54 protein-coding genes, 3 tRNA genes and 3 pseudogenes (2 of these 60 running past the window's edge) are annotated in these 57,306 nt (G+C 51.0%); 43 read left to right on the top strand and 17 right to left on the bottom strand.

The genetic code is table 11. From position 1 onward, the window contains the following. The 19 genes from AAHF05_RS13670 to AAHF05_RS13580 form a co-directional block, all read left to right on the top strand. On the top strand, nt 1-3,598 hold the 3' portion of the coding sequence (locus tag AAHF05_RS13670; protein ID WP_374936341.1) for a glycosyltransferase. It extends 38 nt beyond the left edge of the window; only the last 3,598 of its 3,636 coding nucleotides appear in the window; its start codon lies off the left edge, out of view; the stop codon is at nt 3,596-3,598. Beyond that, nucleotides 3,598-6,996 (top strand): glycosyltransferase, encoded by a 3,399-nt coding sequence (locus tag AAHF05_RS13665; protein WP_129323341.1) that lies wholly within the window; start codon nt 3,598-3,600, stop codon nt 6,994-6,996. The genes AAHF05_RS13670 and AAHF05_RS13665 overlap by 1 nt, the downstream gene beginning before the upstream one ends. Nucleotides 6,997-7,140: 144 nt before the next feature. Next, complete coding sequence (locus tag AAHF05_RS13660; RefSeq protein ID WP_129323342.1) at nt 7,141-8,301, top strand: DegT/DnrJ/EryC1/StrS aminotransferase family protein; 1,161 nt, start codon at nt 7,141-7,143, stop codon at nt 8,299-8,301. Next, entirely contained in the window at nt 8,298-8,936 is a 639-nt protein-coding gene (locus AAHF05_RS13655; RefSeq protein WP_129323343.1) for an acetyltransferase, read from the top strand. The genes AAHF05_RS13660 and AAHF05_RS13655 overlap by 4 nt, the downstream gene beginning before the upstream one ends. A gap of 22 nt (nt 8,937-8,958) precedes the next feature. After that, entirely contained in the window at nt 8,959-9,198 is a 240-nt protein-coding gene (locus AAHF05_RS13650; protein WP_129323344.1) for an acyl carrier protein, read from the top strand. 17 nt (nt 9,199-9,215) lie between these two features. Then, nucleotides 9,216-9,962, top strand: a complete 747-nt coding sequence (locus AAHF05_RS13645) for an SDR family NAD(P)-dependent oxidoreductase (protein ID WP_332616004.1) — start codon at nt 9,216-9,218, stop codon at nt 9,960-9,962. 10 nt (nt 9,963-9,972) lie between these two features. Then, on the top strand, nt 9,973-10,713 hold the full coding sequence (locus AAHF05_RS13640) for an SDR family NAD(P)-dependent oxidoreductase (RefSeq protein WP_129323346.1): 741 nt from the start codon (nt 9,973-9,975) through the stop codon (nt 10,711-10,713). Next, nucleotides 10,710-11,522 carry a transketolase gene (locus AAHF05_RS13635; RefSeq protein ID WP_241697855.1) on the top strand — a complete coding sequence of 271 codons (813 nt, stop codon included), beginning with the start codon at nt 10,710-10,712 and terminating at the stop codon, nt 11,520-11,522. Before AAHF05_RS13640 ends, AAHF05_RS13635 begins: the two co-directional genes overlap by 4 nt. Continuing rightward, nucleotides 11,519-12,484, top strand: coding sequence for a transketolase family protein (locus AAHF05_RS13630; RefSeq protein ID WP_129323347.1), 966 nt, complete (start codon nt 11,519-11,521; stop codon nt 12,482-12,484). The genes AAHF05_RS13635 and AAHF05_RS13630 overlap by 4 nt, the downstream gene beginning before the upstream one ends. Beyond that, nucleotides 12,484-13,881 carry an AMP-binding protein gene (locus tag AAHF05_RS13625; protein ID WP_129323348.1) on the top strand — a complete coding sequence of 466 codons (1,398 nt, stop codon included), beginning with the start codon at nt 12,484-12,486 and terminating at the stop codon, nt 13,879-13,881. The genes AAHF05_RS13630 and AAHF05_RS13625 overlap by 1 nt, the downstream gene beginning before the upstream one ends. Next, entirely contained in the window at nt 13,874-14,956 is a 1,083-nt protein-coding gene (locus AAHF05_RS13620) for an acyl-protein synthetase (protein ID WP_129323349.1), read from the top strand. Before AAHF05_RS13625 ends, AAHF05_RS13620 begins: the two co-directional genes overlap by 8 nt. Further along, the gene (locus AAHF05_RS13615) at nt 14,940-16,148 is read left to right on the top strand and encodes an acyl-CoA reductase (protein ID WP_129323350.1); all 1,209 of its coding nucleotides are present in this window, start codon (nt 14,940-14,942) and stop codon (nt 16,146-16,148) included. Before AAHF05_RS13620 ends, AAHF05_RS13615 begins: the two co-directional genes overlap by 17 nt. A 132-nt stretch (nt 16,149-16,280) precedes the next feature. After that, nucleotides 16,281-17,000 carry an RNA polymerase sigma factor FliA gene (locus AAHF05_RS13610; protein ID WP_028019580.1) on the top strand — a complete coding sequence of 240 codons (720 nt, stop codon included), beginning with the start codon at nt 16,281-16,283 and terminating at the stop codon, nt 16,998-17,000. Nucleotides 17,001-17,054: 54 nt separating this feature from the next. Further along, nucleotides 17,055-17,606, top strand: a complete 552-nt coding sequence (gene fliZ / locus AAHF05_RS13605) for a flagella biosynthesis regulatory protein FliZ (protein ID WP_028019579.1) — start codon at nt 17,055-17,057, stop codon at nt 17,604-17,606. Between the two features lie 86 nt (nt 17,607-17,692). Further along, nucleotides 17,693-18,493, top strand: a complete 801-nt coding sequence (tcyJ, locus tag AAHF05_RS13600; RefSeq protein WP_028019578.1) for a cystine ABC transporter substrate-binding protein — start codon at nt 17,693-17,695, stop codon at nt 18,491-18,493. A 107-nt stretch (nt 18,494-18,600) separates the two neighbouring features. Next, entirely contained in the window at nt 18,601-19,587 is a 987-nt protein-coding gene (dcyD, locus tag AAHF05_RS13595) for a D-cysteine desulfhydrase (protein WP_114979703.1), read from the top strand. A gap of 21 nt (nt 19,588-19,608) precedes the next feature. Beyond that, the gene (gene tcyL / locus AAHF05_RS13590) at nt 19,609-20,277 is read left to right on the top strand and encodes a cystine ABC transporter permease (RefSeq protein ID WP_028019576.1); all 669 of its coding nucleotides are present in this window, start codon (nt 19,609-19,611) and stop codon (nt 20,275-20,277) included. Beyond that, nucleotides 20,274-21,026, top strand: a complete 753-nt coding sequence (tcyN, locus tag AAHF05_RS13585) for an L-cystine ABC transporter ATP-binding protein TcyN (RefSeq protein WP_023312288.1) — start codon at nt 20,274-20,276, stop codon at nt 21,024-21,026. Before tcyL ends, tcyN begins: the two co-directional genes overlap by 4 nt. A gap of 304 nt (nt 21,027-21,330) precedes the next feature. Further along, nucleotides 21,331-22,734 carry an ISNCY-like element ISKpn21 family transposase gene (locus AAHF05_RS13580; protein WP_001567368.1) on the top strand — a complete coding sequence of 468 codons (1,404 nt, stop codon included), beginning with the start codon at nt 21,331-21,333 and terminating at the stop codon, nt 22,732-22,734. Nucleotides 22,735-22,762: 28 nt separating this feature from the next. Here AAHF05_RS13580 and AAHF05_RS13575 read toward each other — a convergent pair whose 3' ends face one another. After that, on the bottom strand, nt 22,763-23,395 hold the full coding sequence (locus AAHF05_RS13575; protein WP_001567369.1) for a DUF6904 family protein: 633 nt from the start codon (nt 23,393-23,395) through the stop codon (nt 22,763-22,765). 74 nt (nt 23,396-23,469) lie between these two features. On the opposite strand from AAHF05_RS13575, the pseudogene AAHF05_RS13570 reads away from it, so the two are divergent. From AAHF05_RS13570 to AAHF05_RS13560, 3 genes and pseudogenes are all read left to right on the top strand, one after another. Next, nucleotides 23,470-23,841, top strand: a pseudogene (locus tag AAHF05_RS13570) (IS5/IS1182 family transposase); the annotation flags it as partial. A gap of 31 nt (nt 23,842-23,872) precedes the next feature. After that, nucleotides 23,873-24,841, top strand: coding sequence for an IS5-like element IS903B family transposase (locus AAHF05_RS13565; RefSeq protein ID WP_013815099.1), 969 nt, complete (start codon nt 23,873-23,875; stop codon nt 24,839-24,841). A gap of 160 nt (nt 24,842-25,001) precedes the next feature. Beyond that, nucleotides 25,002-25,817: an aminoglycoside O-phosphotransferase APH(3')-Ia gene (locus AAHF05_RS13560; protein ID WP_012695470.1), complete on the top strand. Its 816-nt coding sequence runs from the start codon at nt 25,002-25,004 to the stop codon at nt 25,815-25,817. A 136-nt stretch (nt 25,818-25,953) separates the two neighbouring features. On the opposite strand, the gene AAHF05_RS13555 is transcribed toward AAHF05_RS13560, so the two are convergent. Beyond that, nucleotides 25,954-26,847 (bottom strand): LysR family transcriptional regulator, encoded by an 894-nt coding sequence (locus AAHF05_RS13555; protein ID WP_012695469.1) that lies wholly within the window; start codon nt 26,845-26,847, stop codon nt 25,954-25,956. Nucleotides 26,848-27,040: 193 nt separating this feature from the next. On the opposite strand from AAHF05_RS13555, the gene AAHF05_RS13550 reads away from it, so the two are divergent. The 4 genes and pseudogenes from AAHF05_RS13550 to sdiA all read left to right on the top strand — a co-directional run bounded on the left by AAHF05_RS13550 (nt 27,041) and on the right by sdiA (nt 30,731). Beyond that, nucleotides 27,041-28,198, top strand: a complete 1,158-nt coding sequence (locus AAHF05_RS13550) for an iron-containing alcohol dehydrogenase (RefSeq protein ID WP_021243026.1) — start codon at nt 27,041-27,043, stop codon at nt 28,196-28,198. An 86-nt stretch (nt 28,199-28,284) separates the two neighbouring features. Continuing rightward, nucleotides 28,285-28,851 (top strand): annotated as a pseudogene (locus tag AAHF05_RS13545) (MFS transporter); the annotation flags it as partial. Between the two features lie 30 nt (nt 28,852-28,881). Next, nucleotides 28,882-29,850, top strand: coding sequence for an IS5-like element IS903B family transposase (locus tag AAHF05_RS13540; RefSeq protein WP_022652343.1), 969 nt, complete (start codon nt 28,882-28,884; stop codon nt 29,848-29,850). A gap of 158 nt (nt 29,851-30,008) precedes the next feature. Continuing rightward, entirely contained in the window at nt 30,009-30,731 is a 723-nt protein-coding gene (gene sdiA / locus AAHF05_RS13535) for a transcriptional regulator SdiA (RefSeq protein WP_129323351.1), read from the top strand. Nucleotides 30,732-30,797: 66 nt separating this feature from the next. Here the strand turns inward: sdiA and AAHF05_RS13530 are convergent, their stop codons facing one another. Further along, complete coding sequence (locus AAHF05_RS13530; protein WP_014832453.1) at nt 30,798-31,022, bottom strand: DUF2594 family protein; 225 nt, start codon at nt 31,020-31,022, stop codon at nt 30,798-30,800. A gap of 466 nt (nt 31,023-31,488) precedes the next feature. Between AAHF05_RS13530 and uvrY the strand changes: the two genes are divergently transcribed. The 6 genes from uvrY to AAHF05_RS13500 all read left to right on the top strand — a co-directional run bounded on the left by uvrY (nt 31,489) and on the right by AAHF05_RS13500 (nt 35,025). Beyond that, nucleotides 31,489-32,145: a UvrY/SirA/GacA family response regulator transcription factor gene (gene uvrY, locus AAHF05_RS13525; RefSeq protein WP_028019574.1), complete on the top strand. Its 657-nt coding sequence runs from the start codon at nt 31,489-31,491 to the stop codon at nt 32,143-32,145. Next, nucleotides 32,142-33,974 carry an excinuclease ABC subunit UvrC gene (uvrC, locus tag AAHF05_RS13520; RefSeq protein WP_129323352.1) on the top strand — a complete coding sequence of 611 codons (1,833 nt, stop codon included), beginning with the start codon at nt 32,142-32,144 and terminating at the stop codon, nt 33,972-33,974. Before uvrY ends, uvrC begins: the two co-directional genes overlap by 4 nt. Nucleotides 33,975-34,030: 56 nt before the next feature. Then, the gene (gene pgsA / locus AAHF05_RS13515; protein ID WP_028019572.1) at nt 34,031-34,579 is read left to right on the top strand and encodes a CDP-diacylglycerol--glycerol-3-phosphate 3-phosphatidyltransferase; all 549 of its coding nucleotides are present in this window, start codon (nt 34,031-34,033) and stop codon (nt 34,577-34,579) included. A gap of 152 nt (nt 34,580-34,731) precedes the next feature. Further along, nucleotides 34,732-34,807, top strand: a tRNA-Gly gene (locus tag AAHF05_RS13510). Nucleotides 34,808-34,853: 46 nt separating this feature from the next. Further along, nucleotides 34,854-34,927, top strand: a tRNA-Cys gene (locus tag AAHF05_RS13505). An 11-nt stretch (nt 34,928-34,938) separates the two neighbouring features. Then, nucleotides 34,939-35,025 (top strand) — tRNA-Leu (locus tag AAHF05_RS13500). Between the two features lie 380 nt (nt 35,026-35,405). Here the strand turns inward: AAHF05_RS13500 and AAHF05_RS13495 are convergent. Genes AAHF05_RS13495 through AAHF05_RS13485 form a run of 3 tightly spaced genes read right to left on the bottom strand, consistent with a single transcriptional unit; the run spans nt 35,406 to nt 36,516 of the window. Beyond that, a complete protein-coding gene (locus AAHF05_RS13495; protein ID WP_108089659.1) occupies nt 35,406-35,678 on the bottom strand; it encodes a hypothetical protein in 273 nt (90 codons plus the stop codon). Between the two features lie 24 nt (nt 35,679-35,702). Next, nucleotides 35,703-36,155, bottom strand: coding sequence for a DUF3828 domain-containing protein (locus AAHF05_RS13490; protein ID WP_108089660.1), 453 nt, complete (start codon nt 36,153-36,155; stop codon nt 35,703-35,705). Between the two features lies 1 nt (nt 36,156). Continuing rightward, nucleotides 36,157-36,516, bottom strand: a complete 360-nt coding sequence (locus AAHF05_RS13485) for a CHAP domain-containing protein (RefSeq protein WP_108089661.1) — start codon at nt 36,514-36,516, stop codon at nt 36,157-36,159. 178 nt (nt 36,517-36,694) lie between these two features. Between AAHF05_RS13485 and AAHF05_RS13480 the strand changes: the two genes are divergently transcribed. Beyond that, entirely contained in the window at nt 36,695-36,862 is a 168-nt protein-coding gene (locus tag AAHF05_RS13480) for a hypothetical protein (RefSeq protein WP_160311047.1), read from the top strand. A gap of 125 nt (nt 36,863-36,987) precedes the next feature. On the opposite strand, the gene AAHF05_RS13475 is transcribed toward AAHF05_RS13480, so the two are convergent. From AAHF05_RS13475 to AAHF05_RS13455, 5 genes are all read right to left on the bottom strand, one after another. After that, nucleotides 36,988-37,704 carry an ABC transporter ATP-binding protein gene (locus AAHF05_RS13475; protein WP_049006585.1) on the bottom strand — a complete coding sequence of 239 codons (717 nt, stop codon included), beginning with the start codon at nt 37,702-37,704 and terminating at the stop codon, nt 36,988-36,990. Continuing rightward, nucleotides 37,701-38,576 carry an ATP-binding cassette domain-containing protein gene (locus AAHF05_RS13470; protein WP_129323353.1) on the bottom strand — a complete coding sequence of 292 codons (876 nt, stop codon included), beginning with the start codon at nt 38,574-38,576 and terminating at the stop codon, nt 37,701-37,703. Before AAHF05_RS13470 ends, AAHF05_RS13475 begins: the two co-directional genes overlap by 4 nt. Continuing rightward, on the bottom strand, nt 38,573-39,847 hold the full coding sequence (gene livM / locus AAHF05_RS13465; RefSeq protein ID WP_332616038.1) for a high-affinity branched-chain amino acid ABC transporter permease LivM: 1,275 nt from the start codon (nt 39,845-39,847) through the stop codon (nt 38,573-38,575). The genes AAHF05_RS13470 and livM overlap by 4 nt, the downstream gene beginning before the upstream one ends. Nucleotides 39,848-39,857: 10 nt before the next feature. Beyond that, nucleotides 39,858-40,772: a branched-chain amino acid ABC transporter permease LivH gene (locus AAHF05_RS13460; RefSeq protein WP_129323355.1), complete on the bottom strand. Its 915-nt coding sequence runs from the start codon at nt 40,770-40,772 to the stop codon at nt 39,858-39,860. A gap of 100 nt (nt 40,773-40,872) precedes the next feature. After that, a complete protein-coding gene (locus AAHF05_RS13455) occupies nt 40,873-41,994 on the bottom strand; it encodes a branched-chain amino acid ABC transporter substrate-binding protein (RefSeq protein WP_028021355.1) in 1,122 nt (373 codons plus the stop codon). A 425-nt stretch (nt 41,995-42,419) separates the two neighbouring features. Here AAHF05_RS13455 and AAHF05_RS13450 point away from each other — a divergent pair, with 425 nt between their 5' ends. Continuing rightward, nucleotides 42,420-43,088 carry a YecA family protein gene (locus tag AAHF05_RS13450; RefSeq protein ID WP_028018591.1) on the top strand — a complete coding sequence of 223 codons (669 nt, stop codon included), beginning with the start codon at nt 42,420-42,422 and terminating at the stop codon, nt 43,086-43,088. A 33-nt stretch (nt 43,089-43,121) separates the two neighbouring features. On the opposite strand, the gene tyrP is transcribed toward AAHF05_RS13450, so the two are convergent. From tyrP to yecR, 3 genes are all read right to left on the bottom strand, one after another. Beyond that, nucleotides 43,122-44,333, bottom strand: a complete 1,212-nt coding sequence (gene tyrP / locus AAHF05_RS13445) for a tyrosine transporter TyrP (RefSeq protein ID WP_332616045.1) — start codon at nt 44,331-44,333, stop codon at nt 43,122-43,124. 247 nt (nt 44,334-44,580) lie between these two features. Further along, nucleotides 44,581-45,078, bottom strand: coding sequence for a non-heme ferritin (gene ftnA, locus AAHF05_RS13440; RefSeq protein ID WP_129323357.1), 498 nt, complete (start codon nt 45,076-45,078; stop codon nt 44,581-44,583). Nucleotides 45,079-45,280: 202 nt separating this feature from the next. Beyond that, nucleotides 45,281-45,619, bottom strand: a complete 339-nt coding sequence (gene yecR, locus AAHF05_RS13435; protein ID WP_028018594.1) for a YecR family lipoprotein — start codon at nt 45,617-45,619, stop codon at nt 45,281-45,283. Between the two features lie 231 nt (nt 45,620-45,850). Here yecR and AAHF05_RS13430 point away from each other — a divergent pair, with 231 nt between their 5' ends. Next, nucleotides 45,851-46,102: a DUF2766 family protein gene (locus tag AAHF05_RS13430; RefSeq protein WP_129323358.1), complete on the top strand. Its 252-nt coding sequence runs from the start codon at nt 45,851-45,853 to the stop codon at nt 46,100-46,102. Nucleotides 46,103-46,144: 42 nt separating this feature from the next. Here AAHF05_RS13430 and AAHF05_RS13425 read toward each other — a convergent pair whose 3' ends face one another. Both AAHF05_RS13425 and AAHF05_RS13420 read right to left on the bottom strand, forming a co-directional pair. Continuing rightward, nucleotides 46,145-47,488, bottom strand: a complete 1,344-nt coding sequence (locus tag AAHF05_RS13425; RefSeq protein ID WP_028018596.1) for an anaerobic C4-dicarboxylate transporter — start codon at nt 47,486-47,488, stop codon at nt 46,145-46,147. Nucleotides 47,489-47,645: 157 nt separating this feature from the next. After that, nucleotides 47,646-48,149, bottom strand: coding sequence for a non-heme ferritin-like protein (locus tag AAHF05_RS13420; protein WP_028018597.1), 504 nt, complete (start codon nt 48,147-48,149; stop codon nt 47,646-47,648). A gap of 789 nt (nt 48,150-48,938) precedes the next feature. Here AAHF05_RS13420 and araF point away from each other — a divergent pair. The 5 genes and pseudogenes from araF (at nt 48,939) to otsA (ending at nt 54,884) form a co-directional block, all read left to right on the top strand. Then, entirely contained in the window at nt 48,939-49,928 is a 990-nt protein-coding gene (araF, locus tag AAHF05_RS13415; protein WP_024909787.1) for an arabinose ABC transporter substrate-binding protein AraF, read from the top strand. A gap of 70 nt (nt 49,929-49,998) precedes the next feature. After that, nucleotides 49,999-51,513 (top strand): annotated as a pseudogene (gene araG / locus AAHF05_RS13410) (L-arabinose ABC transporter ATP-binding protein AraG). A gap of 14 nt (nt 51,514-51,527) precedes the next feature. Further along, nucleotides 51,528-52,508, top strand: a complete 981-nt coding sequence (araH, locus tag AAHF05_RS13405) for an L-arabinose ABC transporter permease AraH (RefSeq protein ID WP_032666953.1) — start codon at nt 51,528-51,530, stop codon at nt 52,506-52,508. A 176-nt stretch (nt 52,509-52,684) separates the two neighbouring features. Further along, nucleotides 52,685-53,485: a trehalose-phosphatase gene (gene otsB / locus AAHF05_RS13400; protein ID WP_129323359.1), complete on the top strand. Its 801-nt coding sequence runs from the start codon at nt 52,685-52,687 to the stop codon at nt 53,483-53,485. Beyond that, entirely contained in the window at nt 53,460-54,884 is a 1,425-nt protein-coding gene (otsA, locus tag AAHF05_RS13395; RefSeq protein ID WP_028018601.1) for an alpha,alpha-trehalose-phosphate synthase, read from the top strand. The genes otsB and otsA overlap by 26 nt, the downstream gene beginning before the upstream one ends. A 15-nt stretch (nt 54,885-54,899) precedes the next feature. On the opposite strand, the gene uspC is transcribed toward otsA, so the two are convergent. Continuing rightward, nucleotides 54,900-55,328 carry a universal stress protein UspC gene (gene uspC / locus AAHF05_RS13390; protein WP_129323360.1) on the bottom strand — a complete coding sequence of 143 codons (429 nt, stop codon included), beginning with the start codon at nt 55,326-55,328 and terminating at the stop codon, nt 54,900-54,902. A gap of 796 nt (nt 55,329-56,124) precedes the next feature. Between uspC and flhD the strand changes: the two genes are divergently transcribed. The 3 genes from flhD to motA all read left to right on the top strand — a co-directional run. Then, nucleotides 56,125-56,475, top strand: coding sequence for a flagellar transcriptional regulator FlhD (flhD, locus tag AAHF05_RS13385; protein WP_023312264.1), 351 nt, complete (start codon nt 56,125-56,127; stop codon nt 56,473-56,475). 2 nt (nt 56,476-56,477) lie between these two features. Beyond that, nucleotides 56,478-57,056, top strand: a complete 579-nt coding sequence (gene flhC / locus AAHF05_RS13380) for a flagellar transcriptional regulator FlhC (RefSeq protein WP_010432486.1) — start codon at nt 56,478-56,480, stop codon at nt 57,054-57,056. A gap of 123 nt (nt 57,057-57,179) precedes the next feature. After that, nucleotides 57,180-57,306: the start of a flagellar motor stator protein MotA gene (motA, locus tag AAHF05_RS13375; protein WP_008500417.1), read on the top strand. 761 nt of this gene lie beyond the right edge of the window; 127 of the gene's 888 nt are visible here — the first part of the coding sequence; it begins with the start codon at nt 57,180-57,182; its stop codon lies off the right edge, out of view.

The following is a 57,306-nucleotide window of genomic DNA, read 5'->3' as shown; positions in this document are numbered from 1 at the left end:
ATGGTCTGCTTCCTGCACGGAAGTGCTCGACATAGCTGATGCCCTGCTAAGACAGGAATGGCGCGTGATTTTATGTACCTCGTTTATCGGGAAGCGTCTTCAGCCTGAAGTGGCGCGACTGGAGGCAACTGGAGCCCTGACGATTGTTACAGAGAATTCGGGAGAGCTGGCCGCGCACTATGACGTTATATGGGTCGTCAAAGGCTTTTTTAGCGAGAAACTGCTTACTGCTCTGCATGAGCAGAAAACTGCGGGATCTTTTATCTTCCGTCATTACAGCGATTACAATGATCTTTATATTCCATGGGGTGCCGAGCTAGAGAATGCTCTGGCAACCCGCGTGCTTGGCCTTTCAGCATTTACTCAGACTATCCTGCTACAGACGGGGATCCAGGAAGACAAGCTACGCCTGATGCCGTGGATCGTGCCGGACGCTTTCTCCGACGTTTACGCGAAGCGTGAGGCGCAAGAGTTGCGTCGGATTCTCTATATCGCGGATAAAATGTCCGCTGAAATGTATGAAGTGCAGCAGCGCGCAGCTCAGTCGCAGCTACGCATCGAATGGCTCGATTTAAGTGTTCAATCCGGGCGAATTGAACCGGAGTGGCTCGCGGGTTATGACGTTATTATTACCGATGAACAATATGTTCCTAAAGCACTTGTTCTCGGCGTACCGGTCTTTTTAGCCCACGGGAACTACGTTGAAGGGTATCTGAGCGATGCAAATCTTCCGCACTATGAAGCTAACTATTTCTCCGGGGTAAATCTGCGTTTTTGCCCGGGAGCAGACGAGTGGATTCAACTGCTGACCGACGGCTATGACGATGCCATGAAATGGGTGCAGAGAAATCATCAGACATTCGTATCACGCTGGAGCCTTGAGCAGAATATTCTCGCTGTGCTGGATTTTCCTGCGTCGCAAACGCCTTATACGCTTTCTGAAAAAGATCGCTACGCGCTGGCATTCCACAGCAAAGCTCTGCTGGTCCAGCAGAGCGAAAACTACTCTATCACCCGCTGGATGAAGGATCGAAATATCACGAACGCGCGTCGTGAAGCTTTGCGTGCCTTTGCTGATGCCTTTCCGGCTAGATCCAGCCTTGGTGTTGTTATCCTCGCGCAGAATAAAACGAATGAAGAGTACCTGATTACCCATGCATCGGCGCTCGCTCAATCGCTAGCGCCGATCTCCGTAGAGGTGGCGCATTCTATTTCCGATATTAATGCGTTACTGGAAAACAGCCCTGCTCAGGCGCTGCTGATGCTACCTGCGGGCTACACCCTGTTAGATGACGCGCTGCTGCGGTTTGCTGAGCACCGAATTCATCATCCAGAGGCAAGTGTCGCCTATTGTGACGAAATGACGATTGCCGAAAATGATGAACCTGTTGTCACCTTGCGCCCCGGGGTTAATATCGATCTCCTGCGCAGTCAGCCTTACATTGGACAGGCGTTGCTCATAGATTGTCATGCGGCAAGGGCCGCAGGAGGGTTGGACCCTCTCTTTACCAATATGCCATTTATCGATTTGCTCTGGCGTCTGGTCGAGAAGCAGGGTACCAGTGTCTTAACGCATGTGCCGGAAGTGCTGATCTGCAATTCGGAACCTGCGCAACGCTGGACAGAACAGCCAGGTCTTATGGATCAGCATCGGAATGGCGTACTGGCCCACCTTATGCGGCTTGGCATCTCTGCCTCCTATGAGCAGGCATCCGCTCACGCTCTGCCTCGCCTTCGCTATCACTGGGACGCCCAGCCGATGGTCTCTATTATTATCCCCACGCGCGATCGGTTTGCTTTACTAAAGAACTGCATTGAAAGCCTGATGGAAAAGACCCGCTATGCGCGCTATGAGCTGATGATCGTTGATAACCAGTCGGTAGAGGACGATGCCTGCCGGTTCCTGAACGATTTAGCGAGTCTTGGGCTGGAACAGGTGCGGATATTGCGTTACGACGCGCCATTCAATTTTGCTGAGATGGGCAACGCCGCCGCGCAGCAGGCGAGGGGGGACGTGCTCGTTTTCCTTGATAACGATTGTGAAATCATTGATGGCGGGTGGCTGGAAGCGTTACTGGAACACGCATTACGCCCGGAGGTGGGTGTGGTAGGGGCTCGACTGGAGTTTAAGGATGGACGGATCCAGCATGGCGGCTATCTGACTGGCGTTCAAAACGGTGTGGAGGTTGCTTTTGCCGGGGCTGGAGGGGCTGACTCAGGTTTTCAGGACTATCTTTGCGCTCCACATAATGTAACTGCAGTGAGTGGTTCTTGTATGATGCTGCGAAAAGAGGTTTTCTTTGCACTTAACGGATTTACGCAAGAACGTTATCCCGTCTATTTTGCCGATGTTGACCTGGGAATAAGGCTGCAAAAGCAGGGCTACTTAAACGTCTGGACCCCCTATTCGCGCGTTCAACATATGGGCGGAGCGACACGTCTTCTGGCCGATAAGTACCAGATTCCCGAACGACCGATGTTGGAACACTTTACACAGTTGCGTAACGAGTGGAAGGCAGAGCTGCTCAACGATCCTTCTTATCATCCGCTGATGCAAAAATCCGGCGCGCTTTTCACCCTGAGTGTAAACACCGCGCGTCTGCATGCACCTTTGCCGGGACGTCCTGTGCCGGTTGTGCTGGCGCATCATGTTGACTGGAATGGCTGCGGGCATCACCGGGTTATGCAGCCGTTTAAAGCGATGGAGCGCCATCATATGCTGGAGGGAGGAATGATGAACAGCATCCCTTCCGTCATGGAAGCCGCGCAACTTCAGCCAGATGTGATTTTACTTGAGTCCCTCACCGGTAGCCGTTTCCCGGACATTATTCAGCAGTTGCGTGAGGTCTGTAATGCCAAAGTTATCATTGAATACGATGATTTCTTACTTAACGTGCCGTTGAAAAATGGTAATCGTAATAACTATCCGCAGCATATGGTGAAGAGCTTCCGCAAAATACTCGAAAGCGCAGACAGAATTGTTGTCTCAACGGCGCCGCTTGCTGAAGCCTATAGCCGTTACCATCACGATATCCGCATTGCACAGAACCGCCTTGCACCCGACCAATGGGGACATTTGCAGAGTCAGCGTGGGGTGGGTAAAAAATTACGTGTTGGCTGGGCGGGGGGGAGCACCCATGCCGGGGATCTGCAAATCCTGCTACCTCTGATTAAGGCACTGGAAGATGATGTTGAATGGGTCTTTATGGGGATGAAGCCGCGTAATGTCCATTGTGAGTTCCACCCTGGCGTTCCTTTCGAGATGTACCCGGAAAAGCTGGCCAGCCTGAATCTCGATCTGGCCCTGGTTCCTCTGGATATCAATCAGTTCAATGAATGTAAGAGTAATTTACGTCTGCTGGAAATTGGTACCTGTGGAGTACCGATCATTGCCACGGATATTGCTCCGTACCGTTGTGGGCTACCGGTGACGTTGGTGGAAAACCGTTATAAGGACTGGATGAAAGCCATTCAGTTATACCTCAATGACGCGGATTACCGTATCCGCCAGGGGGATGAACTCCGGGATGCCGTGCAGCGTGACTGGTATCTACGTGATAATGGACTCAATGACTGGCAACAGGGGTGGCTGGCATAATGACTATGCATATAGATCTTCATTCTCCCTACCTGATTGCCGCGCCGGACTACCGCGAGTCGTCGTTGGGTATTCAGGTACTTCACCGTTTATGCCATATGATCAATGAGCGCGGTGGTCGCGCCTGGATGGTCGGTTGTACCGTCAACCCCGACTGGAATGCGCCAGCGCTTACGCAAGAAGCCTATGAACAGGTCATCTCCAGCGGCAAGTCCTGGATTGCTGTTTACCCGGAGGTAACAACGGGAAATCCCTTTTCTGCGCCAGTAACCGTCCGCTACATGCTAAACAGGGAAGGGGTCATCATGCAAAATGCCATTGAGGCCAGTGCTGACGATCTCTTTTTCTGGTATCGCCCTGAGTTTGCAGACAAAGAACCCAATCCGAACATTCTGGGGATTGAATGTTATGACCTCTCACTCTTTCAGGATGACCAGCCAGTTAAAGATAAAGACTTTCTCTACCTGAACAGGATCCCTGAATCTGCGCTTGATTTATCGGGGCTGCCAGAAAATATCACCATTTTGTCGATGCGTAATCCTTTGTCATTACGCGATCTGGCGATGCTTCTCAAACGCGGGCGGGTGCTTTACACCTATGAGTCGTCAGGAACCTGCCTGCTAGCCATGCTATGTGGCTGTCCGGTCGTTTCGTTGTCGGCTCCTGGCTACGAACATTATGCGTTGAATGAGCAATCGTTACAGGATATCGGTGGTGCCGGTTTCGGTTACTCCGATTCCCCGGAAGCACTGGACGAGATTCGGGCAGGGCTACCGATTGTCCGTGACGTTGTTCTGGCCAAAAGGCGGCTTCTGGATACCCAGTTTGATCATTTCCTGTCTCTAACCCAGGCGAAAGCGCAGCAGCACGATGACGTAAAGGAGCGCACCTCATTCAGCCACTGGCTTTCTCACCGCACCCTGCCGACGACGGTTACGGCGGAAACCCGTCTGCTGCACGTTATCCTGTGCCCGAATGCGCAGGTGAGTGCTATCGACGCATCCGTCGCCTCACTTACCCGTCAAGGTGTTGATCCACATACAATTCTTCTTGTTGCGCCAGAGCCAGGGTATCGCGCTAAGACCATGGATATTCGCGCGGTTACGGGAGATAGCTGGGTTAGTACTGTAAGGCAACTGGCAGAAACAGAGGCATTCGACTGGCTGCACTGCATCGACGCGGGTGTTGAATATACTGCGGCAAGCATCGGGATGATGCGTAATATGCTCTCACATGCCGGGGAGTGTCAGGCCATTTATACGGATGAGGCGGTACGCGCTGACGGTGGTGAAATCACTCCGATACGTAAACCAGATTTCAATCTCGACCTGTTCCTCGCTTCGCCTCACCGCTATTTACGGCGCATCTGGTTCCGGCGCGAGAGCTGGCTGAGCGCGGGTCAATTTAACCCTGAATTCAGCCAGGCTTTCGAATTTGACGTGTTGATCGATTATCTGTTGCAATGGGGAACTGGCTGTATCGGGCATATTGCAGATATTACTACCCTGGTGCCTGCCTCCGTATTTGACTCCCCAGCTTCGCTCGAAGAAGCACAGATCCTCCAGCGTTATCTGCAGCATCGTGGATTCTCTCAGGCCCAAGCCGGGCAGCAAAAAAATCTGACATGGCGGATTAGTTACCCACAGCCAGAACATGAAAAAGTCAGCATTCTGCTCGACGCGGGCGACGATCCGGCGTTACTGATCCGCTGCGTTGAGAGCCTCATAAATAATACCGAGTGGCAGAACAAAGAGATTCTGCTGGCGGTGGCTGAAAATGCCAGTTCAGCAATGATTGATCTTATCAAGCAGATGCAGGAGGTGATGCCATTAACGGTGATCGTCTGTGGAGTTGAGCAAAACTTCGCAAGTCGCATGAACCTCCTGGAGCAAAATGTGACTGGCGATTTTATTTTACTTCTGGATCTCCACACGCTTTTTGTCCTGAAAAACTGGCTGACAACATTGCTGAGCCATGTAATTCGCCCTGAAGTGGGAAGCGCTGGGCCGAAATTTATCACCACCGACCAACGGTTGCTGAGTGCGGGTATGATCGCTGGGGCCGATGGTTGGGTCGGACATGTAGGTCAAGGGGAACCCTGGCAAACAGAAGGGGAGCTGTCGCGCTACCAGTGCGAGCAAAACTATACCGTTCTGAGCAGCAACTGCCTGCTGGTAAAGCGTGAGGCATGGCAACGGGTCGGAGGGCTGTCGGTTGAATATGACGACCAGCACGTCATTGATATTATTCTGCCTCTGAAGCTAAAGCGTGCTGGTTATCTTGCCATCTGGACGCCGTTCAGCGTTGTAGTATCGGACAATACCCGGCTTCTCGAAAAGATTTGCGTCAGCGAGAGTACCCAGCGCCAGACATTACTCGCGGAGATGCCGGAGTTTTTCACTGACGATCCGGCCTATAACCGCTATCTCAGTCTACAACGTCCATTATTCCGTCACGGGCCTTTTATAACCAACGGATCTGAAGATTTCTCCTCGACGCGCGCAAATGTTCTGTTGCTGAAAAATGGTGAGGACTGCGAATACTCGAAACGTATCGCCGACTTGCTGCAGAATCTGTCGACAGATAATGCTATCTGCCTGAAACGAGATTACTCCGACCTCACCGTGCCAGAAATATTGCGTCTCGTACCGAATATTGTGGTGCTAACCCACGCCCCGGATAAGGCGCTTTCAGCACGTCTTGCGGCGGTGAGCCAGATTATTCCTTTGCGAATTTATGCGCTGGCGGATTCAGGCGGGCCAGGGAATAACACTCAGGACCAGGTAAGCGTGGTGACGCACTGGCTTACCTGGTCTGCAGAGCGTGAAGCTCAGTTAGGCAAACGAAAGCGGCCGGTGTCGTGCCTGCCGGTGTTGCTGGGGCGTGAATGGGTGGCGCAGGCAAGGCCGATTTCGGCCGAACGCAGACGTGTATTGTGTATACCGGAAGCGTTATCTTTAAAAGAGCGAGAATTCATTAGCCGGATTATCGCCGCCACGCACACCAGGGTGGATTGGATCATTTTGGGGGAATGGCCACCGGCGTGGCTGCCTATGGTCGCAGAAACGGTTCGCTGGCACGGGGAACGGATGTCACCTGAACAGCTGCATCAGTTGCAAGCCGACACAGCGATTATTTTCAGGCTGAACAGCGACCAAAACCGCTTTAAAGATGACTATCAGGCGGTTCAGCTCGCAGCCTGTGGAATAGCGATCGTGGCTAGCGATGTTCCTTCATTGCACAACGATCTCCCTTTCCGACGCCTTAATGCTGACCCTCAGGTCTGGCAGAACGAAATCGCTAATGCTAACAGCCACGTGGTTAGCCAGCGGGAGATTAACGCCTTCATTTACCATCGGGAGTCCATCCCGGAGGTTGTCCGCAGGCTGTTTATGTAACAAAGGGCACTTTCCGGGGCGTTTTTTGCCCGGAAAGCTGAGCCGTTTGGGTAATTGAGTCCTGAAAGGTGTCTTGTTTTACCGATAGCAACTGCGTGCTCATCGCTATGATGGGACACCGCCCCTTAGTCCACAGGTTCTCATATGAGTGATAACGTCTATGTTACCAGCCCGCTTTTGCCTCCTCTCGAGGAATTTCTTCCTTATCTGGAAAAAATCTGGCAAAACCGGATCCTGACAAATGGCGGCGAGTTTCACCAGCAGCTTGAGGCTGCGCTTGCAGAATATCTGGGTGTGGAACATCTGTGTCTGTTTTCTAACGGAACGCTGGCGCTACTGACTGCGCTACAGGCGCTGCGCATTAGGGGGGAAGTGATCACCACGCCTTATTCGTTTGTGGCAACGTCGCATTCGCTGCTGTGGAATGGCTTAACGCCGGTGTTTGCAGATATTGATCCGATTACCTGCAATATCGATCCGTCCAAAATAGAATCTCTGATCACCCCGGCGACATCGGCAATTTTGCCTGTGCATTGCTACGGTATTCCATGTGATGTGGATGCTATTCAGAAGATTGCAGATGCCTGGGGGCTGAAGGTTATCTATGATGCTGCACATGCTTTTGGGGTGAAAAAACAGGGACAAAGCGTGCTGAACTGTGGCGATCTGTCAATTTTAAGTTTTCACGCGACTAAAGTGTTTAATACCTTTGAGGGCGGGGCGATTATCTGTCCGGATGCGAGAATGAAGCAGCGCATCGATTATCTGAAAAATTTTGGCTTTGCGGGCGAAACCACGGTGGTCGCGCCAGGTATCAACGCTAAAATGAATGAGGTCCAGGCTGCGTTTGGCTTAGTCCAGTTGCAGCACATTGACGGCGCACTGGCGTCTCGCAAAGCGATTTACGAGCGTTACTGTGAGCTGCTGCAGAGCATTGAGGGTGTTTCTCTTTTCTCCGCGCCGGATAATGTTGAGTGGAACTATGCTTATTTCCCTATTTTGGTCGATACGACTTTCCCCATCAGCCGTGACTGTCTGTATGACATGCTGAAAGCGCAGAATATTTATGCCCGCCGCTATTTTTATCCGCTCATCAGTTCATTTTCGATGTACCGACATTTGCCATCGGCCAGTCCTGACAATTTACCCGTAGCGGACAGCATTTCGCAGAAAATCCTTTGTCTGCCAATTTACCCTGATTTGAGCGTAAGCGATCAAAAACGGGTGGTGGACATCATTAGTCAGTGCGACGCGCATATGGCCCATCAGCCCTCAAGTACGCCCGTGATCGGAGAGGTGGCATGAAGCTGGGTATTTACGGTGCGGGTGGACTGGGGCGCGAAGTGTTGGTTCTGGCGCAGCAACTTAATAGCACGCGGCGCTGGGAAGAGATTTTCTTTATTGACGATGTGACCAGCGAAAATTTCGTTGCTGGTATCCCTGTGTATCACTTTGCGCTGCTGGATCATGCCCACACGGAAATCGTCATCGCGATTGGTGAACCGGTTGCCCGTCAGAAGCTAGCCGAGAAAGTGCTCAAGAAAAGCGCACTTTCGACGTTAATTCACCCTTCGGTGTTTATCCCCCCCGGCAGCCAGATTGGCGCAGGGGCGATCCTCTGTCATGGCACATTTATCTCCTGCGACGTCACCGTGGGGGAAAATGTGCTGGTTCAGCCGCAGGCTTGTCTTGGTCATGACACTGAGGTGAAAGCGCACAGCGTGATATCGAGCAATGTCACCTTAGCCGGGCATTGCCAACTCGGCCAGCGGGTATTCATCGGCATGAACTGCGCGGTGAAAGAGAATACCGTTATCGGCGACGATGCCATCGTCGGGATGGGAAGTGCGGTCTTTAGTGATATTCCTCCGGCGACCATCTCTCTGGGAAACCCGGCTCGGGCAATGCGCAAAAATGAGCAGGGAAAAGTATTTAAGTAATTGTTTATGAGGAGTTGTAAGAATGACGAATTTAGTGAAGTACAACACTATTTTTGTGGAAACGTTTGAAGTTTCTGAAGATGTTTTACCGGGTTATAAGTATCAGGACACTCCCTCATGGGACTCGGTCGGCCACATGAGCATGATTGCTGCACTTGAAGAGACCTTCGATATCATGATGGATACTGAGGACATTATCGATTTTTCCTCATGGGAGAAGGGCATAGCGATACTCAAAAAATACGATGTTGAAGTGGCTTAATTAAAAGGAGAGGCAGCATGTTACTGGCCGGGAAAACTGCCGTAGTTACAGGATGCCTGCAGGGAATTGGTAAGGCGACGTTGGTCTCCTTTGCCCGCCAGGGTGCGAACCTGTTTGCCTGCGTTCAGCAGGAAGACGAAACCTTTTTGATGTTTATCGATGAGCTCATTGAAGAACATGGCGTGCAGATAACACCCGTCTATTTTGATCTTCTTGACGATGCTTCGATCAAACAGGCTGCAATGACCATACAAAAGACCAAACAGCCGATTGATATTTTGGTCAATGTCGCGGGGGTGACGTTGGATGCGTTGTTCCCGATGGTTACCATGGAACAGTTGCACAAAACCTTTGCCATCAACTTCTTTTCGCAAATGGTCTTCACACAATACATGTCGCGCCTGATGCTGCGCCGCAATCGCGGCAGCATAATCAACATCGCCAGCATTTCTGGCCTGGATGGCAACGCGGGGCAACTGGCGTACTCCGCCTCTAAGGCGGCGATGGTGGCTGCAACCAAAACGCTGTCGGCGGAACTGGCGCCTCAGGGGATACGCGTTAACGCCGTGGCTCCTGGGGTTATAAGAACTGCCATGACGGAAAATCTACCAGAAGGAGTGGTGGCGGAAAAGCTGGCGGCATCGGCATTGCCGCGTATGGGTCTTCCGGAAGAGGTGGCTGACACGCTGTGCTGGCTCGCCTCTGATGCGGCAGGTTACGTCACAGGTCAGGTTATCCGCGTTGATGGTGGCATTGGACATTAAGGAGATCGTTATGCTGTTAAAAAATAAGAATGTCATTATCACCGGCTGCAAACGGGGTATTGGTCGGGCGATGGTCAACGCATTTGCCGCGAATGGCGCAAATATTTATGCCCACGCCCGCAGCGCAGATGATGATTTTTTGACGGATATGGCGGTGACTTCTGAACGTCACGGTGTGGAAGTCTGGCCTCTTTGTTTCGAACTGACCGATAGTGCGGCGATGAAAGCGGCCATAAAAAAGCTGATGAGCGATAAGCGACCGCTGCACGGTCTGGTGAATAATGCGGGAATTACTCATAACGCGCTATTCCAGATGACTACGGAGCAGGTGCTGCGTCAGCAGTTTGAAGTGAATTTCTTCGCGCTTTTCAATTTTACCCAGTCAGTCTCAAAGCTGATGGCCAGGCAAAAGCAGGGGAGCATTGTGAACATTGCCTCGACTGCCGCGCAGGATGGCAATGCGGGAAAATCCGCCTATGGCGCGTCGAAAGCTGCGGTGATTGCGTTGACCAATGCCATTGCGACCGAGCTTGGTGACGTCGGGATCCGTGCGAACTGTATTGCGCCGGGTATTACCGATACGGATATGCTGGGGACGCTACCTCCGGCCATCATAGAGCAAACCCGCAATCAAACCGATCTTCGCCGTTTGGGTCATCCAGCCAACATTGCAGATGCGGCGGTATTCTTAGTCTCCGATTTGGCCGGCTACATCACCGGCCAGACGCTTCGCGTGGATGGAGGTTTATGATGAGCGCTGCAGAAAAACTGGAGTCTGCGGCGCGTCAGATCCGCCGCTCAATCATAGATACGGCGTTTAATGCGCCTGCCGATGGCGTGCATCTTGGCTCAGCGTTGTCGATGGTCGACATTGCAGTTGTGCTATATGGTGCGGTAATGCGCTATCAGCCGGAGAATATGGCGTCGCTGGATCGTGATCGTTTCCTGTTGAGTAAAGGCCATGCCGCGCTGGCGTTATACACCGTGCTGCACCATTACGGCGTGCTTAGCTCGGCGCAGCTAGCAACCTTTGATTGCAACGGCTCCCTGTTTCCTGCGCTGACGCCGATGAACCCGGCGCTGGGGATTGATTTTGCAGGCGGCTCCTTAGGGCACGGCGTGGGCTATGCCAGCGGTATCGCGTGGCACCAGCGCCTGAAAAAACTGCCGTGGAAGAGCTATGTTGTGCTCGGCGACGGTGAGTGCAATGAAGGCACCATCTGGGAAAGCGCACTGTTTGCCGCGCATCACGGCCTGGATAACATCACCGCAATTATTGACGTTAATGGCTATCAGTCGGATATCGCCTGCGAGAAAACGTTAAAAATGGACTTAGTTTCACTGTGGCAGGCATGTGGCTGGCATGTTGAGGTCTGCGATGGACATGACTTCGGCGCGCTGCAGCGGGCGTTTAGTGTCTCCTCTTATGGGAAACCAAAGGCGGTGATTGCCAGCACCCTTAAGGGGAAGGGGATTTCGTTCATGGAAAATAACAACGCTTATCATCGCGCAAAACTGTCGGCTGCTCAGCATCAGGCCGCGCTGGAGGAGTTGAAATGAATCTGTCCGTTTCTCCGGCTGAGGTTCGCGCCTGGTCTATGATGGGCACCCGTGGGACGTTCGGCGTCGCGCTGCTCGCTCTGGCACAACAAAATCCTCATATCGTTGGCCTGACGGCAGACCTTGGTATTACGTCAGGTATGGAACGTTTTAGCCATACCTTCCCCGAGCGCTATCTGAACGTGGGCATCGCCGAGCAAAATTTGATCGGCGTGGCGGCGGGTATTGCTTCGCAGGGTAGTATTCCCTTTGCCACCACCTTTGCGAATTTTGCCGCGCTGCGCGCTTGTGAACAGATGCGCCACTACATGGGCTATCTGCAGGGAAATATAAAAGTCGTGGGTCTGGCATCGGGCTTTGCTATGGGGATGTTTGGTACAACGCATTATGGTATTGAAGATATTGCGACGCTGCGCTCGATTGCGAATCTTATGATCCTCTCTCCCGCGGATGCCACAGCTACCGCGTTGATGACGCTTGCCGCTGCGCAGCATGATGGCCCGGTCTATCTGCGGCTGACAGGCGGGATGCGTACGCCGATTGTCTATCGCGAAGCCCGTGAATTTATTCCCGGCAAAGCCAATCAACTGCGCGCGGGTCGCGACATCGCCTTGGTAGCGACCGGCAGCATGGTTTCGCCCGCATTAAAAGCAGCTGAAACCTTGTCTGAGCGAGGCATTGAGTGCAGCGTTATCGATATGCACACCATTAAACCGCTCGACACTGAGATACTGAAAAAGCAGCTAGGCTGTCGATTAATGGTCAGTATTGAAGAGCATAGCACCATCGGTGGTCTGGGTAGTGCGGTTGCTGAGTATATGGTGACCCTGGCTGATGCACCGCGCCTGTTAACGCTTGGCATTGCGCAGGGATACGCCCATGCCGGGGAATATGGCTGGATGCTTGAGCTGAATGGGCTCACGGCGCCGCAGATTGTGGGCACGATCCTGGAGCATGCGTAATGAAAGCATTTTGGGCGCTCGAACAACATGGCGATCGTATCGCCGCCGTTAATGAACAGGGTGAATCACTGAGCTACCGCGAATTAAATCAGGCCGTCACTCGTCTGGCGGCGGAATTACCTGCTCGTGCGTTAGTCTTCTGCCTTTGCGAAAACACCTTCGGCGCGCTGGTAGGCTATCTTGCCTGCCTGAATGCCCATGCGGTACCGCTCATGCTGGATAAGTCGATTGCACCAGAACGGCTCGGGCAACTGCTGGAACGCTATCGTCCGGGGTTTATTTGGCAGCACTCTAACGGGAGTAGCTCGGTCGATTCATACTTCGGCTATTCGCTTCACGAGTTGCATCAGCCTGCTCCGCCGATGGATAGATCTCTGGCGTTACTGATTGCGACTTCCGGCTCTACCGGGAGTCCTAAACTGGTTCGTCAGAGTTACCAGAACCTCCTCAGCAACACCTGCAGCATTATTAATTATCTGGGTATTGATGGTAACGAGCGCCCCCTTGCGTGGTTACCGATGAACTATGTGTATGGCTTATCCATTATCAATACCCATCTTGCGCAGGGAGCGACGTTACTGCTGACCAATAGCAGCCCGGTTCAGCCCGAATTCTGGCAGTTCCTCAAGCAGCAGGGTGCAACCTCCTTATCCGGCGTACCCTATAGCTGGGAGATGCTGAAGAAACTGCGTTTTATCCGCATGGATCTCCCTTCATTAAAAACGTTAACCCAGGCCGGCGGAAAGCTGCGCCCCGAGCTGCACCGGGAGTTAGCTGAATGGGCCGGGCAAAAAGGTATACGCTTTTTTGTTATGTACGGCGCCTCGGAGGCCACTTCACGCATGGGGTACCTGCCGGCTGAACTCGCCGCCAGCAACCCTGGCGTGATGGGCATGGCGATCCCCGGCGGTCGTTTTGCGCTTGAGGACGATGACGGAAATGAGGTCATCGCGAGTGGTCAGCGCGCGGAGCTCATTTACTACGGCGAGAATGTGACGCTGGGTTATGCCACCTGCCGCGAGGATCTCAACAACGGTGATGAGCGTCGAGGGCGTCTGGCGACGGGCGATCTGGCCCTGCGCGATGAAAAGGGTTTGTACACCATTGTTGGGCGTAAATCGCGTTTTTTAAAAGTTTTTGGTAACCGCGTTGGGCTTGATGAGCTGGAGCACCTGGTGAACAGTTCTTTCCCTCAGATGGAGTGTGTGGTGACTGGCCGGGACGATCGCGTTCAGGTGTTTATTACCGACGCGGCTGCGGCAGAGCCGGTAAAACACTATCTCTCGACCTCATGCAATCTTCATCACTCAGCGTTTAACGTCGTTAGTATAGATACCATCCCCAAGAATCCGGCGGGTAAAACCTTATACCGTGAGCTGGAGGCGCTCTGTGACTGAGTTTGACGAGTGGCTAAGCCAGGACCCTTACGCCTTAACGCGCGAGGAAAAGCGCTCCGCGCTGCTCCAGCGTTTGCAAAAACTGACCCGGCATCACCAGCAATATTGCACCGCCTACCGCAATATACTGCAGGGGCTGGGAAGCCGTGTTGAGGACATTAAGACGATTGAAGATATCCCATTTATACCGGTTTCATTGTTTAAATTGCTGGCGTTAAAAAGCGTTCCGAATGAAGACGTGGTAAAAACCATGACCTCATCCGGCACTACCGGGCAAAGCGTCTCACGCATCTTTCTCGATAAAACCACGGCAGCACGTCAGCAAAAAACGCTGGTCAGAATTGTGAACCATTTTACTGGTGCGGGCCGACTGCCGATGTTGATTATTGATACCCCCGCCGTAATGAAAGACCGGAATATGTTCTCGGCTCGTGGGGCCGGTATTCTCGGATTTTCAATTTTTGGTTCAGATCGCTTCTATGCATTAAATGATGATATGACGCTCAATTACGACGGGGTAAACGCTTTTCTGGCGCGCCACCAGGGGAAGTCGATCCTCCTGTTTGGCTTTACCTTTATGGTCTGGCAGCATTTTTACCAGGCGTTAAACGCAAGTGGTCAAATGCTGGATCTGGCGAACGGGATCCTCATTCATGGCGGCGGCTGGAAGAAACTGCAGTCGCAGGCGGTTACTGCGGATGCTTTCTCGAAGGCGCTGCACAACGTCAGTGGTTTAACGCGCGTCTACGACTATTACGGCATGGTGGAACAGACCGGCTGCGTATATATGCAGTGCGAGCACGGGCATTTTCACGCCAGTATTTTCTCCGATGTGATCGTGCGCGATCCGCTTGATTTTTCTGCCTGTCCTCCGGGTAAGCCGGGTATTGTCCAGGTAGTGTCCACTCTCCCCGAGTCCTATCCGGGGCACTCACTCCTGACCGAGGATGAGGGCGTTCTTCTGGGCGAGGATGATTGTCCATGTGGCAGGGCAGGTAAGTATTTTCGAATTTTAGGCCGACTAAAAAATGCAGAGACCAGAGGGTGCAGTGATACCTATGCCGCAGAATTTTGACGCCCTGCGCTACCGCGTGGGTAATGCCCAGGTACTGGCGCAGATGGTGCATATCAAACCGCGCGTACCGTTCGATGACGAGATCCTGGAGTTTTTACAGGCATTCTCGCGAACGCTGCTTGCGCTGGCGCAGTCACGTGAATTCAGCGATGTGGTTTCCTTGGCATTCTGGTGCCGGAAATCTGCTCTCAGACAAATGAAAGAGACTTACACACCAGACGGTATCTTGCTGGGGAGAGGTGTTGTCTTTCATATTGCCCCGTCAAACGTCGCGGTCAATTTTGCCTATTCTTTGCTTACCGGGCTGTTGACCGGCAATGCGAATATCGTTCGTCTCCCGTCTAAAAAATTCATTCAGGTTAATATTATTTGCCAGGCTCTTAACCTGACGTTGGAAGAGCATGCGGCTATACGCGAATTGATTTGTCTGGTTGAATACAACCATGAGGATGAAATAACTCAGGCACTTTCCGCAGTGTGTCAGGCACGTTTAATCTGGGGGGGCGACAGGACGATTGCAGATATTCGTAAATTTTCCCTGCCACCCCGCACGGTGGATATTGCTTTTGCTGACCGGTACTCCATTTGTGTTATTAATGCTGATTATTATCTTGCTGTCGAAAATAAAAGGCGTATTGCTGAAGATTTCTTTAACGATACGTTACTAACACAACAGCAAGCTTGTACAGCACCGAAGCTGGTGGTATGGACGGGAGAGAAGGAGAGTAAAGCAGCGGCTCGAGAGCAATTTTGGTCAGGTTTTCATCGCTGGCTTTGTGAGCGACCGGCACCTGAATCCGTCGCAGTAGTTAACGCTCTGGCTAATTATTGCCAATACGCCGCAGAAGACCCGCGGTTAAAATATATTGCGGCACCCACCCGGCGTTTTTTACGAGCAGAAGCGACCGCTGTCAGCCAGAAAATGCTGGAGGAACATCGCGGCGATGGCCTTTTCTATGAATGGTTGGTTGATGATATACTGGAGATCGTTCCGGTATGCGGTGTGAAATGCCAGACGCTCGCTACGTTTGGCGTTCCACAAGAAATGATTAATCGTCTGATTATTCAGGGCGCACCTAAAGGTATTGATCGCATTGTTCCGCTTGGGCAAACCATGAACTTCTCTTTGCACTGGGACGGATATGATTTGCTGAAAATGTTGACCAGAACCTTAGACTTTAAACGCGGGTAACTTGTCGGCCACACTCTCATTTTTACTATAACCCCTAAATAACCCCCCATTTCACCCACTATTCATCCAATTGAACGCCCTGCAGAATCGGATAATCATGCCGATAACTCAACTAACGCAGGGCTGTTTATCGTGAATTCACTCTATACCGCTGAAGGTGTAATGGATAAACACTCGCTGTGGCAGCGTTATGTCCCGCTGGTGCGTCACGAAGCATTGCGCCTCCAGGTGCGCTTGCCGGCGAGCGTGGAACTGGACGATCTGCTACAGGCGGGCGGTATCGGGTTATTGAATGCAGTTGACCGATACGACGCTCTGCAAGGAACGGCATTTACGACTTACGCAGTTCAGCGTATTCGTGGTGCGATGCTGGACGAACTGCGCAGTCGCGACTGGGTGCCGCGCAGTGTTCGCCGTAACGCTCGCGAAGTGGCGCATGCGATAGGGCAGCTGGAACAGGAACTGGGACGTAACGCAACGGAAACTGAAGTGGCGGAACGTCTTGGCATTGCTGTTGAAGAGTATCGTCAGATGTTGCTCGATACCAACAATAGCCAACTCTTCTCTTATGACGAGTGGCGCGAAGAGCATGGCGATAGCATCGAGCTGGTGACGGATGAGCATCAGCAAGAAAACCCGTTACACCATTTAATGGAAGGTAATTTACGCCAGCGCGTAATGGAAGCGATTGAAGCTTTACCGGAACGCGAGCAGCTGGTGTTGACCCTTTATTATCAGGAAGAGCTAAACCTCAAAGAGATTGGCGCTGTTCTGGAGGTGGGAGAATCGCGGGTGAGCCAGCTGCACAGCCAGGCCATTAAACGCTTACGAACAAAGCTGGGTAAGTTATAGGTGATTAATTCACCTGGGAAATGCCGCACAACGTATTGACAACCAGGAGTTATCATGACGGTGCAGCAATCTAAAAGACGGCCTTTAAGCCGCTACCTGAAAGACTTTAAACACAGCCAGACGCATTGCGCCCACTGTAACAAGTTACTCGATCGTATCACGCTGGTTCGTCGTGGCGAAATCGTCAATAAGATCGCGATTTCTCGTCTCGACACGTTGATGGATGAATCAGCATGGCTCGAAGAACAGAAAGAGTGGGTGGCGCTTTGCCGTTTCTGTGGCGATCTCCACTGCAAAGAGCAAAGCGACTTCTTCGATATTATCGGCTTCAAACAGTTCCTGTTTGAACAAACGGAGATGAGCCATGGGACCGTTCGCGAATATGTCGTTCGCCTGCGTCGCCTCGGGCAACATCTGACCGTAAACAACATTTCCCGCGATCTGCTGAAGACCGGTTATCTGGATGAAAATCTGGAGCCGTGGCTGCCTGCAACCAGCACCAACAATTACCGTATTGCGCTGCGCAAGTATGCACAATACAAGGTGCAAATGCCGGGTGTTATGAAGCAGAAAGCGCTCGCCGGAACAACTTCTGATATATATTAAAAAAGAATAAGATGTAGCGCAGTCGCCTTTGACGTTGCAGGCGATTTCTCTACACTACGTAAAAATTCCACTATATCGGGGTATTTATGAAATTTGCACTTCTGGGTCGTCAGGCGCTGATGGGTGTTATGGCCGTTGCGCTGGTTGCGGGCATGAGCGTGAAAACGTTCGCCGCAGAAAACCTGCTGAATAAAGTAAAAGAGCGCGGTACGCTGCTGGTCGGGCTGGAAGGAACCTATCCTCCGTTCAGCTTCCAGGGCGATGACGGTAAGCTGACCGGTTTTGAAGTGGAGTTTGCAGAAGAACTGGCGAAGCACCTTGGCGTTAAAGCGTCCCTGAAACCGACCAAATGGGACGGTATGCTGGCGTCGCTGGATTCTAAACGTATTGATGTGGTGATTAACCAGGTGACCATTTCTGACGAGCGTAAGAAGAAGTATGACTTCTCCACGCCGTACACCGTGTCCGGTATTCAGGCGCTGGTGAAGAAAGGCAACGAAGGTACCATCAAAACCGCTGCTGACCTGAAAGGGAAGAAAGTCGGTGTGGGTCTGGGAACCAACTATGAAGAGTGGTTGCGCCAGAACGTTCAGGGCGTGGATATCCGCACCTATGATGATGACCCGACGAAATACCAGGACCTGCGCGTGGGCCGTATTGACGCGATTCTGGTTGACCGCCTGGCGGCGCTGGATCTGGTGAAGAAAACCAATAATACCCTGGCAGTAGCGGGTGATGCGTTCTCTCGTCAGGAATCAGGTGTGGCCGTTCGTAAAGGCAACGAAGACCTGGTAAAAGCCATTGATACCGCGATTGCTGACATGCAGAAAGACGGAAGTCTGAAAGCACTCTCTGAGAAGTGGTTCGGGGCAGACGTCACGAAATAAGTTTCTGACGTTAAAAAAAGGCGCTTTTAAAAGCGCCTTTTTTATTTCTTACGCGTCTGCGTGCATAATGAAAAATATCACATTTTGTTTGAGCTACCGGAGAACCCATGTCACTACAGAATTTAACGCGCTTTCCTCGCCTGGAGTTTATCGGCGCACCGACTCCGCTGGAGTATCTGCCGCGATTTTCTGATTATTTAGGACGCGATATTTTTATTAAGCGTGATGACGTGACGCCAATGGCAATGGGTGGCAACAAACTGCGCAAGCTGGAGTTTCTGGCGGCTGATGCGCTGCGCGAAGGGGCGGATACGCTCATTACTGCCGGGGCTATTCAGTCCAACCACGTTCGTCAGACGGCGGCAGTGGCAGCAAAACTCGGGCTCCATTGCGTGGCCTTGCTGGAGAACCCGATTGGGACGCGGGCTGAAAACTATCTGACCAACGGTAACCGTCTGCTGTTAGATCTCTTTAACGTGCAGGTTGAGATGGTGGATGCCTTGAACGACCCGACCGCACAGCTTGATGAACTGGCGACACGTCTGGAAGCGCAGGGCTTTCGTCCCTACGTTATTCCTGTCGGTGGCTCGAACGCGCTGGGTGCGCTGGGGTATGTGGAAAGCGCGCTGGAAATTGCTCAGCAGTGCGAGGGCGCGGTCAACCTCTCATCCGTCGTGGTGGCCTCAGGCAGTGCGGGCACGCATGCCGGGCTGGCGGTAGGGCTTGAGCAGTTGCTACCGGATGCTGAGCTGATTGGCGTGACGGTCTCTCGTAGCGTCGCGGACCAGAAACCGAAAGTGGTCACTTTGCAGCAGGCGGTAGCAGAACAACTGGAGCTCAAGGCAAAGGCCGATATTGTGCTCTGGGATGACTACTTTGCGCCGGGTTATGGCACGCCTAACGAAGAGGGCATGGAAGCGGTTAAGCTGCTGGCTCGCCTTGAGGGTATTTTGCTTGATCCGGTCTATACCGGTAAAGCGATGGCCGGGCTTATTGATGGCATTGCACAGAAACGCTTTAAGGATGAAGGGCCAATTTTATTTGTCCATACAGGTGGAGCGCCCGCGCTGTTTGCCTACCATCCTCATGTCTAAAAATCAGGTCGAAAAATAATAATGCAAGAAAGTATTCAACTGGTTATTGATTCGCTGCCGTATCTGCTGAAAGGTGCGGTATTTACGTTACAGCTCAGTATCGGCGGGATGTTCTTTGGGCTGGTGCTGGGCTTTGTGCTGGCCTTAATGCGCATGTCACCGGTTTTACCGGTGCGTTGGCTGGCGCGTTTTTATATCTCTGTGTTTCGCGGTACGCCACTTATCGCTCAGCTCTTTATGATTTACTACGGTTTACCGCAGTTTGGTATCGAGCTGGATCCGATTCCGGCGGCAATGATTGGCCTGTCGCTCAATACCGCGGCATATACCTCAGAAACGCTGCGTGCGGCCATCTCCTCCATTGACAAAGGACAATGGGAAGCCGCCGCCAGTATCGGGATGACGCCATGGCAGACGCTGCGCCGGGCCATTCTGCCGCAGGCTGCCAGAGTCGCGCTTCCACCACTCAGCAACAGCTTCATCAGCCTGGTGAAAGATACTTCTCTGGCGGCGACGATTCAGGTGCCGGAGCTGTTCCGCCAGGCGCAGCTCATTACCTCGCGTACGCTGGAAGTCTTCACGATGTATCTGGCAGCCTCGCTGATTTACTGGGTGATGGCGACGGTGCTGTCTGCCCTGCAAAACTACTTCGAAAACCAGCTTAACCGCCAGGAGCGTGATCCAAAATGAGTGCTATCGACGTCAAAAACCTGGTGAAAAAATTCCACGGTCAAACGGTGCTCCACGGGATTGATCTGGAAGTTGAGCAAGGGGAAGTGGTGGCAATTATCGGACCGAGTGGTTCGGGAAAGACGACGCTGCTGCGCAGCATTAACCTGCTTGAACAGCCGGAAGGTGGAACCATCCGTGTCGGTGATATAACCATTGATACCGGCAAATCCATCAGTCAGCAGAAAGGGTTAATTCGCCGTTTGCGCCAGCATGTTGGCTTCGTTTTCCAGAACTTCAATCTTTTCCCGCACCGCACTGTGCTGGAAAACATTATTGAAGGGCCGGTAATTGTGAAAGGGGAATCAAAAGAGGAAGCAACAGTTCGAGCGCGTGAACTGCTTGCCAAAGTCGGGCTGGCGGGTAAAGAGACCAGCTACCCGCGCCGTTTGTCAGGGGGGCAACAGCAGCGCGTGGCAATCGCGCGCGCGCTGGCCATGCGTCCTGACGTGATCCTGTTTGATGAGCCTACCTCTGCACTCGACCCTGAGCTGGTGGGGGAAGTGTTGAACACTATTCGTCAGCTGGCTCAGGAAAAACGTACGATGGTTATCGTGACCCATGAAATGAGCTTTGCCCGCGATGTTGCCGACAGAGCCATCTTCATGGATCAAGGGCGAATTGTGGAGCAGGGGCCGGCGAAAAGCCTGTTTGCTAACCCTCAGCAGCCGCGAACTCGCCAGTTCCTGGAAAAATTCCTCATGCAGTAGCATTTTTGCACTAATTTGCTCCAGGAATTTAGCCTGGGGCAAATTATTCTCCTTTATCGCCTTATCCCATGTTTTTTTATTCCATCCAGCTCGGATAAACCTTATCAATAGTAAAGTTAATTGTGCTATTGCCGATATTTTGTAGTTAGAAATAAGTTTTATGTGTTAATTTATATTCACCATAATAATGATTATCTTTTCAGAGGCTGTAATGGCTCAATAGTAATGTCCGCCTGTGGCTCAATTCAGATGTCCGCGCTATGGTAAGCTTCACTGGTCCGTTTAAACTACCGGGAGGCATATCATGAGCGCAGAAAGCTCAGGAGTGTTTACTTTGAAAGAGATCAACCGGATCAAGATTATACAGGACGTCATTGAACGTCGCATCACAACGCGCCGTGCGGCCGAGCACCTCGGTATCAGCGACAGGCAATGCCGCAGACTTCTTGCCCGTTACCGTGAAGGCGGACCGCTTGGTATGGCCAGCAGACGATGTGGCATGCGTGGTAACCGCCAGTTGCCACCCGGGCTCGCAGATCAGGCTCTGGAACTGATCAAGACGCGTTATGCTGATTTCGGTCCGACTCTGGCGCGTGAAAAGCTCGAAGAACTCCACGGACTGTTTCTTGGCAAAGAAACTGTCCGGCGCATCATGGTGCGGGCTGGCTTATGGGTTCCCCGTAAACAACGTGCCGCAAGGATCCCTCAACCACGGTACCGGCGTCCGTGTACTGGTGAGCTGATACAAATAGATGGCTGTGATCACGACTGGTTTGAAGGCCGTGGCCCGGCCTGCACCGCGCTGGTCTATGTTGATGATGCAACCAGCAAACTGATGGAACTGTTGTTTGTTAAATCGGAGTCCACGTTTTCTTACTTCGAAGCCACGCGGCGCTATATCGATAAGCATGGTAAACCGCTGGCACTGTACAGCGATAAAGCCGGTGTTTTTCGTGTTAACAATAAACACGCCACAGGCGGAGACGGGCATACTCAGTTTGGGCGAGCCATGCATGAACTGAACATCCAGACTATCTGTGCAGAAACCAGTCCCGCCAAAGGGCGTGTAGAACGAGCTCACCTCACTTTACAGGATCGTCTGGTCAAAGAGCTGCGGTTACAGGGCATTTGTTCAATGGAGGCTGCAAATGACTTCGCTGAGGCCTATATGGCTGACTATAACCGCCGTTTTGGCAAAGTACCGCGACATGATTTTGACGTACACCGTGCTGTAGAACATGATGAGGACCTGGGGCTTATTTTCACTGTTCGTGAAAAACGTAAAGTCTCAAAATCGTTGACGATACAATATGATAAAATGTTGTACCTGATTGAAGACAGCGAACTGAGTCGCCGTGCAATAGGTAAATATATCGATGTGTATCACTATCCTGATGGCAGAAAAGAGCTGCGCCTGAACGGTACGCTACTTCCCTACTCTACCTACGACCGACTGTCAGAAATCGACCAGGGCGCGATTGTCGATAACAAGCGTCTTGGCCGAACCCTGGAGTTTATCAGTCTGGTGCAGAGCAAGCGGGATAACACGCGCTCTCAGTCAATTCCCGCTGGAGATGGCCCTTCCCGACGACGGCCAAAGCAGGAAGGGAAGAAATCCCAGCGCTCACTGGATAATGATGACATGCTCGAAGCACTCAAACAGCTTCAGTCACGTTCAGAGGACATTTTTGGTAAAAGAGCCCGCTGATGGTACTCACTGGCCGGACAGTGGTTGCTCACCAGTTGATATTGTCCGGCCAGACCCATGATGTATTATTCATTTCGTTCAGCATCTTTATGTCCTGCTTTTCACGGGCATACTTACCCCATAATGAATGAAAAGAACGAACAATACTGATTAACTGCTTTTTTCTTTGCTCCGGAGATAGGCTGATAAAATAGCAGCACCTGCTGTCAATATTATCCTCAATGAAATTAAAATCAGAGTCTGATGCATATTTTACTGTTAGCATAATATCATTCGACGTTGTTCTCTCAGACTCTGTTAATGCTGATTCTATCAGGTATTCAAAGGCATACATGACAGACAGCTGGTTTTTGTCTGTCTGAATATAACCCATTGAGTTTCTGAGTATTGAGGACTGTACCAGGACCAGAGGCCATAAAAGCTCAACACCATAAAGCTTATATGTATCATGTTGATCATACTGATGTTGCTCAACACGACGATTACCTTCCCGTGCTTTACGAATATCATAGGCAAGGGATAACATAAATCCGTCTTTAACTTTAATCAGTGGGCTTTCATCCACGATGTAATGAATGAGTTCATGTAATTCATTCAGGGCTTCTGAATCTCCCCACAGTATAAAACCTGCATTGTTCGGCGTTAACTCGTATCGAAGCATGGGCTCAATCATCCTGTTGTTTCAGTCGGAGGAAAGTCTATCGGCTTTGTTGAATAAATCGAACTTTTGCTGAGTTGAAGGATCAGATCACGCATCTTCCCGACAACGCAGACCGTTCCGTGGCAAAGCAAAAGTTCAAAATCACCAACTGGCCCACCTACAATAAAGCCCTCATCAACCGTGGCTCCATAACTTTCTGGCTGGATGATGAAGCTATTCAGGCCTGGTATGAGTCAGCAACACCTTCTTCACGAGGCAGACCTCAGCGCTATTCTGACCTTGCCATCACGACTGTGCTGGTCATTAAACGCGTATTCAGGCTGACCCTGCGCGCTGCGCAGGGCTTTATTGATTCCATTTTTTCTCTGATGAACGTTCCGCTACGCTGCCCGGATTACAGCTGTGTCAGCAGGCGGGCAAAGTCGGTTAACGTCAGTTTCAAAACGGCTTTGTTGAATAAATCGAACTTTTGCTGAGTTGAAGGATCAGATCACGTATCTTCCCGACAACGCAGACCGTTCCGTGGCAAAGCAAAAGTTCAAAATCACCAACTGGCCCACCTACAATAAAGCCCTCATCAACCGTGGCTCCATAACTTTCTGGCTGGATGATGAAGCTATTCAGGCCTGGTATGAGTCAGCAACACCTTCTTCACGAGGCAGACCTCAGCGCTATTCTGACCTTGCCATCACGACTGTGCTGGTCATTAAACGCGTGTTCAGGCTGACCCTGCGCGCTGCGCAGGGCTTTATTGATTCCATTTTTTCTCTGATGAACGTTCCGCTACGCTGCCCGGATTACAGCTGTGTCAGCAGGCGGGCAAAGTCGGTTAATGTCAGTTTCAAAACGCCCACCCGGGGTGAAATCGCGCATCTGGTGATTGATTCCACCGGGCTGAAGGTCTTCGGTGAAGGCGAGTGGAAAGTCAAAAAGCATGGCCAGGAACGCCGCCGTATCTGGCGTAAGCTGCATCTCGCCGTTGACAGTAAAACACATGAAATCATCTGTGCAGACCTGTCGCTGAACAATGTGACGGACTCAGAAGCCTTCCCGGGTCTTATCCGGCAGACTCACAGAAAAATCAGGGCAGCATCGGCAGACGGCGCTTACGACACCCGGCTCTGTCACGATGAACTGCGGCGTAAGAAAATCAGCGCGCTTATCCCGCCCCGAAAAGGCGCGGGTTACTGGCCCGGTGAATATGCAGACCGTAACCGTGCAGTGGCTAATCAGCGAATGACCGGGAGTAATGCGCGGTGGAAATGGACAACAGATTACAACCGTCGCTCGATAGCGGAAACGGCGATGTACCGGGTAAAACAGCTGTTCGGGGGTTCACTGACGCTGCGTGACTACGATGGTCAGGTTGCGGAGGCTATGGCCCTGGTACGAGCGCTGAACAAAATGACGAAAGCAGGTATGCCTGAAAGCGTGCGTATTGCCTGAAAACACAACCCGCTACGGGGGAGACTTACCCGAAATCTGATTTATTCAACAAAGCCACGTTGTGTCTCAAAATCTCTGATGTTACATTGCACAAGATAAAAATATATCATCATGAACAATAAAACTGTCTGCTTACATAAACAGTAATACAAGGGGTGTTATGAGCCATATTCAACGGGAAACGTCTTGCTCGAGGCCGCGATTAAATTCCAACCTGGATGTTGATTTATATGGGTATAGATGGGCTCGCGATAATGTCGGGCAATCAGGTGCGACAATCTATCGATTGTATGGGAAGCCCGATGCGCCAGAGTTGTTTCTGAAACATGGCAAAGGTAGCGTTGCCAATGATGTTACAGATGAGATGGTCAGACTAAACTGGCTGACGGCATTTATGCCTCTTCCGACCATCAAGCATTTTATCCGTACTCCTGATGATGCATGGTTACTCACCACTGCGATCCCCGGGAAAACAGCATTCCAGGTATTAGAAGAATATCCTGATTCAGGTGAAAATATTGTTGATGCGCTGGCAGCGTTCCTGCGCCGGTTGCATTCGATTCCTGTTTGTAATTGTCCTTTTAACAGCGATCGCGTATTTCGTCTCGCTCAGGCGCAATCACGAATGAATAACGGTTTGGTTGATGCGAGTGATTTTGATGACGAGCGTAATGGCTGGCCTGTTGAACAAGTCTGGAAAGAAATGCATAAGCTTTTGCCATTCTCACCGGATTCAGTCGTCACTCATGGTGATTTCTCACTTGATAACCTTATTTTTGACGAGGGGAAATTAATAGGTTGTATTGATGTTGGACGAGTCGGAATCGCAGACCGATACCAGGATCTTGCCATCCTATGGAACTGCCTCGGTGAGTTTTCTCCTTCATTACAGAAACGGCTTTTTCAAAAATATGGTATTGATAATCCTGATATGAATAAATTGCAGTTTCATTTGATGCTCGATGAGTTTTTCTAATCAGAATTGGTTAATTGGTTGTAACACTGGCAGAGCATTACGCTGACTTGACGGGACGGCGCTTCCCTACCCTCATGGCCGCCTCCCAGGAATCGACCCAGGTGCTTATCGTGGACATAATCCTTTACTCATAAATTTATCTTATTCCATTATTGTACCTGTCGCGCAAAAGTTGCAGAAAAGCCATAAACGCAGGAGAATCCTGTCGGCGGTGAGGATAATAAATATGGTAGCCGTCAAAATATGGACACCACTCGGTCAGAACAGCAATCAGCTTGCCGCTTTTGATATATCCATCTGCAACATACTCGGGAATATAGGCAATCCCCAGCCCGTCTAATGCTGCATCGAGCTGATGAATCGTGCTGTTCGCAATATATTGCCCTTTGACTTTCAGACTGAATTTCTGAGCATCTTTCTCGAATTCCCAGGCGTACAATCCACTCGTATCAGAATAGCGGACGTTAATGCAGTTGTGGTTCAAAAGATCCTGCGGCTTCCTGGGCTTAGCATAACGCTTAAAATAATCTGGTGCAGCAACAACAAGCTGGCGCCAGTTCTGGCTTATTTTTGCGGCAATCATATCATTATTCAGAACATCGCCCGGACGAATCCCGGCATCAAAACGCTGATCAACAATATCTGTAAATCCATAGTCAATGCCGATTTCAATCTGAATATCTGGGTAGCGACTCAGAAAGTCCGGTAATACAGGACGGATCAAATACTGGATAACATCATCTGCCGCCGTGAGGCGTATGACGCCAGTGGGTTTTTCCCTAAGCTCACTCAACCGACTAATAGCATCATCAACCTGTTCCATTAACGGGCCAACTTCGTTAATGAGCCTTTCACCTGCTTCCGTAGTGGAGATACTGCGGGTGGTTCTGGCCAGCAGGCGGATCCCAAGCCTTTCCTCAAGAGATTTCACCGTGTGGCTGATGGCTGAGGGTGTCACACCTATTTCAGCTGCGGCTTTGGTAAAGCTTTTCAGCCTGGCCACTGTTAAAAAAACCTTTAATTCATCCACACGATTCCTCCTCCTCGGTCCCTACTGGAGACGTCAGCGTACCAGTCTGTCATTAATTATCAAATAAATTTCACAAGTAAGTGAAATTTATGTTGATTAATAAATAAAATTCAAAATGGTACTTTATATTCCACGACGTGAATATGTCCTCGTTGTAGTGACGGCTTTTAATTCTGAAAATGAGGTAATCATTATGCAAGATTTTATCTATCATAATCCGGTAAAAATTCTTTTTGGTCGCGATCAAATTTCTGCGTTAGCACAAGAAGTCCCGCAGGGTAAAAAGGTCATGATTGTCTATGGCGGGGGCAGCGTTATAAAACACGGTATATTGAAACGCGTAAAAGAGTCCCTGACAAACACCCTGGTTTATGAGTTTGGCGGTGTAGAAGCAAACCCTCATTATGAAACCCTGATGAAAGCCGTTGAGATTGTCAGAACAGAAAAAATTGATTTTCTTCTGGCCGTGGGCGGCGGTTCAGTGATCGACGGGACTAAATTTATTGCCGCCGCAGCCCTCTACGAAAATGATCCATGGGAGATCGTCAAGAGTTATGGCGGCGTGGTGAAACAAGCTCTCCCTTTTGGATGCGTGCTGACCCTGGCGGCCACGGGTTCAGAGATGAATAACACGGCGGTGATTAATCGGGTGACCACCCAGGATAAACTCTTTTTCACCTCCCCTTACGTTATGCCGAAATTTTCAGTGCTCGAACCGGAAATGACCTACACGCTGCCTGAACAACAAACCGCAAACGGGGTTGTTGATGCCTTTGTCCACGTTCTTGAGCAATACATTACTTACCCGGTTAACGCTAAGGTGCAGGATCGCCTGGCGGAAGGACTGCTGAGCACGCTGAAAGAAGAAGGCCCAGTAGCCCTTAAAAATCCACAGAACTACGACGCCAGAGCTAACATCATGTGGGCTGCGACGATGGCCCTGAATGGAATGTTGAGCGCAGGTGTCCCAACTGACTGGGCTTCTCACATGATTGGCCAGGAAATTACTGCATTATACGGAATCGACCACGCCCGTACCCTCGCTATCGTTATGCCTGCACTATGGCGCTTGTGCAAAAAGGAAAAAGCAGAAAAGCTGGCTCAGTACGGTGCGCGTGTCTGGAATATTCCTGAGTCTGATAGCGAAAAAATGGCCGATGAGGCTATCAATGCCACCGTGGAATTTTTTGAACTGATGGGCGTTAAAACCCGACTTTCTGATTATGGTCTGGGCGCGGAAGATATTTCAGCTGTTATCGGCAAGTTAAAAGAACATGGGCACATCGCATTAGGTGAACATGGAAAAATTACTGCTGAAGTGGCGGAAACAATACTGAACATGGCACTTTAATTGACTAACGATCTACTCTATTAGGCGCTAAGCCTGCGCACCTGGCAGGCTTAATTAAACATTAACGGTATTGCAAAATGCAGAAAATGAATGACACATTTCCCTATATGCCATTAATGGCTTTTGCGATGACCGGATTTATTTGCATCATGACGGAAACTATTCCAGCAGGATTATTGCCAGAAATCAGTAAGGGAATGAATATTTCGCTGGCTAGCGCAGGCCAGTGGGTCACCGTCTACGCCCTCGGGTCATTATTTGCCGCTATTCCGTTAACTATCGTTACCCGGTCGTGGAATCGGAAATATGTCTTATTAATGACCGTAGCGGGATTCTTCATTTTTAATACCATTACCGCACTTTCATCAAATGTTTACCTGACCCTGTTAGCGCGTTTGGGGGCCGGGGCGGCTGCGGGACTGGCGTGGAGCCTGCTGGCGGGGTTTTCACGCCGAATTGTTGAGCCGCTTCATCAGGGTCGGGCTATGGCGATAGCCATGGCTGGGACACCGCTGGCGCTCTCACTAGGCGTTCCGCTGGGAACCTGGCTTGGGCATTATCTTGGCTGGCGCCTGACGTTCGGTATTATGTCAGTACTTTCGCTGTTACTAATGATATGGATCCGTATCAGCGTTCCGGACTCTGCGGGGCGGCTTTGTTGAATAAATCGAACTTTTGCTGAGTTGAAGGATCAGATCACGCATCTTCCCGACAACGCAGACCGTTCCGTGGCAAAGCAAAAGTTCAAAATCACCAACTGGCCCACCTACAATAAAGCCCTCATCAACCGTGGCTCCATAACTTTCTGGCTGGATGATGAAGCTATTCAGGCCTGGTATGAGTCAGCAACACCTTCTTCACGAGGCAGACCTCAGCGCTATTCTGACCTTGCCATCACGACTGTGCTGGTCATTAAACGCGTATTCAGGCTGACCCTGCGCGCTGCGCAGGGCTTTATTGATTCCATTTTTTCTCTGATGAACGTTCCGCTACGCTGCCCGGATTACAGCTGTGTCAGCAGGCGGGCAAAGTCGGTTAACGTCAGTTTCAAAACGTTCACCCGGGGTGAAATCGCGCATCTGGTGATTGATTCCACCGGGCTGAAGGTCTTTGGTGAAGGCGAGTGGAAAGTCAAAAAGCATGGCCAGGAACGCCGTCGTATATGGCGAAAGTTGCATCTGGCAGTTGACAGCAACACACATGAAATCATCTGTGCAGACCTGTCGCTGAACAATGTGACGGACTCAGAAGCCTTCCCGGGTCTTATCCGGCAGACTCACAGAAAAATCAGGGCAGCATCGGCAGACGGCGCTTACGACACCCGGCTCTGTCACGATGAACTGCGGCGTAAGAAAATCAGCGCGCTTATCCCACCCCGAAAAGGTGCGGGTTACTGGCCCGGTGAATATGCAGACCGTAACCGTGCAGTGGCTAATCAGCGAATGACCGGGAGTAATGCGCGGTGGAAATGGACAACAGATTACAACCGTCGCTCGATAGCGGAAACGGCGATGTACCGGGTAAAACAGCTGTTCGGGGGTTCACTGACGCTGCGTGACTACGATGGTCAGGTTGCGGAGGCTATGGCCCTGGTACGAGCGCTGAACAAAATGACGAAAGCAGGTATGCCTGAAAGCGTGCGTATTGCCTGAAAACACAACCCGCTACGGGGGAGACTTACCCGAAATCTGATTTATTCAACAAAGCCAAGTCTATCAGTAAAGAGAATGAGAGATCAAAGTGGTCATTTTAATTGAGCTGGATAACGGACATTTCAATTGAGCCTTGACAGAGGCTTCATTTAGTAAGTATGAAGGATTCAGACTTTTTCACCTGGCGACGGGATTGCTCCCTCCGGTTTCAGGAATTGACCTGTGCCGACGAGGTATATCAGGAACTACAGAGACAAACTCAGGCGCTTGAATTTGATTATTACGCACTCTGTGTGCGTCATCCCGTGCCATTTACGCGTCCTAAGATTGCAGTGCATACCACTTACCCAAAGCAGTGGATGGCGCAATATCAATCTGCGAACTATTTCACGGTTGATCCAGTGTTAAAACCCGAGAATTTCATTCATGGTCATTTACCCTGGACCGATGAATTATTTGCGGATGCTCAGGAATTATGGAGCAGCGCGCAAGACCACGGTTTACGTAAAGGAATAACGCAGTGTCTGATGCTGCCGAATCACGCACTCGGTTTTCTGTCTGTTTCTCGTACTAGTGTGCTGGAAATACCCTTAGCCAGCGAAGAAATAGAATTACGCTTGCAGATGCTGGTACAAATGGCCTTAACCACGCTGACCCGTTTTGAAGATGAGATGGTCATGCAGCCTGAAATGAAATTCAGCAAGCGTGAGCGCGAAATTCTGAAATGGACCGCGGAAGGGAAGACGTCAGCGGAAATAGCGATCATTCTTTCAATTTCGGAGAATACCGTTAACTTCCATCAGAAGAATATGCAGAAGAAATTCAACGCGCCAAACAAGACGCAGATTGCGTGCTATGCGGCGGCAACGGGACTGATCTGATTAAACTCTACGTTCTGCGTGCCAGACGAGCTAACGGCTGAATGCAATGCATCCAGCCGTTTTTTATTACTGGCGGTAGGCTTGTTTGATTTGCTTAACGGTGTTGGCAAATACCGCTGATTCCGCCTGGTCTTCCATCTGCGCGATTTGTTTTTCCATTTTAATGATCACACGACCGGCGTCAGCCTGGCCCATCGCCTGTAGCATCAGTGTTAGCAACGCCTTCAGACAGTTTACTTCCTGTGCCAGTTCCTGGTTATTCTCCGCAGTGGCAAATTCAGGTGTGCTCATTTATTTTCCTCATTATTAAACGGCGCTAAAGCGCGACGACGAAAGTCAAGGCGGCGGAGTATACCACAAGCTGCAGCAAAAAATGCAGCGGTTGTTTTTCGTACTTTTACGCAGATGTTTAATTGCGTAAACAGAACGTGCCCGTAAACTGAGCGACAGCCAGTGGCTATTAATTGTTTATGTCCGGTTCGCTTGCCGTTAATTATTGTTACAAAAATTTGAACGCTGTTTTCTGGTGGGGAATCTCTGCAATTTTTTTGTAACTATTTGAATACAGATGCTTAAAAATAGCCGCAAAAGCCCTGAATGCACGGACCCGCTTTCCAGAGCCTGTACAGGCTAATTTCCAGAAACGAGAGCAAAATCGAATAGCCAGTTTTTTAACGTTTTTATCTTGTGAGGAAAACCGTTAATATAAACCAAATTATCACTCAGTAGCGTTATCCCTATTCTGGAGACATTTCCTTTGATCAACGTCCTTCTTGTTGATGACCACGAACTGGTGCGCGCAGGGATACGACGCATTCTTGAAGATATTAAAGGTATTAAAGTTGCCGGTGAGGCGTGCTGTGGGGAAGATGCCGTAAAATGGTGCCGCACAAACTCGGCCGATGTGGTGCTGATGGATATGAACATGCCCGGTATCGGTGGACTCGAAGCAACACGCAAAATTGCGCGGACTTTCGTCGATACGAAAGTCATCATGCTGACCGTGCATACCGAAAATCCTCTGCCCGCGAAAGTGATGCAGGCGGGTGCTGCGGGTTACCTGAGTAAAGGTGCCGCACCACAAGAAGTTGTTAATGCTATCCGCTCTGTGTTTGCCGGACAGCGTTACATCGCCTCCGACATTGCTCAGCAGATGGCGCTAAGTCAGATCGAGCCTGAGAAAAACGAATCACCGTTCGCCAGTTTGTCTGAGCGTGAATTGCAGATTATGCTGATGATCACCAAAGGTCAGAAGGTGAATGAGATCTCGGAGCAACTGAATCTCAGCCCGAAAACGGTGAACAGCTATCGTTATCGGATGTTCAGTAAACTGAACATTCATGGTGATGTCGAACTGACTCATCTGGCCATCCGACATGGTTTGTGTAATGCGGAGACGTTGTTAAGTCAGTGAGCGATGTGTTCGATTCAAAAGCGTTTCTGAAAACCGTAACCAGCCAGCCTGGCGTCTATCGCATGTATGACGCTGGCGGCACGGTTATCTATGTGGGGAAGGCAAAAGATCTTAAAAAACGCCTCTCCAGCTATTTCCGCAGCAACCTTGCCTCCCGTAAGACCGAAGCATTGGTCTCACTCATTCGGAACATTGATGTCACCGTCACGCATACCGAAACCGAAGCGCTGCTGCTTGAGCACAACTATATTAAGCTCTACCAGCCGCGCTATAACGTCCTGTTGCGTGATGATAAATCCTATCCATTTATCTTTCTGAGCGGTGATACCCATCCGCGTCTTGCCATGCACCGCGGTGCAAAGCATGCGAAAGGTGAATATTTTGGACCGTTTCCTAACGGCTATGCCGTTCGCGAGACGCTGGCGCTGCTGCAGAAAATTTTCCCGATCCGCCAGTGTGAAAATAGCGTCTACCGTAACCGATCGCGTCCGTGCCTGCAGTACCAGATTGGGCGTTGTCTGGGGCCCTGCGTTGCCGGGCTGGTGAGTGAAGAAGAGTATGCTCAGCAGGTTGATTATGTGCGCCTGTTTTTGGCTGGAAAGGACGATCAGGTATTAACGCAGCTGATCGAACGGATGGAAAAAGCCAGCGCCGCACTCGAGTTTGAAGAGGCAGCGCGTATCCGCGACCAGATCCAGGCGGTGCGTAGAGTCACTGAGAAGCAGTTTGTCTCAAATACTGGTGACGATCTCGACGTCATCGGCGTGGCCTTTGACGCCGGGATGGCCTGTGTGCACGTTCTCTTTATTCGTCAGGGCAAAGTGCTCGGCAGCCGCAGCTATTTCCCAAAAGTGCCTGGCGGCACCGAGCTGGGTGAAGTGGTGGAAACCTTTGTCGGCCAGTTCTATCTGCAGGGGAGCCAGATGCGCACGCTGCCATCGGAGATCCTGCTTGATTTTAACCTCGGTGATAAAACGCTGCTGGCCGATTCGCTTTCTGAACTCGCCGGTCGTCGGGTTAACGTACAAACCAAACCGCGTGGCGATCGCGCGCGTTATCTGAAGCTGGCACGAACCAACGCGGCGACGGCGCTCACGACGAAGCTGTCTCAGCAATCTACGGTGAGCCAGCGCTTAACCGCCCTGGCGACGCTGCTGAAGCTGCCGGAAGTGAAACGTATGGAGTGTTTCGACATCAGCCATACGATGGGTGAACAGACGGTAGCGTCCTGCGTGGTATTTGATGCCAATGGCCCACTGCGCGCCGAGTATCGCCGCTATAACATCACCGGAATCACGCCGGGCGATGACTATGCGGCGATGAATCAGGTGCTGCGCCGTCGCTATGGTAAAGCGATTGAAGAGAGCAAAATCCCGGATGTGATCCTGATTGACGGTGGGAAAGGGCAGCTCGGCCAGGCGAAAGCGGTATTTGAATCGCTTGATGTCAGTTGGGATAAAAACCATCCGCTGCTGCTGGGTGTCGCAAAAGGGGCCGATCGCAAGGCTGGTCTGGAAACGCTTTTCTTCGAGCCGGAAGGTGAGGGGTTCAGCCTGCCGCCGGACTCCCCGGCGTTGCATGTCATTCAGCATATTCGCGATGAATCACACGATCATGCTATCAGCGGTCATCGTAAAAAACGGGCAAAGGTAAAAAATACCAGTACCCTGGAAACGATTGAAGGCGTGGGGCCAAAACGTCGTCAGATGTTGCTGAAATATATGGGTGGATTGCAAGGATTACTCAACGCCAGCATGGAGGAAATTGCAAAAGTGCCGGGTATTTCGCAAGGGCTGGCAGAAAAGATCTACTACTCGTTGAAACATTGAGGGCTCTGTAGCAACATAGAGCTAAATTTTACTGACAACAAACAGTTACCGTCATTATGCAATTTAATATCCCTACGTTGCTCACTCTCTTTCGTGTCGTGCTTATTCCGTTCTTTGTACTGGCGTTTTACCTGCCGGTTGTCTGGGCACCTTTCGCCTGTGCATTGATCTTCCTGATTGCAGCAGTCACCGACTGGTTTGATGGCTACCTGGCACGTCGCTGGAATCAAAGTACCCGTTTTGGTGCCTTTCTCGATCCCGTTGCTGATAAAGTGATGGTCGCTATCGCGATGGTGCTGGTGGCCGAGCATTATCATACCTGGTGGGTGACGCTGCCTGCGGCGACGATGATCGGCCGTGAAATTATTATCTCTGCACTGCGTGAGTGGATGGCGGAACTGGGTAAACGCAGCAGCGTGGCGGTCTCATGGATTGGTAAAGTGAAAACGACCGCACAAATGGCGGCACTGGTCTGGATGCTCTGGCGTCCGAACGCCTGGGTTGAGTGGGCGGGGATTGGCCTGCTGTGGGTTGCGGCAGTGCTGACGCTGTGGTCAATGCTGCAATATTTGAACGCTGCCCGCGGGGATTTGCTTGATCAGTGATCGTTTCGCCGTAATTTTCAGCAAACGATCCGGGGATGCAAAAAATAACGTTGACTCATAACGTCATATCAGTAGAATGCAACGCATCGAACGGCGGCACAGCAAGCCGGACGATAATGAAATCAAGTGGTTAGAAGTCAACTTGATGACATGCGGGAATAGCTCAGTTGGTAGAGCACGACCTTGCCAAGGTCGGGGTCGCGAGTTCGAGTCTCGTTTCCCGCTCCAGATTAAAGACATGCGCAGTAGCGGGTGTCAGTTTGAAAGATTTAACGGCGCGTTAGCAAAGCGGTTATGTAGCGGATTGCAAATCCGTCTAGTCCGGTTCGACTCCGGAACGCGCCTCCACTTTCTTCCCTGGCCGGATGGTGGAATCGGTAGACACAAGGGATTTAAAATCCCTCGGCGTTCGCGCTGTGTGGGTTCAAGTCCCACTCCGGCTACCATGGGAACAGAAGAATAAAATCAATGATAAGCAGTGTCGTATAAACCACCGAAAGGTGGTTTTTTTATTGTCCTTTTTCGCCATTCGCCATTGTTTCGCCATTCAGCTTCGCCATAAGAAGAGGGCATCACTGCCCCCCAACCACCGGCACAACAGAAATTTTTCGGTTATATCTCGCCGTTTGAGATGCGTTTTTATGGCCTGAAATTTCCTGCTTCTCATGAAGCGTTCCTTCAAGATCAGATATCCCTTTGGCTTTTAGATCGTGGAATGTGAAGTTGAATTCGAGATCAGGAAATTTTTACTCAGCAGCCTTTTTTGCTTTCATCCACTGAGCATTGAACGTATCACTCGTATAGCGAGATCCTGATTGCTGGTGAATTATATAAAGGCTAGGTGCGCGTAATCAGCGCTCTCAAAAAACTGGTCGATAAGACCGGAGAGATTGGCCTTTTCCTGGATGCTTTTTAATGCGGCTTCGTATTTAGCCCAGATAAGAGAAACGGGGGAATCCAGAGGATAGAGCTGCACAGCACCACCCGTTGCCGGTTGGAATTCGCATTTAGACTTACCTCGGTAAACGCGTGGAGGGTAAATACTGTCTGCTGAGTTTTTCCGCTTTCCGGCAGGGGTATTCGCAAAGATGCATTGCATTAGTCCCCCTGTCAGATCGTCGATTTACTTTGCATTCAGGTTGTCAGAAATATCTATGCTAGCTACAGACTGGACTTTCCAGGCCCCGTCTTCTTTTACCATGCAGTCAATAACGGTGTGATCGCGCTTCTTGCCAAAGGATATATACACCTGCATGCACACGGCATCGTAATCAATCGCTCTGGCAATAACCGTTCCCCAGTCATCTTCATAGCCCTGGGCCTTTATGAACATATCGGCGTCTGGAACGTCGTATTCATTCGGATCAAGCTTGTCCATAGCTTTAAGCTTACTGATGGTATCGCGGCTTACATACTGGCTGAGTGCGTCATAATCCGTAAGTGGCTCTTTCCCGATCATTATTTGAGAGATGTACCACTTATTAAACTGCAGTGCCGCCTTAGCTTCCGGCGGTAAGGTTTGAGCAGCATAAGCCAGAGGCGGCAGCAGCAGAGCTGCGAGTATTATTTTTTTCATGTTATTCATGCCTGTAAGTTGCGTACGCTGGTTTTACTTCTCTGTACTCCGGGCCTGGATACATTGTCCGCTGCACAAAATCGGAGTACCAGACGCCATTTCCGTCATAAATGCATGCATGGCCGTATTGATGATGCGCAGTAGCCTGGATAACAGCAACATCCCCCTCGATCGGTTCGCCGTAAACTTGTCTAAAGCCAGCCAATATTAAATTGCTTTCCATGTCTTTCGCGTAATGCGTGTTATGCAGATTTGCGCCACCAGCGCGAATGGCATTGGATACGAATTCTGCGCATCTTTTCTGGCTATGCAGTCCAGCGTGGTTGCGAGCAAAAACTACAGCTTTATGGGCATTCCACATAATTTCTATCCCTGTAATTTGAATGAATAACAAGGGAAACATTACGCCGATAAGTTGCGCTTTTTTGTAATGAATAGTGAGGCGGTATTAACCACTATCCATAGAATTTATGTAAGCCTATCAAACAATAACCTAACCTGATGCCAGCAGATTGCGGTTTTTTTATGGACAAAACAAAATGCCCTATAAACACAATCTGATGAATGTACTGGTCATGCTGTTTACCAATCCGCCGGAGGCTCTGCGCATTCTCGCCGTTATGTTTGCTGGTGGTTTTATTCGCTGGTGTATGGGTGCTGATGCTGGGGTTATAGCCATGCTGAAAGCTCCTTTTCAGTTAGTTTGACGTGATCGTCAGAGACTAATAAATCAGCATAACCAGACCTTCTCAAGGCATTGCATGCTATACATATCGTGAATATCTTATTGTTATTTATAGAAAGTAATTTCTATATACATATCAATATCGAATCAAACCCCACCTAAATACGCTTTCCTCACCTCCTGATTGCCCAGCAGTTCTTCGCCGCTACCGCTCAGGCGGATCTGGCCATTAACCATCACATATCCCCGGTCAGAAAGTTTCAGCGCATGGTGCGCATTCTGCTCGACCAGAAAAATCGTCATGCCGTTGCGGGCCAGCTCGCGCAGCGTCTGGAAAATCTGTTTTACCACAATGGGTGCCAGCCCAAGACTCGGTTCATCCAGCAGCAGCAATTTCGGGCGACTCATCAACGCCCGGGCAATGGCCAGCATTTGTTGTTCACCGCCGGACATGGTCATCGCGCGCTGCTTGCGACGCTCTTTGAGGCGCGGAAACAGGTCAAACATGATTTGCATATCTTCAGTCGCAAATTGATTGCCGATGGGGATAGTCCCCATCAGCAGGTTTTCTTCAACCGTCATATCCGGGAAGATTCGTCTGCCTTCCGGCGCCTGCGCAATGCCGCCGGACGCGACGTAGTGGGTGGATTTATGGCTGATATCTTCACCACCAAAAAGGATCTGTCCGTTGCGGATACGGGGCTGGCCAAAGATGGACATCAGTAGTGTCGATTTACCCGCGCCGTTTGCGCCAATCAGCGCTACGGTTTCACCCTTATTGACCTCGAGGGAGACCTGCTTCAGCGCCTGAATGACGCCGTAAAACACGTCCACCTCGCGAAATGCCAGCAGCGGTTCGTTCATAAGGTGACCTCGCTTTCGTCCGTACCCAGGTAGGCGGCAATGACCTTTTCATCATGCTGGATCTGCTCGGGTTTTCCTCTGGCAATAACATCGCCGTGGTCGAGCACGATAATGTCGTCCGAAATCTCCATCACCATCCCCATATCATGCTCGATCAACAACACCGTGATGTCGTGATGATCGCGCAGAAAACGAACTATGCTGCTCAGCTTATGTGTTTCTACCGGGTTTAGCCCGGCAGCGGGCTCATCCAGGCAGATCATCTCCGGCCCGGTACACATTGCCCGCGCGATTTCCAGACGCCGCTGTTGCCCATACGACATCTCTCCCGCCAGGCGATTGGCGCACTCCACCAGATCAACCACTTCCAGCCAGTAGAAGGCTCTGTCTAGGGCATCACTCTCCGCCCGGCGGTATGCCGGCGTATTTAAGATCCCGGCAAGAAGATTGCGGTTAACGCGCATATGCTGTGCAACCAGCAGGTTTTCCACGACCGACATTTCGCGAAAAAGCCGGATATTTTGAAACGTGCGCGCCAGTCCGGCGCGGTTGACCAGGTGGGTTCCGCCAAACATTTTGTAGAAAAGACGCTGCCCAAACTGCGCGGGGTTAATCCAGTCACCTGGCTGGAATTTTTGCCCGAGGACCTGAATAACGTTGGTCGTTTTACTGCGGGTGTTAAATAAAATGTTGCCGCCAGAGGCTCTGTAGAAGCCCGTCAGGCAGTTAAACACGGTGGTTTTCCCCGCACCGTTTGGCCCAATCAGGGCGGTAATAGAGCCACGCTGCACGTCCAGGTTGACATCGTTTAGCGCCTTAATCCCACCGAAGTGCATCATCAGATGTTCAACGCGCAATATCATATCGTTCATGGCGCAACGCCCTTACGCACGGCAAACCCGCTGCGGTTTATGCGGATCAAACCGCGTGGACGCCAGATCATCATCACCACCATCAGCATGCCAAACAGCAGGACCCGGTACTCGGCAAAACTGCGCAGCAGCTCGGGCGTGACGGTAAGCACAAAGGCCGCCAGCACGACGCCAAGCGTAGAGCCCATACCGCCCAGCACCACGATGGCGAGGATCAGTGCCGATTCAAAAAACGTAAATGAGGTCGGATTCACGAAGCCCTGATAAGTCGCAAAGAATACCCCGGCAATCCCGGCGGTCGACGCACCGAGCGTAAAGGCCGAAAGCTTGACCAGAACATGGTTCAAGCCCATTGAGCGACAGGCGATTTCGTCTTCGCGCAGTGCTTCCCACGCCCGGCCAATTGGCATCCGCGTCAGGCGGTGCTTGATATAAAGCACCAGCATCACCACCAGAAACAGCACCGTATAGATGAATATAAATTTCATATTTGGGTTGTAGGTCAGGTGGAAAAATTCGTGGAAGGGCACTCCACCTTCTTTAGCCCGACGGCCAAACTCCAGACCGAAAAAGGTAGGAGGAGGGGCTGAAACACCATTGGGCCCTCCGGTGAAGGTCAGCCAGTTGTTCAGGATCAGACGAATGATCTCCCCAAACCCGAGGGTCACAATGGCCAGATAGTCACCGTGCATGCGCAGCACCGGGAAACCGAGCAGGGCACCTGCGGCAGCGGCCATGATTGCCGCCAGCGGTAGCATGCTCCAGAAGCCTAACCCAAGATACTCATAACCCAGCGCCAGGCCATAAGCGCCGATGGCATAGAACGCGACATATCCCAGGTCCAGCAGACCGGCCAGACCCACGACGATGTTAAGTCCCAGACCAAGAAGCACGTAGATCAGCCCGAGAATGGCAACGGTCAGCACATATTTGGTGGCGACAAACGGGAAGCAAATCGCAAGGGTAATCACCAGAGGAATAATCCAGCGCATGCGGCTTTTGTATTCCGGGGGGCGGACATACACGCCCGCGCTATCGGCCTCAAAGCGTGACTGGAAACGGGCTCCGGTAGCAGTACCCAAGAAAGCGCTCAGCAGAAAGCGCCCCAGCATCACTATGCCAACCATCCAGGCCAGCCTTTGTCCGGCAAAGTTGAAGCTGTACCCGTCCAGCACCACGCCCGCAATTGGACCGAAGATAATCAGCGCAATCAGCCCGGAAAAAATGGCGTCCAGAGTGCAGCGTTTGAGAGAAAAACCGTGGCTTGTCATCGTTGCTCCCTCACACTTTGGCCACAATCGGGCGACCAAGCAGTCCCTGGGGACGGAAAATAAGGATCATCACCAGAAGCCCAAACGAGAACACATCTTTATAGTCCGAGTTCACCATGCCCGAGAACTGGGCTTCCGCCACGCCGAGAATAAGTCCGCCGAGCATTGCCCCGGGCAGGGAACCGATGCCGCCGAGTACCGCCGCGGTAAAGGCTTTGATGCCAATGACAAATCCGACGTAGAAATCAAAGGTGCCGTAATTCATGGTGATGAGCACACCCGCCAGACCCGCCATTGCCGCGCCGATGACAAAGACCAGCGAAATAATCCGGTCGGTGTTTATCCCCAGAATGGAGGCCATTTTGCGGTCCTGTTGCACCGCGCGGCACATCCGTCCCAGGCGGGTATGGTTGATTATCCAGGTGAGGACCAGCATGCCGGCAAATGAAGCGACCAGAATAAACACTTTAGTATAGGTTATCTGAACGAACCCTTCCCCCAGATGCAGGCGAATAACGCCATCCAGCATGGTCGGAACCCCTTGCTGGCGCGGTCCCTGGTTCAACTGCGCGTAGTTTTGCAGAATAAGCGACATCCCGATGGCGGAGATCAGTGGCGCCAGGCGTGTGGAGTTTCGCAGCGGCTTATAGGCAATTCGCTCGATGGTCCAGCCGTAAACCCCGGTCACCACAATAGTGAAAACCAGCGTCCCGAGGATCAACAGAGGGAACGACTGCAGGCCGAAGAATGACAGCAGCGCCAGGCCAATGGCGCAGAGATAGGCGGAAATCATATACACTTCGCCGTGGGCGAAATTAATCATGCCGATAATGCCGTACACCATGGTGTAGCCGATGGCGATCAGGCCGTAGACGGAGCCCAGCGTTAAGCCATTAATTAACTGTTGCAGGAAGAATGTACTCATCTTAGCGCGCTCGTTTTTATAGGCTGCGCGACTTACGCAGCCTGATGTTTATTACGCGCCGACAGGCTGGCCTGCCGGCGTTGAGCGTGATTCCGTCCCGTTACTGCACTTCCTTATATTTTCCTTTGTCGTCCCACTGGTAAACCACGTAGTCAGACACTTTCAGATCGCCTTTGCTGTCCCAGGCTTTTTTGCCCATCACCGTGTCGACGGCATTGGCTTTCAGCCACTCGCTGGCTTTGGCTGAGTCCTTGCCACCGGTGGCTTTGAAGGCAGCAGCAATGGCCTGTACAGAGGCATAGGAATAGAGGGTGTAACCTTCGGGTTCGAATTTACCGGCACGGAATTTCTCGATAACCGCTTTACCGTCCGGGATCAGGCGCGGATCTTTACCGAAGGTCATGTAAATGCCGTTGGTGTATTGCGGGCCGCCCGCGGCGGTTACCATCTCTTCGTTGACAATACAGTCGCCGGAGAAGAATTTCGCCTGCACGCCCTGTTCACGCATCTGGCGAACCAGCGGACCGGCTTCCGGGTGACAGCCACCGAAGAACACCACGTCCGGTTTTTGTGCACCGATCTTCGTCACCAGCGCGTTAAAGTCTTTTTCACCGCGCGAAAGTCCCTCATACATCACATCCTGAACCCCGCGTTTCGCCAGCGCCGCTTTGGTGGCGTCAGCCAGACCCTGACCATAAGTATCTTTATCGTGAATGATCACCACACGTTTGGCTTTCAGCTTGTCGATGATGAAGTCGCTGGCGACCTGGCCCTGCTGGTCATCGCGTCCGCACATGCGGAACATGTCGCTCATACCGCGTTCAGTAATCAGCGGGTTGGTCGAGCCGGGAGTGATGGCAATAATCCCCGCATCGCTGTAAACCTCGGAGGCGGGCATGGTGGAAGAGGAGCAGAAGTGGCCGACCACGGCGTTGACTTTATCCTGGTCCACCAGACGGTTAGCAACAGCCACAGCCTGTTTCGGCTCGCAGGCGTCATCCCCCTGAACCAGTTTGATCTTCTCCCCGTTAATGCCGCCAGCAGCATTAATGTCTTCAGCGGCTTGCGTTGCGCCGTGCCAGTACTGATCGCCATAGGTGGCATTGGGGCCTGTGAACGGTCCGGCGACACCAATCACAATATCTGCCTGGGCGGAAAATGCGGTCACCAGGCAACCGGCCAACACAAGAGAAAGAGGCGTTCTGATAAATTTCAGCGACATTATTATGTTCCTTAGCAAAGAGGTTTTTGCACCACGGCGTATACCCAAACGCCCGACGGCGCAGCCAGTCCAAAACACGAGCAAGAACAAAATGCACTAAACGAACAAGATCCAGACTGCATCCTGCGTGATACGGCGAGGTTTCCATGCGCAACTTCGCGCGAAGAACATTAAGCAAAAACGTTGCCAGAATGGTTAACCCATTGATGGGTTTGCGACATGTTTGAGTATAGAGCCCCGTGTTATGTCGCCTTGCGGGAGGAGAAGAAATTACAGCGGAGATCACATATCGTTAACAATAAAGCCCATAAGTTGTGCAGGAGTCACGATTTGCACGTTTTTGCAGCAATAAAGACCTAAACTTCAACCCGGAAAGGTGTGCGATATGTGGTAGGATCCTTTCCTTTTTATCAGGAGTGTCAGCGATGACTGAAGGCCCATTGAATGAAAGCGAAATGGAGTGGCTTGAAGAGACATTAATGTCTTACGGTCACGACGATGCGTCCGTGATTGACGTCTCCGAACTGGACGGCATGCTTACCGCAGTGCTTTCTGGCCCCGTTGTCGTCGAGCCCGATACCTGGCTGGTGGCGGTGTGGGGTGGCGAGAAATACATTCCACGCTGGAAAAACGATCGTGAGATGAACCGTTTTATCGATCTCTGCTTTAAGCATATGAACGATATCGCCGAGCGCCTGAGCGAATACCCGGATCAGTTTGAACCGATGTTTGGTTACAACGACGTGGACGGTGAAAGCTATACCGTTGTGGAAGAGTGGTGCTACGGCTACATGCGCGGCGTGGCGCTGACGGACTGGTCTGCCTTGCCGGAAGATCTAAAGGCCGATCTGGATGTGATTGCGCTGCACGGTACGGAAGAGAACAGTGAGAAACTGGATGCGCTGACAGAAGAGGAATATAAAGCCAGCATTGAAAGCATCCAGCCTGCGGCACTGCGTTTGTACAATTATTGGGTGAACAACCCGCAGCAACCGGAAGCGAAGAAGCCGATTGTGAATGGGGCGAAGGTCGGGCGTAACGATCCGTGTCCTTGCGGCAGCGGGAAGAAGTTTAAGAGCTGCTGTTTGCACTGATAAAAAAGGGGCTGATGATAGCCCCTTTTTTAGTTACCCCACTTCAGACAGCATTCCCGCTGCAATCAAAACCTGCACCAGAATAATCACCACGCCACAGCCAAACACGATACACAGCAGCGGTTTTCCCCCCGCCACGCGATACCCTTGCTGAGGATGTTGCTGACGGCTCTTCCATGCCAGCAGGGAAGGGAGCAACAGGGCAAGGATCGACAGTGCCACCCCCGCGTAACCCAGCGCCATCACAAACCCGCGCGGGTAAAACAGCGCAAAGGCCAGCGGTGGCAGGAAGGTAATTGCGCCCGTCTGCAACCGGCCAGCCGCGGTATTGCGACGCTGGAACAGGTCAGCCAGGTAATCAAACAGGCCCAGCGCCACGCCCAGGAACGACGTGGCCAGTGCCAGGTCGGCAAACAGGTGTACCGCCAGTTCCACATGTGGAGAGGTCACAACCTCGCGCAGTGCCAGCAGAAAACCATTCAGGCCAGCGTGTTGCGCCATCAGTCCAATAAAGGTCGAAGAGTCAATGCTGCCCAGCGTCACCAGTTGCCAGAAAATATAGGCAATCAGGGGGATCGCGCTGCCGATAACAAAGACACGGCGCAGCTTGCGAATATCGCCGTTCATATAGCTGACAATGCTCGGCACGCTGCCGTGAAAACCAAACGAAGTGAAAATGACCGGGATCGCGGAAAGCGCCAGCCCTTTTTCCAGCGGCAGCGTCAGCAGGTTGACCTTGTGTACATGCGGCGCGAGCAGTACCAGCATCACAATCAGGAACAGAATTTTGGCGCTGAACAGAAAACGGTTAAACAGATCGACCAGCGACGTCCCCACGCAGACCACACCCCCGCCGATGAGTGCAAAGAAAATGGCGCCGGTTGCCGGGGTAATATCGGAGCCGAACCAGTCATTGACGCTGGAGGCGATGAGCTCCCCGGCACCGCTGATATAGGCGGCAGTCAGAGCGTACATCAGGAACATCATGCTAAAGCCGGTTATCCACTGACCGTAGCGTCCCAGATAGCGTGCTGCAAGAGAACCCAGACCGGTGTCGGCTGGCACATGCTGATAAACCTCAAGCAACAACAGTGCGGTGTAGCACATTAACGCCCAGAGCATACCAAGTAGCAGCAAGGTCATCCCAAACCCCACGCCTGCGGCTGCCAGGGGCATTGCCAGCATTCCTGCTCCAATCGTCGTTCCGGCGACGATAAAAATACTTCCCAGGGTTCTGTTTTTCACGCTTTCCTCTACAACGATTCGTAATCGCGACAAAATCTGCGGCGCAGAGTAAGGGAAAAGCGGTAACTCGTCAAATCACCGTTACAAGTAGTGTAATGAAATATTTACGAGATCGAGCGCTCTGCGATCATGCATGGGGCGTCATCCAGACGTAACGTTAATAAGGGGAACAGGAAATACAATGAGGGTTTTGATGCAGGGAATGTAAGTAAAAAACGCGGCGCCGATTTTCGGCACCGCGCTGGAATTAGTTTTGCGTATCGAGGGTAGAAAGTTCTTTATCAATAAAGTAAAGACCTTCGCCAGATTTACCCACCAGAGATAATTTATCCAGGACGGATTTAAACAGCTTCTCTTCTTCGTGCTGTTCAGCAACATACCATTGCAGGAAGTTAAAGGTTGGATAATCCTGGCTGGTCATCGCCGCATGAACCAGTTCGTTAATCTTCTGTGTGATTAATTGTTCGTGCTCGTAGGTTGCGCGGAACAGTTCATCGAGAGAATTATATTCAGCAAAAGGGGATGTCACGGTTTCAATGCGCGGCAGGGCGCCGGTATCTGTCAGATAATCAAACAGACGTTGCATATGGGTCATCTCTTCCTGAGCGTGACGACGCAAAAACGCAGCCGCGCCTTCGAAACTGTGGTAGCTGCACCAGGCGCTCATCTGCTGGTAGAGCAGGGACGAAAAAAGCTCAAGGTTCATTTGTGCATTGAGCTTGTCGATCATTTCAGTTTTCAGCATAGTGGCGCTCCCGGTTATTATTTCTGATTCACAATGAGCGATACTATAATTTGTTATTTAATTATTTGCAAAACGTAAAATTTTTATTTCTTTATTTAAAATACGAATGGGAATAAAACGCATTGACGATTTTTATATTTATTAATGAGAATTATTTTTGTTCGTAATGAAATAAACTGCCAGCAAACACTGGCAGTCCTGATTAATACCACGGATTATTTGACTTAGGGTTAACGGCAAAACCCATACATTTATACTGGATAGTCACGCTCTCGTTCAGACACAGAGAGCCGCTAATCAGCGTGCAGGTTTTGATGGGCTGGCCATAGGCAGAGGCGGTGGCATACCCCATGCTCTGACACGCTTTTGCCGCCGTACCGTTATTCACATACTCATCAGAATACGCATTTTGTAGCGCCGCCTGGCCGTAGTCGAGGCGGACTATGCCGTTGGGCGCGTCGAGACTACTGACCTCAGCCTGGCGGTTAATGCTACACCCCGCGAGCAGCAGGATCGTGCCAGCTACGATGACTCTTTTCATGGTTCGCTCTGAATGGATGGAAATACGTTATCGTACCTGCAGATGTCTGCTGCAATGCCTGGAATAGCCGGACAATCTGCCCTCTCTCTTTGCAACGGGATGGAATTGAATGTAATCCGCATCCGGTACATTTAATATTGGCGGTTTTTTTGTACCTGTACGTGACGAAGGGGAGATAAAAGAGCCTGCGTTTTGCTACTATGGCGGCCTTTAAATAAGGAGAAAGCCCCCATGTCTCAAAACCTGAGTGCCGAGCAGGAACTGGTCTCTGACGTTGTCGCCTGTCAGCTGGTTATCAAACAAATTCTTGATGTCCTGGACGTTATTGCGCCGGTTGAAGTGCGCGAGAAGATGTCAACTCAGCTGAAAAACATTGATTTCGCCAGTCATCCGGCAGCGGCTGATCCGGTTACGCTTCGTGCCATCCAAAAAGCCATTGCGCTGATTGAGCTGCGATTCACGCCGCAGAGTGAGTCTCACTGAAGAGTGGAAATGGGCGACAGTATTTGTCGCCCTTCAATGCCATCAGAAGAACGTCTGGACCAGCAGGTAGCTTGCCGCGCACGCACAACTTACACCAATCAGCCCTGGCAGAATAAAGCTGTGGTTGATGATAAATTTGCCGATGCGGGTCGTGCCTGAACGGTCAAAACCGATACAGGCCAAATCACTTGGATAGGTCGGCAGGACAAAATACCCGTATGACGCCGGGAAAAAGGCGATCAGCATTTTCGGCTCAATACCCAACATCAGGCCCATGGGCGCAACGGCCGTCAGCGCTGCGGCCTGGCTGTTCACCAGCTTCGACACCAGAAACAGTACAATGGCATACGTCCACGGGTGGCTTTTCACAACGCCTTCCAGCGCCAGTTTTAACTCGTCAAGATGCGCCTGGAAAAAGGTATCACTCATCCACGCCACGCCGAACACCGAGAAGATCGCCACCATTCCGGCTTTGAATACCGCACCGTTAGAAATAGCAGAGGCATTGACCTTGCAGGCCATCAGCATTACGGCGCCTGCAATTAACATCATCATCTGAATGACAAGGTTCATCGACAGCGCCGTCATTTTGCCTTTCAGCTCAAAGGCGGGGCGTAATTCCGGGAATGCCCCCAGCAGCACCACTACGGCAATACCGGCAAAGAAAATCCACGTGGACCAGTAGGCTTGTTTTGGAAAACGTTGATTCATTAACGTCTCTGTTCCGCCATAGATAAACTCGCGCTGCTTTGGATCTTTAAGCTTCTCCTGAAAATCCATGTCGTCGGCCAGATCTTTCCCGCGCCGCAAACTCCACAGGGCAGCGATGGCTACACCGAAAAGTGAAGCAGGAACTGACACTGCAAGTATTTCAAGGATGCCCCACGCATGGCCAATTCCATGCTGAGCGCCCAGGATGGACACCAGCGATACAACGGCAACGGAAACCGGTGATGCCGTAATCGCCATCTGCGAGGCAACGGATGCCACCGCCATTGGACGTTCCGGACGGATCCCTTTTTTCAGGGCGATATCTGCAATGATCGGGAACATGGTGTAGACCACATGCCCGGTACCACACAGAAAAGTCAGCATCCAGGTGGTAAAGGGGGCGAGAAGTGTGATGTGCTGTGGGTGTTTACGCAGAAGGCGCTCTGCAAATTGCATCATGACATTGAGACCGCCTGCGGTCTGCAGAGTAGCTGCGCAACCAATCACCGCGAGGATAGTCAACATGACGTCAACCGGGGGCTTGCCAGGTTGCAGCCCAAAAACAAAACACAAAATAAAAAGCCCAATACCGCTTATTAACCCCAGCCCCATACCGCCGAAACGTGTACCTGTCAGCAGGCAGAGGAGAATGACAACAAACTCGATGGTGATCATGATGCTCCCTCGTCAATGATTATGTAATTAAATAAATCATTACATGTTGTGTGGGTAATCATTGGGAGCAAGATCTGATTTGTTAAATTTCAGCAAAAGCAGAAGGTTGGCGGTGAGAAGGGAAACCTGCGCCCGGACGGGCGCGGGTTAAAAGGGATCAGTGATGTTGCACCGTCACAATGTCGAGCAGGTGACGGTCAGTTTGTTCCGGGCATAACCCTGCCTGTCGCGCATTGCGCAGTTCATCCGCCAGTATCTTCAGCAGCATGCCGTCCTGCTGCTGTTCTTTGTCCATGTCGCGTAAGAATTTAAGGGTGGTAGTGTCTTGCTGCGCTTTGGCTTCATCGGCCAGTTTACTCAGAGTGGTGCAACGTTGCTCATACTCTTCAAGCGTTTTCTGGAACAGTTCTTCCAGGGAGGAGTAGTCATCATTAATGGTATCAAGGGCTTTAACAACAGGATTGGCGCCAACGGCCTTCATGAAGTTAAAGACGCGCATCATGTGCGTGACGTTACTTTGCGCCTGAGTACGGAAGAATGTTGCTGAACCCGTAAGACTGTTCTCAGCACACCACGCACTTAAGTGAAGGTGCAGATTGGACGCATAGAACTCAAGGTTCATCTGCGCATTTAGTTTTTGCATCATCGTTGGGGTAGCCATACTCATATCCTTATTGACTGTGGGACGAGATGTCCGCTGCTTAACCTGAGCGTCAGGCATTGACGAAGAACTCGCAGATATACAATTTCCGCAGTATCTAAAATCGACCTAAAATTCACTTCCTGTGTTCGATATAAATAAGCATACCCTTGTCTCCGGGGTAAGAAAACTCCTAAGTACCTTATTTTTACCATACATTACAAAAATTAAAATACTACAAATTTGCAAATGGATTTTCATAAAGTAAATATAGCATAAACCATTGATAATTAATTGTTATTTTAATTTGTCGCATGCTAATGTTCTTCCGTAAATATTAAGTCGGAATAATGCTCTGAGAAAAAATGAAATACGGATTATTCATTGCGAATATATGATACGCGGGAAAAATTGCGCTAAATCAATTTCTGCAGAATAACAGTCTGATGTGGTTCCCGCGCATTTGTGATGAAACGCAGTTTGATCTTTTTTTTCGTTGGTTGCCATTTTTCCCGGCGGACGGTGTCAGGGATTTCTTAGCTAATCTTATGGATAATTCTGCTTAACCCTCTTTCATTTGTCTGACAAATCCTGCCTTTTTTATGTCATTTTTCGCTGAATTTATGTACGCAATTACTGTAATTCTGCGGTGTGATGGGGCTCTCTTATGGATGATTAATTTCCCGCTAAAACTATCACCAGCAATAACGCTTATGACGAGGTAAGCGCTAATGCCTTGTTTTAAGTCCGATTAAATTAGAAGCACGCACATATTCCCTACAGAAAAGAATGCTAAAGCTGGAGTTTACCATGCACAAATTTACTAAAGCGCTGGCGGCCATCGGTCTGGCTGCCGTTATGTCACAATCCGCTATCGCTGAGAATTTAAAACTCGGTTTTTTGGTAAAACAGCCCGAAGAACCCTGGTTCCAGACTGAGTGGAAATTCGCAGATAAAGCCGGAAAAGATTTAGGTTTTGAAGTGATTAAAATCGCCGTGCCTGACGGTGAAAAAACCCTGAATGCCATCGACAGCCTGGCGGCCAGCGGTGCGAAAGGTTTCGTTATCTGCACACCCGATCCAAAACTGGGATCGGCAATCGCGGCGAAAGCGCGCGGTTACGACATGAAGGTCATTGCGGTTGACGATCAGTTCGTTAACGCCAAAGGCAAACCGATGGACAGCGTCCCTCTGGTGATGATGGCGGCGACCAAAATCGGTGAACGTCAGGGCCAGGAACTTTATAAAGAGATGCAAAAACGCGGCTGGGATGTGAAAGAAACCGCTGTGATGGCCATTACTGCGGACGAACTGGACACGGCTCGCCGCCGTACTTCCGGTTCCATGGACGCGCTGAAAGCAGCCGGCTTCCCGGAAAAACAGATCTACAAAGTCCCCACCAAATCTAACGATATCCCGGGTGCTTTCGACGCCGCGAACTCCATGCTGGTTCAGCATCCGGAAGTGAAACACTGGCTGGTGGTGGGGATGAACGACAACACCGTGCTGGGCGGGGTACGCGCGACGGAAGGTCAGGGCTTCAAAGCGCCTGATGTGATCGGGATCGGCATCAACGGTGTTGACGCCGTCAGCGAACTGTCCAAAGCGCAGGCTACCGGTTTCTACGGCTCTCTGCTGCCAAGCCCGGACGTTCACGGCTACAAATCCAGCGAGATGCTCTACAACTGGGTAACCAAAGGGGCTGAACCGCCGAAATTTACCGAAGTGACCGACGTGGTGTTGATCACCCGCGACAACTTCAAAGAGGAACTGGCGAAAAAAGGATTGGGCGGTAAGTAATTCGCTGTGATTGTGCCCCTCATTCCTGTGAGGGGCCAGATGTACACACTACTGGAATCACGGAGACGTTATGCAACAGTCTGAGCCGTATCTCTCTTTTCGCGGCATCGGTAAAACTTTCCCCGGTGTTAATGCGCTGACCGATATCAGTTTCGACTGCTATGCCGGCCAGGTTCACGCCCTGATGGGCGAAAACGGCGCGGGAAAATCCACGCTGTTGAAAATCCTCAGCGGTAACTACACGCCGACGACCGGCACGCTGGCTATTCGCGGAGACGAGGTGGCGTTTGCCGATACCACGGCGGCGCTCAACGCCGGGGTAGCCATTATTTATCAGGAACTGCACCTCATCCCTGAGATGACCGTGGCAGAAAACATCTATTTAGGACAGCTTCCGCATAAAAGCGGCGTGGTAAATCGTTCGCTACTTAATTATGAAGCGGGGCTGCAGCTTAAACATCTTGGCCTGGACGTTGATCCTCAGACGCCACTGAAATATCTCTCTATTGGTCAGTGGCAGATGGTTGAAATTGCTAAGGCGCTGGCGCGTAACGCCTGAATCATAGCCTTCGATGAACCCACCAGTTCGCTCTCCGCGCGTGAAATAGAGAATTTGTTCCGTGTGATCCGCGAATTGCGTCAGGAAGGCCGCACCATTTTGTACGTTTCGCACCGTATGGAAGAGATATTCGCCCTGAGTGATGCCATTACCGTCTTTAAAGACGGACGCTATGTACGCACCTTTACCGACATGAAGCAGGTTAACCATGACCAGCTTGTTCAGGCGATGGTTGGCCGCGAGTTGGGTGACATTTATCACTGGCAGCCGCGCGAGTATGGCCCTGAACGCCTGCGTCTGGATAGCGTAAAAGCGCCAGGCGTGCGTACGCCAGTCTCCTTGTCAGTACGCAGCGGTGAAATCGTCGGACTGTTTGGCCTGGTGGGGGCGGGGCGCAGCGAGTTGATGAAAGGGTTATTCGGCGGTACCCGGATTACCGAAGGTCAGGTTTCCATTGACGGCGAGCGGGTAGATATTCAGAAACCGGCCCACGCGATCAGGGCCGGGATGATGCTCTGCCCGGAAGACCGTAAAGCGGAGGGGATCATTCCTGTTCATTCGGTGCGCGATAACATCAATATTTCCGCCCGCCGTAAGTTTATCCGCGCCGGTTGCCTGATTAACGATAGCTGGGAGTCGAGCAATGCCGACCACCATATTCGTTCGCTGAATATCAAAACGCCTGGCCCGGAACAGCTGATCATGAATCTCTCCGGCGGAAACCAGCAGAAGGCTATTTTAGGCCGCTGGCTGTCGGAAGATATGAAGGTCATTTTATTAGATGAGCCAACGCGCGGTATTGATGTGGGGGCAAAACACGAAATTTATAACGTGATCTATGAACTGGCAAAACGCGGCGTGGCGGTGCTCTTCGCCTCCAGCGATCTGCCGGAGGTGCTTGGCGTTGCCGACCGCATTGTCGTGATGCGTGAAGGTGAAATTGCCGGTGAATTACTTCATGAACAGGCGAATGAACAACAGGCGTTGAACCTCGCCATGCCTAAAGTCAGCCAGGCTGTCGCCTGAGTAAGGAGTTAATGATGTCCTCTGTTACTACATCCGGAGTACCGAAGTCGGCTTTCAGTTTTGGACGCATCTGGGATCAGTACGGCATGCTGGTGGTCTTTGCCGCGCTGTTCCTCGCCTGTGCGATCTTTGTTCCTAATTTTGCCACTTTCATTAATATGAAAGGGCTGGGGTTGGCCATTTCCATGTCAGGGATGGTGGCCTGCGGCATGCTCTTCTGCCTGGCCTCCGGCGATTTTGACCTGTCGGTGGCGTCCGTTATTGCCTGCGCGGGTGTGACCACGGCAGTGGTGATCAACATGACTGAAAGCCTGTGGATCGGCGTCCTGGCCGGTCTGTTACTGGGCGTCATCAGCGGTCTGGTCAACGGTTTTGTCATTGCGCGTCTGAAGATAAATGCCCTGATCACCACGCTTGCCACAATGCAAATTGTCCGAGGCCTGGCCTATATTATTTCCGACGGTAAAGCGGTGGGGATTGAAGACGAGCGCTTCTTTACGCTGGGTTACGCCAACTGGCTCGGTCTGCCTGCGCCTATCTGGCTGACCGTAGCCTGCCTGATCCTGTTCGGCTTCCTGCTTAACCGGACCACCTTTGGCCGTAATACGCTGGCGATTGGTGGCAATGAAGAAGCGGCGCGTCTGGCTGGGGTGCCGGTCGTGCGAACCAAGATTATTATCTTTGTGCTCTCGGGGCTGGTTTCTGCCGCCGCGGGCATTATTCTGGCATCACGCATGACCAGTGGCCAGCCCATGACCTCTATCGGTTACGAGCTGATCGTCATTTCGGCCTGCGTTTTAGGGGGCGTTTCCCTTAAAGGCGGCATCGGAAAAATCTCATATGTGGTGGCCGGTATCCTGATCTTAGGGACGGTAGAGAACGCCATGAACCTGCTGAATATTTCCCCGTTCTCTCAGTACGTGGTTCGTGGCCTGATCCTGCTGGCAGCGGTGATTTTCGACCGTTACAAGCAAAAAGCGAAGCGTACCGTATAACGCTTTTTCCCGTCTTTTATTGCTCAACTTATAACCTTAGTTGACCCCTTAACCGCCTCGCCAGTAAAACTGGCGGGGCGGTTGTCAAATGGCGAGCCACGTCACACTGTCTATACTTACATGGCTATGAAAGAGGTAAAGGCGTTTACCTCTCGCAAACCGTAAGGAGGAAAAGGGTGGCTGACTTGTTAACCGCACCGCCTGTACTGTCCGGACACTATGCTTTCTTTTTTGATCTCGACGGCACGCTCGCCGGGATAAAACCGCACCCTGATCAGGTGGCTATTCCGGATGCGGTATTACAGGATTTGCATCAGCTCTCGCTTATGAATGAGGGAGCACTGGCATTGATATCAGGGCGCTCAATGGCCGAGCTGGATATGCTCGCCAGTCCTTACCACTTTCCGCTGGCCGGTGTACACGGAGCGGAGCGCCGCGACATCCATGATCAAACGCATATCGTTTCACTTCCCGATGCACTCACACAACGTCTCCAGGAGAAACTTTCTGCTGCGCTGGCAGAACTGCCTGGCACAGAACTGGAAGCTAAAGGCATGGCCTTTGCTCTGCATTATCGCCAGGCCCCACAACATGAAGAGCGTGTGCTTGCCCTTGCCAGAGAAATTGCGAATGCGAACCCGCAACTGGCGTTACAGCCGGGTAAATGCGTGGTGGAGCTAAAACCGCAAGGGATCAATAAAGGCGCGGCCATCACCGCGTTTATGGCGGAGGAACCTTTTAAGGGCCGGACGCCCGTTTTCTTTGGGGATGACCTGACCGACGAAGCAGGGTTCCGCGTGGTGAATCAGGCCAGAGGGATCTCCGTTAAGGTTGGGCCCGGCGACACTGTTGCCCAATGGCGGCTGGTGGATGTCGCCGGCGTCTGGCAGTGGATATCTGACATCGCTAACCAGCAACAACAAATAGCGCAAAACCAAGGGGGAAACCATTATGGGTCGCTTAGTCGTCGTCTCTAACCGAATCGCGCCGCCTGATGATAAAAAAGTCAGCGCGGGTGGCCTGGCGGTAGGGGTGTTAGGTGCCTTAAAAGCTGCTGGCGGGCTGTGGTTTGGCTGGAGTGGTGAAATCAGTGAAGACGAAAAACCGCTCAAAAAAGTGACGCGCGGAAATATTACGTGGGCATCGTTCGCGTTAAAAGAGAAAGACTATGACGAGTATTACTCGCAGTTCTCGAATGCCGTTCTGTGGCCTGCATTTCACTACCGTCTTGACCTGGTTAAATTCCAGCGTGAATCCTTCGAAGGCTACACGCGAGTCAACGCGCTGCTGGCGGATAAACTGCTGCCTTTAATCGAAGAAGACGATATTTTATGGATCCACGATTATCATCTGCTCCCCTTCGCCAGAGAATTGCGGGAAAGGGGCGTAAATAACCGGATTGGTTTTTTCCTGCATATCCCGTTCCCGACACCGGAGATTTTTACCGCGTTACCACCCCATGAAGCGTTGCTGGAGGCGCTATGTGATTACGATTTGTTGGGCTTCCAGACTGAAAATGATCGCCTTGCGTTTTTGGATTCTGTGTCAGGCAAAACGCGTCTGGTGACCAAAGGTGGAAAAACGCATACCGCATGGGGGAAAACATTCCACACCGAAGTGTATCCTATTGGGATTGAACCCGACGAGATTGCGGAGCAGGCCGCCGGGCCGTTGCCATCAAAGCTGGCGCAGCTTAAGAATGAACTTAAGCATGTGAAAAATATCTTCTCGGTAGAGCGACTTGATTATTCCAAAGGGTTACCGGAACGCTTTCTGGCATATGAAACGCTGTTGGATAAGTACCCTCAACACCACGGTAAAATTCGCTATACGCAGATAGCACCAACGTCGCGCGGCGAAGTTCAGGCCTACCAGGACATTCGGCATCAGCTGGAGACAGAAGCGGGGCGCATTAACGGCCGCTATGGCCAACTGGGCTGGACGCCGCTCTTTTATCTAAATCAACACTTTGACCGTAAAATCCTGATGAAAGTGTTCCGCTATGCAGACGTTGGCCTGGTCACGCCGCTGCGTGACGGGATGAACCTGGTGGCGAAAGAGTATGTGGCGGCTCAGGATCCTGCCGACCCGGGTGTACTGGTACTTTCACAGTTTGCCGGAGCGGCAAATGAACTCACTTCGGCGCTTATCGTAAATCCTTACGATCGGGATGATGTGGCTAACGCCCTGAACCGCGCCCTGACAATGCCGCTTACAGAGCGCATTTCCCGGCATGCCGAAATGATGGAGACGATCCGTAAGAACGACATAAATCACTGGCAGGCGAATTTTATTCAGGATTTACGTGATATCGCCCCGAAAAGTAAGGATGGTGATCTGCAAAAAAAGATCGCGACATTTCCTAAACTCGCCTGATTTTCTACTGGGGGATTAATCTCCCCCAAGAGGTACTAACAGCACATCGACCTGACTTGAAGCAACAATAGATTTCGCCGCACATGCCGCGCGCGATAAAAAGCTATGGTTGTGGTTCCCGCATATCACTAAATCAATATTCTGTTTACGACACATGTCGAGAATATGTGCATTAAGTTCTCCCGTTGCAATAACGGTCTCATAAACAGGATATTGTGCCTTTTCAGCCAGCTCCCGCAGAAATTGCTGTGTTTCTTCCTGAAGTACCTCCCGAATTTCTTCAAGCATAGGGGCTGCCAGCTGGTTATACATTTCGGGTTCGGCCTCGAGAGTGATGAGGCTGATGCGGGCATTATGGGGCCTGGCAATGGAAACTGCCCGGGCGACAAGCTGATGGCTTTCGGGTGAAACAGCAACAGAAACAAGAAGATGGGAGTAACTCATGGTGCACTCCTTAGATGTCTGACAGACTGCGTCTACCCACCTTTACCGCGAATCCCCTGGTTCTGCAAGAGTTGAATACGACATTAGTGTGAAGCTTATCATAATTATTCATTAATTATTCTTATAAGAAGAATAACTGAAAAATACGCCTAAATGAAAAAAATTAACAACTTAACGTAAATCACACAATTTTACTCTTCCACTATTAAATCATTTTAACGCGTTATAAACACAATTCGAATGATCACATACTGAAACATTTTTTTTGAGCGTTACGCATAAGTATATGTTTTTTCGAGGTAAGAAAAATGTATCCAGGACATTCTCGGGATGTGAACGATTGCAGACACCGGGAATGACAGGCAAAGCACGTGATATGCCAGTTATGTTCACCCTTCTGCATGAGTATTCGGCATTTAAGAATACAAAACAGTACTGATTGTTCGATATTTGAACAAATTACAAGTCATACTGATGGATTTATGGGTGATATTCACTTAAATTATGTGATGTGGATCACATTTTTTTTAAATTTGAGGAAGGCTGCATTGTATGTATCAAATCTGACGAGTAGAGTTTGCGTCGAATTAGGAAAAATCTTAGTTATTTGTAAGAAATGATAAAAGATGTAAGAGGCGCAACGGCGTTTCTTCTCTTGCGTGTATCAACTGAATACAAACCTAAATTCAACTATGCATTTGGCCTTTTCTTTTTTATACCGGGTGATTTCCCGGCGACATCACGGGGTGCGGTCTTTCCGCATAAAAATAATAGTTGGTTATTCGGGATGGGAACAATGCATACATCCGAGTTGCTAAAACATATCTATGACATCAATTTGTCGTATTTACTGCTCGCGCAGCGTTTGATTAGTCAGGACAAGGCGTCCGCGATGTTTCGTCTGGGTATTAACGAAGAAATGGCAACCATGCTGGGGGGTTTAACCCTCCCTCAGATGGTTAAACTGGCCGAAACGAATCAGCTGGTTTGTCAGTTCCGTTTCGATGATTCACAGACAATAACGCGTCTGACGCAGGAATCCCGTGTTGACGATCTTCAACAGATCCATACCGGTATACTTCTCTCCACTCGCTTGCTTAACGAAATCAGCCAGCCTGATGACGCAGCCCGTAAGAAAAGGGCCTAGCAATGAGCGAAAAAAGCATTGTTCAGGAAGCGCGTGACATACAGTTGGCCATGGAGCTGATTACACTGGGTGCTCGTTTACAAATGCTGGAAAGCGAGACTCAGTTGAGCCGTGGTCGTCTCATCAAACTGTACAAAGAGTTACGTGGTAGTCCCCCGCCGAAAGGCATGCTGCCGTTTTCTACCGACTGGTTTATGACGTGGGAGCAGAACATCCACGCATCCATGTTCTGTAACGCCTGGCAGTATCTTCTCAAAACCGGTTTGTGTAGCGGCGTTGACGCTGTGATCAAAGCGTACAAACTTTACCTTGAACAATGCCCACAGCAAGAAGATGGTCCACTGCTGGCGCTGACCCGCGCATGGACGCTGGTGCGTTTTGTTGAAAGCGGAATGCTTGAACTGTCGCGCTGCAATTGCTGCGATGGCAATTTTATTACCCATGCTCATCAGCCTGCAGGCAGCTTCGCCTGTAGTTTATGTCAGCCTCCATCCCGTGCAGTAAAAAGACGTAAACTTTCCCGGGATGCTGCCGATATTATTCCACAACTGCTGGATGAACAGATCGAACAAGCTGTTTAACCCGAACGTGTGGGCAAGATTCCAGCAGCGGTAAGCAATTACCGCTGCTTTTTTTTACCCCGCAAACGGTAAACGCTGCGAACTGAACGTCCTTGCCATAGTCACTAGCGGAAGGATGATGTCGTGCTTATCTTATTAGGTTACCTGGTAGTTCTCGGTACAGTTTTCGGCGGTTACATGATGACCGGCGGGCACCTTGGAGCACTCTATCAACCGGCTGAACTTATTATCATCGGCGGCGCAGGGGTAG

The sequence above is a fragment of the Enterobacter adelaidei genome (assembly GCF_041937165.1).
GTDB classification, from domain to species: domain Bacteria; phylum Pseudomonadota; class Gammaproteobacteria; order Enterobacterales; family Enterobacteriaceae; genus Enterobacter; species Enterobacter adelaidei.
Note: the sequence above shows the minus strand (reverse complement) of the source record. Positions and strands in the feature narration are given on the sequence as shown.

What these genes read in the sequence shown, in the direction of transcription:
- AAHF05_RS13665 (WP_129323341.1), top strand. Translation starts at nt 3,598, where the DNA reads ATGACTATGCATATAGATCTTCATTCTCCCTACCTGATTGCCGCGCCG.
- AAHF05_RS13660 (WP_129323342.1), top strand. Translation starts at nt 7,141, where the DNA reads ATGAGTGATAACGTCTATGTTACCAGCCCGCTTTTGCCTCCTCTCGAG.
- AAHF05_RS13655 (WP_129323343.1), top strand. Translation starts at nt 8,298, where the DNA reads ATGAAGCTGGGTATTTACGGTGCGGGTGGACTGGGGCGCGAAGTGTTG.
- AAHF05_RS13650 (WP_129323344.1), top strand. Translation starts at nt 8,959, where the DNA reads ATGACGAATTTAGTGAAGTACAACACTATTTTTGTGGAAACGTTTGAA.
- AAHF05_RS13645 (WP_332616004.1), top strand. Translation starts at nt 9,216, where the DNA reads ATGTTACTGGCCGGGAAAACTGCCGTAGTTACAGGATGCCTGCAGGGA.
- AAHF05_RS13640 (WP_129323346.1), top strand. Translation starts at nt 9,973, where the DNA reads ATGCTGTTAAAAAATAAGAATGTCATTATCACCGGCTGCAAACGGGGT.
- AAHF05_RS13635 (WP_241697855.1), top strand. Translation starts at nt 10,710, where the DNA reads ATGATGAGCGCTGCAGAAAAACTGGAGTCTGCGGCGCGTCAGATCCGC.
- AAHF05_RS13630 (WP_129323347.1), top strand. Translation starts at nt 11,519, where the DNA reads ATGAATCTGTCCGTTTCTCCGGCTGAGGTTCGCGCCTGGTCTATGATG.
- AAHF05_RS13625 (WP_129323348.1), top strand. Translation starts at nt 12,484, where the DNA reads ATGAAAGCATTTTGGGCGCTCGAACAACATGGCGATCGTATCGCCGCC.
- AAHF05_RS13615 (WP_129323350.1), top strand. Translation starts at nt 14,940, where the DNA reads ATGCCGCAGAATTTTGACGCCCTGCGCTACCGCGTGGGTAATGCCCAG.
- fliZ (WP_028019579.1), top strand. Translation starts at nt 17,055, where the DNA reads ATGACGGTGCAGCAATCTAAAAGACGGCCTTTAAGCCGCTACCTGAAA.
- tcyJ (WP_028019578.1), top strand. Translation starts at nt 17,693, where the DNA reads ATGAAATTTGCACTTCTGGGTCGTCAGGCGCTGATGGGTGTTATGGCC.
- dcyD (WP_114979703.1), top strand. Translation starts at nt 18,601, where the DNA reads ATGTCACTACAGAATTTAACGCGCTTTCCTCGCCTGGAGTTTATCGGC.
- tcyL (WP_028019576.1), top strand. Translation starts at nt 19,609, where the DNA reads ATGCAAGAAAGTATTCAACTGGTTATTGATTCGCTGCCGTATCTGCTG.
- tcyN (WP_023312288.1), top strand. Translation starts at nt 20,274, where the DNA reads ATGAGTGCTATCGACGTCAAAAACCTGGTGAAAAAATTCCACGGTCAA.
- AAHF05_RS13580 (WP_001567368.1), top strand. Translation starts at nt 21,331, where the DNA reads ATGAGCGCAGAAAGCTCAGGAGTGTTTACTTTGAAAGAGATCAACCGG.
- AAHF05_RS13575 (WP_001567369.1), bottom strand. Translation starts at nt 23,395, where the DNA reads ATGCTTCGATACGAGTTAACGCCGAACAATGCAGGTTTTATACTGTGG.
- AAHF05_RS13560 (WP_012695470.1), top strand. Translation starts at nt 25,002, where the DNA reads ATGAGCCATATTCAACGGGAAACGTCTTGCTCGAGGCCGCGATTAAAT.
- AAHF05_RS13550 (WP_021243026.1), top strand. Translation starts at nt 27,041, where the DNA reads ATGCAAGATTTTATCTATCATAATCCGGTAAAAATTCTTTTTGGTCGC.
- sdiA (WP_129323351.1), top strand. Translation starts at nt 30,009, where the DNA reads ATGAAGGATTCAGACTTTTTCACCTGGCGACGGGATTGCTCCCTCCGG.
- AAHF05_RS13530 (WP_014832453.1), bottom strand. Translation starts at nt 31,022, where the DNA reads ATGAGCACACCTGAATTTGCCACTGCGGAGAATAACCAGGAACTGGCA.
- pgsA (WP_028019572.1), top strand. Translation starts at nt 34,031, where the DNA reads ATGCAATTTAATATCCCTACGTTGCTCACTCTCTTTCGTGTCGTGCTT.
- AAHF05_RS13495 (WP_108089659.1), bottom strand. Translation starts at nt 35,678, where the DNA reads ATGCAATGCATCTTTGCGAATACCCCTGCCGGAAAGCGGAAAAACTCA.
- AAHF05_RS13490 (WP_108089660.1), bottom strand. Translation starts at nt 36,155, where the DNA reads ATGAAAAAAATAATACTCGCAGCTCTGCTGCTGCCGCCTCTGGCTTAT.
- AAHF05_RS13485 (WP_108089661.1), bottom strand. Translation starts at nt 36,516, where the DNA reads ATGTGGAATGCCCATAAAGCTGTAGTTTTTGCTCGCAACCACGCTGGA.
- AAHF05_RS13480 (WP_160311047.1), top strand. Translation starts at nt 36,695, where the DNA reads ATGCCCTATAAACACAATCTGATGAATGTACTGGTCATGCTGTTTACC.
- AAHF05_RS13475 (WP_049006585.1), bottom strand. Translation starts at nt 37,704, where the DNA reads ATGAACGAACCGCTGCTGGCATTTCGCGAGGTGGACGTGTTTTACGGC.
- AAHF05_RS13470 (WP_129323353.1), bottom strand. Translation starts at nt 38,576, where the DNA reads ATGAACGATATGATATTGCGCGTTGAACATCTGATGATGCACTTCGGT.
- livM (WP_332616038.1), bottom strand. Translation starts at nt 39,847, where the DNA reads ATGACAAGCCACGGTTTTTCTCTCAAACGCTGCACTCTGGACGCCATT.
- AAHF05_RS13460 (WP_129323355.1), bottom strand. Translation starts at nt 40,772, where the DNA reads ATGAGTACATTCTTCCTGCAACAGTTAATTAATGGCTTAACGCTGGGC.
- AAHF05_RS13455 (WP_028021355.1), bottom strand. Translation starts at nt 41,994, where the DNA reads ATGTCGCTGAAATTTATCAGAACGCCTCTTTCTCTTGTGTTGGCCGGT.
- AAHF05_RS13450 (WP_028018591.1), top strand. Translation starts at nt 42,420, where the DNA reads ATGACTGAAGGCCCATTGAATGAAAGCGAAATGGAGTGGCTTGAAGAG.
- ftnA (WP_129323357.1), bottom strand. Translation starts at nt 45,078, where the DNA reads ATGCTGAAAACTGAAATGATCGACAAGCTCAATGCACAAATGAACCTT.
- yecR (WP_028018594.1), bottom strand. Translation starts at nt 45,619, where the DNA reads ATGAAAAGAGTCATCGTAGCTGGCACGATCCTGCTGCTCGCGGGGTGT.
- AAHF05_RS13430 (WP_129323358.1), top strand. Translation starts at nt 45,851, where the DNA reads ATGTCTCAAAACCTGAGTGCCGAGCAGGAACTGGTCTCTGACGTTGTC.
- AAHF05_RS13425 (WP_028018596.1), bottom strand. Translation starts at nt 47,488, where the DNA reads ATGATCACCATCGAGTTTGTTGTCATTCTCCTCTGCCTGCTGACAGGT.
- AAHF05_RS13420 (WP_028018597.1), bottom strand. Translation starts at nt 48,149, where the DNA reads ATGGCTACCCCAACGATGATGCAAAAACTAAATGCGCAGATGAACCTT.
- araF (WP_024909787.1), top strand. Translation starts at nt 48,939, where the DNA reads ATGCACAAATTTACTAAAGCGCTGGCGGCCATCGGTCTGGCTGCCGTT.
- araH (WP_032666953.1), top strand. Translation starts at nt 51,528, where the DNA reads ATGTCCTCTGTTACTACATCCGGAGTACCGAAGTCGGCTTTCAGTTTT.
- otsA (WP_028018601.1), top strand. Translation starts at nt 53,460, where the DNA reads ATGGGTCGCTTAGTCGTCGTCTCTAACCGAATCGCGCCGCCTGATGAT.
- uspC (WP_129323360.1), bottom strand. Translation starts at nt 55,328, where the DNA reads ATGAGTTACTCCCATCTTCTTGTTTCTGTTGCTGTTTCACCCGAAAGC.
- flhD (WP_023312264.1), top strand. Translation starts at nt 56,125, where the DNA reads ATGCATACATCCGAGTTGCTAAAACATATCTATGACATCAATTTGTCG.
- flhC (WP_010432486.1), top strand. Translation starts at nt 56,478, where the DNA reads ATGAGCGAAAAAAGCATTGTTCAGGAAGCGCGTGACATACAGTTGGCC.